Below are 56,219 nucleotides of genomic sequence, written 5' to 3'. Positions count from 1 at the left end.
CCAATGGCCGCATGAGCCGCCTGATGCCCGTGGATGCGTTGCGCATCCGTGGCATCCATAACGCCCTGAACGCCTTGGCCGCCCTGCAGTTGGCGCGTTGCCTGGATCTGGGTTGGGGTGCCATGTTGCGCACGCTGCGCGAATACGCCGGCGAGCCACACCGCGCGGCGTTTGTGCGCCAGATTGGCGGTGTCGACTACATCAATGACAGCAAGGGCACCAATGTGGGCGCCACGGTGGCCGCGCTGGAAGGTCTGGGCCAGCCCGTGGTGCTGATCGCCGGTGGACAGGGCAAGGGCCAGGATTTCTCGCCGCTGATTCCCGTGGTGTCGCGCCATGCGCGCGCCGTCATGCTGATCGGCGTGGACGCGCCCGAGATTGCGCGTGTGCTGGCGCCCACTGGCGTCAACTGCATCACCGTTGAATCGCTGCATGCCGCCGTGCGTGGTGCGGCCGATCTGGCGCAACCCGGTGACGCCGTGCTGCTGTCGCCGGCCTGCGCCAGCCTGGACATGTTCCGCAACTATCCGCATCGTGGCCAAGTGTTCGTGGAAGAGGTCGAAGACCTGGCCCGCGACCGGGGAGAGGTGGCATGAGCCTGATCGCCGATCTCACCGCCAGCGTCAATGCCGTACGGCCAGGCCGTACCAAGATGCGCAACTTCGATCTGCCGCTGGTCATCGCGGCATCGACGCTGTTGCTGCTGGGCTTGCTGATGGTGTATTCGGCGTCGATCGCGCTGGCCGATGGCCCGCGCTACGCCTCTTACGGGCGCTATTACTTCGTAATCCGCCATGGCCTGTTCGTCAGCGCCGGCCTGCTGGCGGGCGCGGTGGTGCTGGCCATTCCGATCCGCGTCTGGCAGCGCATGGCGGTGCCGCTGTTCATGGTGGCGATAGTCTTGTTGGTGGCAGTCTTGATTCCCGGCATCGGCCGCGAAGTCAACGGCGCCCATCGCTGGATTCCGCTGGGCCCGCTGAACTTCCAGCCTTCCGAATTGATGAAGCTGGCGGCCTTGCTGTACGCCGCCGATTACACCGTGCGCAAGCAGGAACACATGCAGGCGTTTGCCCGAGGCTTTCTGCCCATGGCATTCGCGCTGGCCGGTGTGGGCATGCTGCTGCTGTTGGAGCCTGACCTGGGCGCCTTCATGGTGATTGTCGCCATCGCCATCGGCATCCTGTTCCTGGGCGGCATCAACGGCAAGTACTTCAGCAGCCTGCTGGGTGTGCTGGTCGGCACCTTCCTCACGCTGATCTGGCTGTCGCCCTGGCGCCGTGCGCGCTTGTTCGCGTACCTGGACCCCTGGAACGAAGACAACGCCTACGGCAGCGCCTATCAGTTGTCGCATTCACTGATTGCGCTGGGTCGTGGCGAATGGCTGGGCGTGGGCTTGGGCGCCAGCGTCGAGAAACTGCATTACCTGCCCGAAGCACACACCGACTTCCTGATGGCGGTGGTAGGTGAGGAACTGGGTTTTGCCGGCGTCATGCTGGTGATCACGCTGTTTGCCATCATCATCTATCGCGGCTTTGATATCGGCCGCCAGGCCATCGCCATGGAACGCACGTTTGCGGGCCTGGTGGCGCATGGCGTGGCCATGTGGTTTGGCGTGCAGTCGTTCATCAACATGGGCGTGTGCCTGGGCCTGTTGCCAACGAAGGGGCTGACCCTGCCGCTGATGAGCTATGGCGGATCGGGCGTGGTGATGAACCTGTGCGCGCTGGCCATGCTGATCCGGGTAGATGTGGAAAACCGCGTGATGATGCGTGGGGGGCGAGTATGACCGCGGCCCGCACCATCCTCATCATGGCCGGCGGCACCGGCGGGCACATCATGCCGGGCCTGGCCGTGGCTGACGTGCTGCGCGAGCGCGGCTGGCGCGTGCTGTGGCTGGGCAATCCGGACAAGATGGAAGGCAAGCTTGTGCCGCCGCGCGGTATCGAACTGGTGCCGCTGCGCTTCCAAGGCGTGCGCGGCAAGGGAATGTCCGCGCTGTTGAAGCTGCCGTTCCTGCTGCTGCGCGCGTTCGCACAAGCGTGGTCGCGTCTGGCGGATGTGCGTCCGGACGTGGTGCTGGGCATGGGCGGCTACGTGGCCTTCCCGGGGGGCGTGATCGCGGCCCTGCGTGGCACGCCGCTGGTGGTGCACGAACAGAATGCCGTGGCCGGCACCGCGAACAAGTGCCTGGCCAAGATGTCGCGCCGCGTGCTCAGCGGCTTTCCGGGCGTGCTGCCCAAGGGCGAAGCGCTGGGCAATCCCGTGCGTGCCGACCTGTGCGCGCTGCCCGATCCGGCCGTTCGCTACGCCAGCCGTTCCGGTCCGTTGCGCCTGCTTGTCGTGGGTGGCAGCCTGGGCGCGCAGGCACTGAACACGGTGGTTCCGCAGGCGCTGGCCCGCCTGCCGCAAGATCGTCGCCCGATGGTTGTTCATCAGGCCGGCGAACAACACCTGCCCGCGTTGCAGCAGGCCTACGCCCAAGCGGGCGTACAGGCCGATTGCCGCGCGTTTATCGATGACATGGCGGGCGCCCTGGGCGATGCCGACCTGCTGATCTGCCGTGCGGGCGCCATGACGGTGTCTGAAGTGGCGGCAGCGGGTGTCGCCGCGCTGTTCGTGCCGTTGCCGCATGCCATCGATGATCACCAGACCGCCAACGCGCGCTTTTTGAGCGACGCACAGGCCGCTTGGTTGCAGCCGCAGGCCGCCATGACGCCCGAGTGGCTGGCGGACTGGCTGGCCCAGCGTACCCGACAAGAACTCGAGGCCGTCGCCGTCCGGGCCCGCGCACATGCGCAGCCGGAAGCCGCGGTCCATATCGCCGATGTCTGCGAACAAGCAGCGGGGCGTTCATCATGAAACACAGAATTCAACATATCCATTTCGTAGGCATCGGCGGCTCTGGCATGAGCGGCATTGCCGAAGTGCTGCTCAACCTGGGCTATACGATCAGCGGTTCCGACCTGAACGAGTCGGCGGTTACGCGCCGTCTGGCTGGCTTGGGCGTGAAGATCGCCATTGGCCACGTGGCCAGCAACGTCACCGGCGCGGCGGCCATCGTTACGTCCACCGCGGTGGCGGGCGATAACCCCGAAGTGATCGCCGCGCGTGCCGCGCGTATCCCCGTGGTGCCGCGCGCCATCATGCTGGCGGAACTGATGCGCCTGAAGCGTGGCATCGCGGTAGCCGGCACGCATGGCAAGACCACCACCACCAGCCTGGTGGCCAGCGTGCTTGCCGCCGGCGACCTGGACCCTACCTTCGTGATCGGTGGCCGCTTGAACTCGGCCGGCGCCAATGCGCGCCTGGGGCAGGGCGACTACATCGTGGTCGAGGCCGACGAGTCGGATGCGTCGTTCCTGAACCTGTTGCCGGTGATGGCCATCGTGACCAACATCGATGCCGACCACATGGATACCTACGGGCACGATGTGGCGCGCCTGAAAAGCGCCTTCATCGAATTCACGCAGCGCCTGCCGTTCTACGGCAGCGCGGTGCTGTGCTCGGATGACGCCAACGTGCGCGAGATCATGCCCTTCGTGTCGCGGCCGATCACCACCTATGGCCTGAACGAAGAGGCGCAGGTGCGAGCCTACGAAGTGCAGCCGTCTGGCACGCGCATGCGCTTCAACGTGCAGCGCACACACCTCGACACGTTGCTGCCGCCCTTGCAGGTGGAACTGAATTTGCCTGGCCTGCACAACGTGCGCAACGCGCTGGCCGCGATTGCCGTTGCCACCGAGCTGGGTGTATCCGATGACGCCATCCGTGATTCGCTGGCCGCCTTCAAGGGCGTGGGCCGCCGTTTCACGCAGACGGGCGAATTCCCGGTGCCGGCCAGCCATGGCGGCGGCACCTTCACGGTGATCGACGACTACGGGCATCACCCCGTGGAGATGGCCGCCACGCTGGCCGCCGCGCGCGGCGCCTGGCCCGATCGCCGCATCGTGCTGGCCTTCCAGCCGCACCGCTACACGCGCACCCGTGATTGCTTCGAAGATTTTGTGCGGGTGCTGGGCACCGCCGACGCCGTGTTGCTGACCGAGGTCTACGCCGCGGGCGAGCCGCCGCTGGTGGCCGCCGACGGCCGTGCGCTGTCGCGCGCACTGCGCGTGGCCGGCAAGGTTGAGCCGGTGTTCGTCGAGGACGTGACGGAGGTGCCGCAGGCCGTGGTCGACTTCGTGCGCAACGGCGACGTCGTCATCGTGATGGGAGCGGGTTCGATCAGCAAGGTCCCCGCCCAAGTAGGAGAGCTGGCATGAGCACGCAATTCGGCAAAGTGGGTGTGTTGTACGGCGGACGCTCCGCTGAACGGGAAGTGTCTCTGATGTCCGGCAAGGGCGTGCAGCAGGCGCTGGCCAGCGCAGGCGTGGACGCGCACCTGTTCGACACGGGCGAACGCAGCCTGGCCGAATTGGCCGCTGAAGGCTACGACCGCGTCTTCATCGCGCTGCATGGCCGCTACGGCGAAGACGGCACGATTCAGGGCGCGTTGGAATTGCTGGGCATTCCGTACACCGGCAGCGGCCCGATGGCCTCCGCGCTGGCCATGGACAAGACCATGACCAAGCGCGTGTGGCTGCAAAACGGCCTGCCCACGCCCGAATTCGAAGTGTTGGATGCCGACACGGAACTGCGCCTGGTGCCTGACCGCCTGAGCCTGCCGCTGATCATCAAGCCGCCGCATGAAGGTTCCACCGTCGGGATCACCAAGGTTGTGGGCTATTCCGACATGAAGGAAGCCTATGCCGCGGCCGCGCGCTTTGACAGCGAAGTGCTGGCCGAACAGTTCATCACCGGCCGCGAGTTGACCGTGGCGGTGCTGGGCTCGGGCAAGGGCGCGCGCGCGCTGCCCGTGATCGAGATCGCCGCGCCTGGCGGCAACTACGACTACGAACACAAGTATTTCTCGGACGACACCCAGTATTTCTGCCCCGCGACGCTGCCGGACGGCGTGGCTGAAGAAGTGGCCGAGATCGCCGTCAAGGCCTATGTGGCGCTGGGCTGCGAAGGCTGGGGCCGCGCCGACTTCATCCTCGACCGCGACAACCGGCCGTGGCTGCTTGAAATGAATACCTCGCCTGGCATGACCAGCCATTCGTTGGTGCCGATGGCCGCGAAGGCCGTGGGGATCAGCTATGCCGATCTGTGCGTGGCGATTTTGTCCGAGGCCTCGTGCAAAGTGCACAGCGCCTCGCGTAACGCTTGACCTGGATAATCCGTGTGGAACGACGCTCGCACTACCAACCTGATCGCCAACACGCTAGCCGTGCTGGCGGTTTGCGCCATGCTCATCGCGGGCGTGGTCTGGGTAGCGCAACGCCCGTTCTTCACGTTGACGGCCATCGAGCTGGAATCGATGCCGGACACCGAATTGCACTATGTGTCGCCGCAAGCGGTGCGCTCGGCTATCGCGGGCCGCTTCAAGGGCAACTTCTTCACGGTGGACCTGGACGACGCGCGCGAGATCTTCGAATCGGTGCCGTGGGTACGCCATGCCACGGTGCGCCGCATCTGGCCCAATGTGCTGCGCGTGCGGATCGAGGAACAGCAGCCCCTGGCGCTGTGGAACGAAAACCAGATGATCAACACCTGGGGCGAAGCGTTCACGGCGAACACGGGCGAGGTGGACGACGAAACCGTGCTGCCGCAGTTCTCCGGGCCCGAGGGCACGGAGCCGCTGGTGGTGCAGCGCTATGCCGAGCTGGCGCGCTGGTTCGCGCCGCTGGACATGCATGTCAAACAGTTGGAACTGAGCCCGCGCTATGCCTGGCGGGTGGTGCTGTCCAACGGCATGCTGCTGGACTTGGGCCGCGATCCGGGCGCCGATGCGCCCGACCCGCACGGCCTGCCCGGCGCCTTGCCGTTCGCGGCACGTATTCAACGCTTTGTGCAGGCGTGGCCCACCGTGTCGGGGCGCCTGGAAGGGCGCACCATCACGCAGGCCGACCTGCGCTATCCGAATGGTTTCGCCCTGGCGCTGGCTCCGTTGCCCGCGTCGGAAACCAAATCCAAATCCACACCGAAACCTCCCAAGAAACGCTAACGCCATGACCCGTGACATCAAGGACCTTATCGTCGCCCTCGATATCGGCACCAGCAAGGTGGTGGCTGTGGTGGCTGAAATTTTGCCCGAAGGGCGATTCGAAGTGCTCGGCCTGGGCCAGCACGAATCGCGCGGCATGCGCAAGGGCGTGGTCGTCAATATCGAGACCACTGTGAATTCCATTCAGCGCGCGCTTGAAGAAGCCGAACTGATGGCAGATTGCAAGATTCGCGACGTCTACACCGGCATTGCCGGCAGCCATATCCGCAGCTTCAATTCCAGCGGCATGGTCGCTGTGAAAGACAAAGAAGTCACCGCCACCGACGTTGCCCGCGTCATCGAGACCGCCAAGGCGGTGAACATCCCGACCGACCAGCAAGTGCTGCATGTGCTGACGCAGGAGTTCATCGTCGACGGCCAGGAAGACATCCGCGAGCCGATCGGCATGAGCGGCCTGCGCCTGGAAGTGCGCGTGCACATCGTGACGGGCGCGGTCAGCGCCGCGCAGAACATCGTCAAGTGCGTGCGCCGCTGCGGCCTGGAAGTGCAGGACCTGATCCTGCAACCGCTGGCCTCCAGCCTGGCCGTGCTGACGGCCGATGAAAAAGAACTGGGCGTGGTGCTGGTGGATATCGGCGGTGGCACCACCGACGTCGCCATCTTCACGGGCGGCGCGATCCGCCACACGGCGGTGCTGCCGATTGCCGGCGACCAGATCACCAACGACATCGCGGCCATGCTGCGCACGCCGACGCCGGACGCCGAAGAAATCAAGCTGCGCTACGGCGTGGCCAAGCAGGTGCTGGCCAGCCCGGACGAATCCGTGGAAGTGCCGGGCCTGGGTGATCGCGGTCCGCGCCAGGTCAAGCGCCAGGCGTTGGGCGCCGTGATCGAGCCGCGTGTCGAAGAACTGTTCACGCTGGTGCAGCAGGTGGTGCGCGATTCCGGCTACGAAGATCTGCTGGCGTCAGGCGTAGTGCTGACCGGCGGTTCCGCGCAGTTGCCCGGCATGATCGAGCTGGCCGAGGACGTGTTCCTGAAGCCGGTCCGCGTGGCGGTACCTGAATACGAAGGAAGCTTGGCCGACGTGATGCGCAACCCGCGCTTCTCGACGGTGATGGGTTTGTTGCAGGAAGCTCGGATGCAGCGGGTGCGCGGTCGCAAGGTCGCCGCTCAGACAGGCAATTTCAAGAGCCTGCTTGCGCGCATGAAGGAATGGTTCATGAATTAAAGAGGAAGGGGCAGGTTGGGGCCTGCTCCTTGGCACGCATCGCGGCGGTATTGCGGAGCGGGCCAGAACGGGGAGGCGTCTCAAACCCGTGGCGGGCCATAGCAGTCGGCATCGGCTTTGAGGCGATTCACAAAATATAGGTTGTTGGGGAATTTTTGTGATTTGCAAAATCGGACTTGTGAGGGAGTCATCATGATGAACTTTGAGATGCTTGAGAACAACACCAAAGGGACCGTAATCAAGGTCGTTGGTGTGGGCGGTGCGGGCGGCAATGCCGTCGCGCACATGATTCGCAGCGGCGTGCACGGCGTGGATTTCATCTGCGCCAACACCGATGCGCAAGCACTGGCGGCAACCAATGCCCCGGTGCAAATTCGTCTGGGCCGTACCGGCCTGGGTGCGGGCGCCAAGCCCGAGCAAGGACGTGCGTCGGCTGAAACCGCGCGCGAGGAGATCCGTGCTGCGCTGAACGGCGCTCACATGGTCTTCATCACCGCCGGTATGGGCGGTGGCACCGGCACCGGCGCAGGTCCGGTCGTGGCCGAAGTGGCAAAGGAACTTGGCATCCTGACCGTTGGCGTGGTCACCAAGCCTTTCACGTTTGAAGGCAACAAGCGCCTGAAGATGGCCGAGGACGGCATTGCCGAACTGGCCAAGCACGTGCATTCGCTCATCGTGGTGCTCAACGAGAACCTCTATGAATTGATGGACGAGGACGCGACGCAGGAAGACTGCTTCCGTTCGGCCGACGATATCCTGCACAACGCTTGCGCCGGTATCGCCGAAATCATCAACGTCGAAGGTAACGTCAACGTCGACTTCGAAGACGTCAAGACGATCATGGGCGAGCAGGGCCAGGCCATGATGGGCACGGCATCGGCATCGGGCGCAGACCGCGCGCGTGTCGCCGCCGAGCACGCCATTGCTTGCCCGCTGCTGGAAGGCGTGGACTTGAACGGCGCGCGTGGCGTGCTGGTCAACATCACCGCAAGCCGCACGCTGAAGATGCGCGAAACGCGCGAAATCATGGAAACGATCCGCAGCTACGCTTCGGACGACGCGACCGTGATCTTCGGTACCGCCTACGACGAGTCCATGGGTGAAAACCTGCGCGTGACCGTGGTTGCAACCGGCCTGGGCCGTGCGCAGTCGCGTCCGCAATTGGTGCAAAACACCGCTGAGGTGCTGCGCACCGGTACCGACAACATGCCCATGGGCACGATGCCGGCCGGTCAAGGCGGCGATTACCGCAATCTGGACATGCCGTCTGTCATGCGCAATCCGCGCAGCCAGGCGTCGGCTCAAGTGCGTGCTCTGGAAAGCTCGGGAATGGATCATTTCGACATCCCGGCGTTCTTGCGCAAGCAGGCAGATTGAACGAAAGAGCCGATCACAGGCTCTAATCGCACTCCCTCATCTCCGGCTCGCTTGTCCCCGCGGGCGAGCCGGAGGCGGAGCGGTCCGTGTTTCCCTTGCACGGTTCTTTTAAGGGACGGAAGTATCGGTCGATCCGGGTTGCTTGATGGCGCCAAGGATCGGACAGCGTTACAATACGTCAGTTACGCCGGCAATCTGTACTCTACGTGCCGGCTTCCTGGCTCTAATACCCAAGCACCATGTTCCGACAGCGCAGCATTCAGAATCTAGTCCGCACGACAGGCGTCGGCGTCCACTCCGGACGGCGGGTAGAACTCACTCTGCGTCCGGCACAGCCCAATACGGGCATTGTTTTCCACCGCGTGGACCTGCCTGAAGTCGTGGACCTGCCTGCTCAGGCCACTGGCGTGGGCGATACGCGCATGGCGTCGGTCCTGCAACAGGGCAACGTCCGCGTTTCCACGGTAGAGCACCTGATGTCGGCATTGGCCGGCCTGGGTATCGACAACCTGCATATCGACCTCACTGCCGAAGAAGTCCCCATCATGGACGGCAGTGCGGCAACCTTTGTTTATCTGTTGCGCTCGGCGGGCATCGTCGAGCAGAACGCGCCCAAGCAGTTCATCCGCGTGAAGAAAACCGTGGAAGTGCGCGAGGGCGAGGGCCGCAACGAGAAATGGGCCCGGCTGGAACCCCACGAGGGCTACGCGCTGGCCTTCTCGATTGACTTCCGCCACCCCGCCATTGATTCCACCGCCAATTTCGCCGAGATTGATTTCGCGACGCACTCGTATGTGCGCGAAATTGCCCGCGCGCGCACCTTCGGGTTCGTGAATGAAGTGGAAGCGCTGCGCTCGATGGGCCTGGCCCGTGGCGGCAGCCTGGACAACGCCATCGTCATGGACGAATACCGGGTGCTGAACAGTGACGGGCTGCGCTACGACGACGAATTCGTGAAGCACAAGATCCTGGACGCCATCGGCGACCTGTATCTACTGGGCAAACCGCTGGTGGCGCGCTATGTGGCGTGCAAGTCGGGTCACAGCCTGAACAACCAATTGGCCCGTGCGCTGCTTGCTCAGCAAGACGCCTGGGAAATGGTCACCTACGAATCGCAGGCAGAAGCGCCGCAGGCCTTCCGCCACGAGTGGAAGCTGGCATAACGCCAGGTTCCTGATCGGGCCTGAACCTGGGGGAGTGTCCCCGGTATTCACATCAGGTCCCTGCTTAAGGATGGCGCTGGCTCCATCCGTTAGCGAAAAAATCCCCATCCGGTTGCAAACCATCGGATCTAAACCTCCGAGAACTTGGTTTCGCTTCGTTTCCAGGCGCCCGTGGCGCCGGACAGGGCCGGATGGCTTCAGCTACTCTTGTGATGCCTCAAGAGCTTGGCGACCGCGTCGGCCAATGGGCCTGGACGTAGTTTTTCGTGCAGCGTCTCGAACGCGCCCAGGGCCTTGTCGCCCAGGGGTTGCGCCTCTTTGGGAGGGCGCGCCTGACGGGCGCCGGGCTTCGGTAACCCCGCTTGTACCTTGACGGCAATTTCGTTAAGGTTCCAGCCTTGATCGGCCAGGGCGCGCGCCACGCGCGGCGCCAATTGACGCATCTTGGCTGCATGCGCGGCGCTGGGCACCACCAGATGCAGGCACTGGTTTTCCAGCTTGCCGACCTGGCAGACAGCACCTAGCGGGGCGGGCAGAACCGCCGCCACCGCATACTGAATTTGCAAGTGCTTGCGGGCAGTCGCCAACACACCGGCGCCCCGCATGTCATGACCCAGCCATCCCAGGGCGGTATTTTCTTTCCGCCGGCTGGAACCGGAACGTTGACGGTATGAAGAGGGTCTATTCATCCCGGCTCTATAGAATTAGGAAGCAATCTTGAAAATCGTGATTATGCACGCCCGTGACGGGCGGGACGGGCATTTCACCCTGGGCGGTGCGCGGCTGGCGTTGTTGCTTGGGGCGGCGCTGATGACGGCGGCCATCTTTGGCGCCGCCATTCAGCGATACCTTACTCCGATCCTGCCCGCCGTACACGCCGTGGGTTGGCCGTTGGCGCAGCAGCCCGGCCGTGACACCGATTTCCTGCGGGGAAACATGAACCTGCTGGCCGCCAAGGTGGGGGCACTGCAGGCCAAGCTGGTCAGCATCGACGGCCTGGGCCAGCGCGTGGCCAAGGTGGCGGGTGTGGCGTATACCGACCCCGAATTGGCCAAGCAATTGGCCGTGGCGCAGCCCGAGGCGCTGACGCAGCCTGAAGCCACCCACGTCATGGACGACCTGTTTACCGACCACCCGCCACCCAGCGCGGCATCGGCCGAGGCGCTGGGGCGCCAACTGGACGAAATCCAGGCGCGCCTGGCGCAGCAGTCCGACAATCTGAAGCTGCTTGATGCTGCCCTGACCAAGCGGTCCGCGGATCAGGCGCGCATGCCGACCGCCATGCCGATCACGGATTACCCGTATCTGAGTTCGTCCTACGGCTGGCGCCGCAACCCGGTCACGGGGCGCACCGCCATGCATGAAGGGCTGGATTTCGCGGCCCCGTCCGGCACGCCGATCCTTGCCGCCTCCGGCGGCGTCGTGCTCGAAGCCAAGTATTTGCCTGGCTTTGGCAACATGGTCGAGATCGACCACGGCGATGGCCTGATCACCCGCTACGCCCACGCTTCGTCCTTGATGGTGAAGCAGGGCGAGCTTGTAGAGCGCGGCCAGCAAGTGGCCCGCGTAGGCAGTTCGGGCCGTTCGACCGGACCCCATCTGCACTTTGAAGTGCGCCTTGCCGGGCAACCGCTCGACCCTCGATTGTTCCTGGGAACGCCACAGAATGCGCCGCCAGCCGTGGCGCAAGCCGCAGGGACTGAACCTGTGGTGCGCTGACCGGTCAAACCGCACAACATAAGTACTCTGGCAATAGGTCCAGGCTATTACGCGCCAGGTGCGTTAAACTGGTTCGTTTCCCAGCGGACCCCCGCTCAACCAATAACATCAAAGTCACGGGAAGCGCTGCCCTTGCCTTTTGCAGGCGCGGCGTGGCTCGTGCGGCCGACATACGCATGGTTTCTCTGCTCAAAAAACTCATAGGTAGCCGCAACGACCGGCTGCTTAAGCAGTATCGCAAGCTGGTAACCCAGATCAATGGGCTGGAGCCCAAGATTTCCGCGCTTTCCGATGCGGAGCTGGCGGCCAAGACTGACGAATTTCGATCTCGATACGCGCAGGGCACGTCGCTGGACGACCTGCTGCCGGAAGCCTTCGCCGTTGTGCGCGAAGCGGGCAAGCGCGTGTTCGGGATGCGGCACTTCGACTCTCAGTTGTTGGGCGGCATCGCGCTGCACAACGGCAAGATTGCCGAAATGCGCACGGGGGAAGGCAAGACGCTGATGGCGACCTTGCCCGTTTACCTGAACGCTTGCGCCGGCAAGGGCGTGCACGTTGTTACGGTGAACGACTATCTGGCCCGCCGCGACGCGGAATGGATGGGGCGCCTGTACCACTTCCTGGGCATGACCACGGGCGTGGTGGTGCCGCAGCAGCCTAACGAAGAGAAGAAGGCCGCCTACGCCGCCGACATCACTTACGGCACCAATAACGAATTCGGTTTCGACTACCTGCGCGACAACATGGAATTCCGTGTTGAGGACCGCCGCCAGCGCGTGCTGTTCTACGCCATCGTCGACGAAGTGGACTCGATCCTGATCGACGAAGCCCGCACGCCGCTGATCATTTCCGGCCAGGCCGAAGATCACACCGAGCTCTACATCCGCATGAACGCGGTGCCGCCGCTGCTCAAGCGCATGGCCAGCGAACCCAAGCCGCAGGAGCCGGAACCCGAAGGCGACTACTGGGTCGACGAAAAGAGCCAGCAGGTTTACCTGTCGGAAGCCGGGCACGAAAATGCCGAGGCCATTTTGGCCCGCCTGGGCATCCTGCCGGAAGGCGAATCGCTGTACGACCCCCGCCACATTGCGCTGATGCACCACCTGATGGTGGCCTTGCGCGCCAACAACCTGTTCTTCCGCGACCAGCAATACGTGGTCCAGGATGGCGAGGTGGTGATCGTCGACGAATTCACGGGCCGCCTGATGGTGGGCCGCCGTTGGTCCGATGGCTTGCACCAAGCCGTCGAAGCCAAGGAAGGCGTGAAGATCCAGCACGAAAACCAGACGCTGGCATCCATCACGTTCCAGAACTACTTCCGCATGTATGAAAAGCTGTCCGGCATGACCGGCACGGCCGATACGGAAGCGTACGAGTTCCAGGAAATCTACGGGCTTGAAACGGTCATCATCCCGACCAACAAGCCGATGATCCGCAAGGACCAGAACGATCAGGTCTTCAAGACCGATCCGGAAAAGTACAACGCGATCCTCGAAGACATCCGCGACTGCCACGAGCGTGGCCAGCCGGTGTTGGTGGGTACGACCAGCATTGAAAACTCCGAGCTGCTGTCGGGCCTCCTGAAAAAGGCCAAGCTGCCGCACGAAGTGCTGAACGCCAAGCAGCACGCCCGCGAAGCCGAGATCGTGGCCGAAGCCGGCAAGCCGGGTCACATCACGATCGCCACCAACATGGCCGGTCGTGGTACCGACATCGTGCTGGGTGGCAGCGTCGACAAGCAGGTTGATCTGATCCGCGCCGACGAATCGCTGTCGGAAGCTGAAAAGACCGCGCGCATCGAGAAGATCCGCGCCGAATGGAAGCCGCTGAACGAGCAGGTCAAGGCCGCGGGCGGCCTGCGCATCATCGGTACCGAGCGCCACGAATCGCGCCGTATCGACAACCAGTTGCGCGGCCGCGCCGGCCGTCAGGGTGACCCGGGTTCGTCCCGTTTCTACCTGTCGCTGGAAGATTCGCTGATGCGCATCTTCGCGGGCGACCGCGTGCGCGCCATCATGGAACGCCTGAAGCTGCCCGAGGGCGAGCCGATCGAGGCGGGCATGGTCACGCGCTCGATCGAAACCGCGCAACGCAAGGTGGAAGGCCGCAACTTCGACATCCGCAAGCAATTGCTGGAATACGACGACGTGGCCAACGACCAGCGCAAGGTGCTGTATTCGCAGCGCAACGACGTGCTGGAAGCCGCAAGCGTGGGCGACACGGTGAATAGCCTGCGCGACGCTGCCGTGGTGGAAATGTTCAACACCTATGTGCCGCCGGAATCGGTGGAAGAGCAATGGGACGTGCCGGGCCTGCAAAGGGCTCTGGAATCGGACTGGAACCTGCACCTTCCGCTGACCGAAATGTTGGACAAGGAAACCAGCCTGACCGACGAAGACCTGCGTGAGCGCGTGGTGAAGGCGGCTCGCGATGCCTACCAGGCCAAGGTTGACCAGGTTGGGGCCGAATCTTGGTCGCAGTTTGAACGTTCGATCATGTTGCAGTCGATCGACACGCATTGGCGCGAACACCTGTCGTCGCTGGATTACCTGCGCCAGGGCATCCATTTGCGCGGTTATGCGCAGAAGAATCCCAAGCAGGAATACAAGCGCGAAGCCTTCGAACTGTTCTCGGGCATGCTGGACCGCATTCGCGACGACGTGGTGCGCGTGTTGATGACGGTGCGTGTGCAGTCGTCGGAGCAAGTCGAACAGGCCGAAGCCGAAGCCGCGCAACCGCATGTGCAAAACGTGCAGTACCACCACTCCGATTACGACGAAGCGCTGGCCAAGACGGAATCGGAAGAGGGCGAGCAACCCGTGCGCAATGCCTTGCCCAAGGTCGGACGCAACGATCCGTGCCCGTGCGGCAGTGGCAAGAAGTACAAGCAGTGCCACGGCAAACTGGTCTGATCAGGGGATAACGCCATGCTGCATTCTGTCGGCCGCACCGAATTCGACCACGCCGTCGTGATGGTGCGCGACCGGCTGGATGCGTTGGCGCCGCATTTCGAGCGCCAGGGGTTTCACCTGAGCGACAAGGCGGTGCATAACCTTGGGTCGTGCAATCGCCTGATCGTGCTGGAAGGCACGTATGTCGAGCTGCTGGGATGGCCCACGGGCGCCCCGCCGGCCCGCAAGGAAATCGCTGATTCGCCGTTTGGGTTGGAAGCGCTGGTGTTCCGTACGTATGACGCCGACGCTACCTACGAACGCCTGAAGGCGGCCGGGTTTGCGGTGAATCCGGTACAGGAACTGACGCGCCCGGCGATGCTGGACGGTCAGGAAGTGCAGGCCCGATTCCACACCGTGCGCTTTGCCGAGCAGCCTTTGCCCGGCATCCGCATGTATTTCTGCCGTCATCTGACACCCGAGTGTGTCTGGTCGCCGGACCTGATGGCGCATCCCAATGGCGCACGCAGCCTGATGCGCATTGATGCACGCGCGGCCGATGCCCGAGCCGTGGCCGAGCGCCTGGCGTTGGTGGCGGACGTCACGGCTGAAGCTGTCGATGGCGGTTGGGACGTGCCCTTGGCCAACCTGCGCATCCACGTGCACACTGACCCGACAGCGTCAGCTCCCACGCTGTCCACGCTGACCCTGGAAAACCGCGACGGCGCCCACTACACCTTGGACACCGGGACACCGACGCCCTAGACCCAGGACGTAGGATGGGTGTAGCGCGCGAATCTCGCCGCTAGAACCCCGACATAACAACGCGCGAAACCCATCAAGCAACGATTGAATTCTTGGCCGGATCAGCCATGACGCAATCGCTACTTGATGGGTTTCGCGCGTTCAATACTGGTTTCCTGTTTAGAAATCCTTCGCGCTGCACCCATCCTACGATGGCAACGGCCCGTGGCCGTGGTATCGGCATGGCGATGTTGGTCATCATCGGCCACGGCCATTCGTGATCGGGGCAAACCCTGCTTGCGTCGCAAAGTGTATGCACTTTAGTATGCACTTCATACCCGCTGATCATCCCCACTCAAATCGACCAGCCATGACGCAGCCCCCCTCAGCGATTCGCCCCGCCGCCCGCACGTCTGCCGGGCAGGCGGAGCTGTATGGCGCCGTCAAGGCGATGGCGGTGCGGTTTGATTTCAAGCCGGGCGAGCGCATCAACGAAGTGGATCTGGCGCGGCGCTTGAATGTCAGCCGGACGCCGCTGCGCGAAGTGCTGAACCAATTGATGGTCGAGGGCTTCCTGACTCGTTCCGTGAACCGCGGCTTCATCGCCCGGTTGTTGGACGCCAAGCAGATCCACAGTTTGTACGAGTACCGGGCGGTGCTTGAGGCCGGCATCGTGCGTGCCGCCTGCGAGCGCGCCAGCGACGAGGAATTGGCCGAACTGCGCCAGTTCGTGGAGCGGTCTCGCGATGTGCCGGAAGACAGCGACGCCACACGGCTGTTGGAACTGGACGAAGCCTTTCACCTGCATCTGGCGCGCCTGTCTCGCAACGAAGAATTTGTGCGTGCGCTGGAAAGCGTGAATGCCCGCATTCATTTCGTGCGCTGGATCGACATGCAGCAGGGCCGACGCAGCCATACGCAGGGCGAGCATCTGCGTATCGTCCAGGCTTTGGAACAGCGCGATCTGGACGCCTTGTCCGCGCTGATCAGCGCACACATCGGACGCCGTCTGGACCAGATCACCGACGTGATCCGCACGGGGTTCTCAACGATTTACATGCGGGACCAGGCCGAACCCGCCACGGTAGCGCCGGCCAACACCACAACAGCAGGGGAAAAACAATGACTCACACGATGAAGCGGATTTTGGCGGGCCTATGCACGCTGGCAGCCGCGGGGGGCGCCTTTGTCGCCGCGCCCGCCGCTGCCGAAGAACGGCCGTTGGTGCTGGTAGTGCCCTACCCGCCGGGCGGCAGCACCGACATCCTGGCGCGCATTCTGCAACCGCGTCTGTCGCAGCAACTGGGCGGACGCACGGTGATCGTGGAAAACCGCCCCGGTGCGGCCAGCCAGATCGCCACCGCGCACGTGGCGCGCGCCGAGCCCGATGGCAGCACGCTCTTGGTCAGCTTTGACAACCACGGCATCAACCCCGCCGTGAAGCCCAAGCTGCCTTACGACACCTTCAAGGACTTTGTCGCCATTTCGCAGACCGTGCGCTTTCCGCTGGTCATTGGCGCCAACCCCAGCGTGCCTGGGGATAACCTGAAAGCGTTCCTGGCGGCCGCCGCGAAAGAATCGCCCAACAAATTCAACTACGCCTCGACCGGGGTCGGTTCGCTGAATCACCTGGCGCCCGAAGAGCTCAAGCGCTTGTCGAAAGTCGAGCTGCTGCACGTGCCGTATGGCGGCGGCGGGCCGGCCATCCAGGCGGTGGTGGGCGGGCAGGCCAATATGACGTGGCTGAGTTTCGCGGCGCTGCGCGGCCAGATCCAGGCCGGCAAGATCAAGCCGCTGGCGGTGGCGGGTGAAAAGCGCTTGCCCGAACTGCCCAACGTGCCGACGGTGGAAGAATCGGGCTTCCCTGGCTTTGTTGCCTATTCGTGGAGCGGCATGTTCGCACCGAAAGGCACGCCCGAGGCCACGGTGAAAAAGCTGACGGCCGATTTCAAGGCCGTGCTGGCGGACCCGGAAATCAAGAAGAAGATCACTGAAGCGGGCTTCGAGATCGTGGCCTCGGACGGCCCCGCGCTGGATGCCTACGTGAAATCGGAATACGACCGGTGGAGCGCCTTCATCAAGAAGAACAACATCAATCTGGATAACTGAGCGACGGTTGGCCGGGTGGCGCGCCGCCCGGTCCTGTCGGCTAACTACGTGGAGATGATATGGAAAACCTGAACGGCGCCGAAGCCATGGTGCGGATGCTGCAGCACAACGGCGTCAAACATATTTTTGGCCTGTGCGGCGACACCAGCCTGCCGTTTTACGATGCGCTGTACCGCCTGGATCACGGCATGCAGCACATCCTGACGCGCGACGAGCGCAGCGCCGGGTACATGGCGGACGCCTACGCCCGCGTCACCGGCAAGGTCGGCGTGTGCGAAGGCCCCAGCGGTGGCGGCGCCACCTATCTGCTGCCTGGCCTGGTTGAAGCCAATGAATCCTCGATTCCCGTGCTGGGCATCACCTCGGACGTGGCGGTGGGGTCGCGCGGGAAATACCCGCTGACCGAGCTGGACCAGGAAGCGCTGTACCGTCCGCTGACCAAGTGGAACCGCACCATTGACCGTGCCGACCAGATTCCCGGCATGGTGCGCGCGGCATTCCGCGCCATGACCACCGGCAAGCCGGGCGCGGCGCACCTGTGCTTTCCATATGACGTGATGAAGCAGCAGGTGGATGCGTCCGATATCTGGGCGCAGCCCGAGCACGGCCGCTTCCCGGCCATGCGCTTCGCACCGGATCCCGCCGATGTGGCGCGTGCCGCGCAGCGTTTGATCGGTGCGCGTGCGCCCGTGATCATCTGCGGTGGCGGCGTGGTCATCGCGGGCGCCAGCGGCGCCTTGCAGGAACTGGCGGAAAGCTTGAAGGCGGCGGTGTGCGTGACGGTCAGCGGGCAAGGCAGCCTGGCCGACACGCATCCGCTGAATGCAGGCGTGGTGGGCTCCAACGGCGGCGTGATGGCCACCCGCGACGTGGTGGCCGCAGCCGACGTGGTGCTGTTCGTGGGTTGCCGCGCCGGCTCGACGTCCACGGAACATTGGCGCTTCCCGAACCGCGACGTGCCCATCCTGCACATCGACATCGATCCCATGGTGATCGGCGCCAACTACCTGACCGAAGTCGGCCTGGTGGGCGACGCGAAGCTGGCGCTGGAAGCCTTGGGCGCCGAAGTGCAGGCGCGCCTGGCACACCGTAATTCAGACGCGGTGGACGGCGCGGTGCTAGCCGGCCGCGCCAAGGCCGCGCGCCTGGCGCAACTGGAGCCGCTGGCCAACAGCCTTGAAACGCCGATCCGCCCCGAGCGCGTAGTGCAATCGCTGAACCGCTTGCTGCCCGACGATGCGGTGGTGTGCGCGGACCCGGGCACGCCTTGCCCGTACTTCTCGGCCTACTACGATGTGTCGCGCCCCGGCCGCCACTTCATCACCAACCGCGCGCACGGCGCGCTGGGCTTTTCCATGTCGGCCGCGTTGGGCGCCTGGGTTGGCCGGCCGCAGTCCAAGTGCGTGTCGGTGATGGGCGACGGCAGCTTCGGCTTCACCGTGGGCGAATTGGAAACCATCGTGCGCCACAAGGCGCCGCTGCTGATGATCGTGTTCTCGAATTCGGTCTACGGCTGGATCAAGGCCAGCCAGAAGGCGGGCTACGACCAGCGCTACTACAGCGTGGACTTCAACCGCACCGACCATGCCCGCATCGCCGAAGCGTACGGCGTGAAGGCCTGGCGCGTGGAAGACCCGGCCAAGCTGGACGACGCCATCAAGGCCGCCATGGAACACGACGGCCCGGCGCTGATCGACGTGGTGGCGCAGCCGCTGCAAGATACGGCGGCGCCGGTCAGCCAGTGGATGGGTTGATAAGCGCCTGACGGCGCAGTCAACACAAGAGGCCCTTTGGGGCCTCTTTTTTTTGGTCCAAGGCGCCTGCGGCTGGTCCTATACTGATTCGCTTTGGCGCGGCGTCGCCGCGTGGCTTGCAACACGTCAAAGGGGAATTGGGCATGGATCTGGGGATCAGTGGCAAGACGGCTTTGGTGTTCGGCGGCAGCCGTGGCATGGGCCGCGCCTGTGCGCTGCAGTTGGCGCGCGAGGGTGTGGCGGTGACCATTGCCGCGCGCAATCCCGAGACGCTTGCGCAGGCCGCGGCCGAGATTTCCAAGGAAGCCGGCATCGGCGTGGGCTGGGTGTCGGCCGACCTGACCCAGGAGCACGGTCGCGATGCGGCTATGGCCGCGTGCCCGCAACCCGACATCCTGATCAACAACGCCGATGGCCCGCTGCCCGGCGATTTCCGGGATTGGACGCGCGACGACTGGATTGCGTCGTTGGACGCCATGATGCTGGGGCCCATCGACATGATCCGGCGCGTGGTCGACGGCATGATCGAGCGGCGCTTTGGCCGCATCGTGAATATCGTGTCGCGCAGCGTGAAGGCGCCGCATGCCGAGCTGGGCCTGTCCAATGGTGCGCGTTCGGGGCTGATCGGCTTCGTGGGCGGCCTGGCGCGGCAGACGGTGCGGCACAACGTCACCATCAACAACCTGTTGCCGGGGGCCTTTGCCACCGACGCGCAGGTCAGGCACGTCCGGGGCATGTTGGAGCAGTCGTCGGACAAGACCTTCGACCAACTGTGGGAAGAGCGCGGGCGCGCCAACCCGGCCGGGCGCTTTGGCCAGCCGGAAGAAGTGGGCGCGTTGTGCGCCTATCTGTGTTCGGCGCAAGCCGGCTACATGACGGCGCAAAGCCTGTTGATCGACGGGGGCGGCTACCCCGGTACGTACTGAATCCCGCCGCGCGCGGCGGCGGCTTCCGGCTGGACGCGCGCCGGACTAACGGGCAAGATTGGCTCCCATCGCGTTCGAGAAAACTCATGGACCAGACCGACATCAAGATCCTGGCGTTGCTGCAGAAAGACGCTACCTGTTCGGTTGCTGAAATCGCCGAACAGGTGAATCTGTCGGTGACGCCATGCTGGCGCCGCATCCAGAAGCTGAAGGATGACGGCGTTATCGCGCGCAACGCCATCTTGCTTGACCCGCGTGCGCTGGGCTTGAACCTGACGGTGTTCGTGTCCATCAAGACCAGCCAGCACAACGAGAAATGGACGCAAAGCCTGATCAACGCCGTCATGGCCTTGCCGAACGTGGTGGAGTTTCACCGCATGGCGGGCGATATCGATTACCTGCTCAAGGTGGTGGTCGAGGACATGGCGGCGTATGACCGCTTCTACCGTCGGCTGATCGGCGCCGTGGACCTGCTGGATGTCAGCGCCAGCTTCTCGATGGAAATCATCAAGAGCACGACGGAACTGCCGCTGGACGCGGTGTAGCGGCGTTGTTGCGGCAGCGTTGTGGCTATTGAGCAAAAATTTTTCGTGGCCGGCCACTGCGGCGGATGCAAATTTCTTTCGGCGTGTTGCGCAAGGCCTATCTCGCAATGCTTTTGCGCAGTGTGCGGCGTAGGATATCTCTCGTTCCCATCAGGGAATGAATCGGGATATCAGAGGACCCTATGTCGTTCGCAGTACCCGCCGGCTGTGCCGGTATGGCAAAAGCGCGGCAAGCGCGATCGGTGGACGACCTTTTGGCCGACTGGAATGGCGTCGACGACTTATGGGTGTTCGCCTACGGGTCCCTGATCTGGCATCCCGGCTTTGCGTGGCGCGAGCGCCGTCTGGCGACCGTGCGTGGCTATCACCGCTCGTTGTGCCTGTGGTCGCACGATCATCGCGGCTCGCCAGACAACCCTGGCTTGGTCTTCGGCTTGAACCGGGGCGGTTGCTGCCGGGGCGTGGCCTACCAGATCGCGGCGGCCGATGTGCCCGATGTGTTCCAGGCGCTGTGGCGTCGCGAGATGGTGACCGGCGCCTACACCCCCCGCTGGATTACTTGCCATACCGAAGCCGCGCCGGTGCGCGGACTGGTCTTCCTGCTGAATCGCGCCTGCGATGAGTACGCGGCCGACCTCAGCGACGACCGCCTGATCGCGTCCGTGCGCAATGCCGTCGGCCAATCTGGGCCTTGTCTGGACTACGTGGTGGAGACCGAGCGCGCCTTGCGTGCGCACGGCATCGACGACGGGCGCCTGGGTGATCTGGTGCGCAGGCTGGGCCAGGCTTTCTGAGCGTTGGCCCCGCGCCTTGGCTTAGAAGTGCCAGCGGCCGAACATATACAGCACGTTGCCCGCGCCGCTTGAGCCGGGAATATAGGTCGCGTAGAACATGGCGTCTTTGTAGCCGGCGCCCACCAGCGGAAGGATGCCGGGGAACGGCACGTAGCTCATGATGTCGTGCCGCGCGGTCAGGAACACCGTGTAGCCCGCGCCCAGGCGGAAGTTTTCGCTGACTTGCCCGATTTTCAAGAATCCGTAGCCGGCGATGGGTTCGACCTTGCTGTGCGAATCCAGGAACGCCATGGCGTACAGGCCCTGCCAGTCGCCGTCTTCGTCGTAGATGCTGCGGCCATAGCCGGCGCCCCACGCCAGCTCGTTGAAGCTGTCGACTTTTTCTTTGCTATACATGGCGCGGTTGTGCCAGGCATAGCCGGAAACGTAGAGGTCGTTGCCCCCTTCGGTCCAGATCTGGTCAAGGCGATTGCAAGCGGACTGTGCCCACGAGGGCATGCTTTCACAGGCTTGCGCGGCGGCGGTGAAAGTCGAGAGCAGCAGGCAAAGAAGGGCTGCTCGAAATGCGGTGATCATTACGGGTACAGAAGGATGAAGATGACAATTTCATGACTGTACTTGTTGTCATCGCTCGATCCCTGTCAGTACGCTTTCATCAAACGGCGTTCGTGGCCTCGGCCCCAGGAAAGGGGCGGTCAGGCAAACGCAAAATCAAGAATTTTCTGTGGTGGCCGTGCTACAGCAGGAAGATGGTGGCCAAGCCCAGGAAGATGAAGAACCCCAATGAGTCGGTGGCGAAAGTCAGCAGCACTGACGACCCCATGGCGGGATCCTTGCCGAAGCGCGCACGCACCATCGGCACCAGCACGCCCACCGAGGCGCCGACCAGCATGTTGCAGATCATCGCCGCCATCATCACCAGCGCAATCGAGAGCGAGCGCGAGATCACCCAGGCGAACAAGGCGGCCACCAGGCTGCCGCACAGGCCCACCAGCAAGGTCACGAACAATTCGCGCTTGACCAATTGCCACAGGTTGCGGCCCGTGATCCGGCCCATGGCAAGCGCCCGGATGATCAGCGTCATGGTCTGGTTGCCGGAGTTGCCGCCGATGCCGGCCACGATCGACATCAGGAAAGCCAGGATCACGATGTGGCTGACGGTGCCTTCAAACCGCGACGCCACGAAGGACGCCGTGGCGGCGGTACAGAGGTTGAGCAGCAGCCACGGCGCGCGGTTGCGCAGCGCCGTGGTGACAGGCGCGAAGATGTCTTCTTCTTGCAGACCCGCGCGCGACAGCGCTTGTTCCTGGGAGTCTTCGCGCATCACGTCCACCACATCGGCGATGGTGACGCGCCCGATCAGGCGCCCCTGGTCGTCCATCACGGGGGCGGAGACCAGGTCGTAACGTTCAAAGGCCCCGGCCGCGTCGGCGTCGGAATCCAGGGGGTTCAGCGTCAGGAAGTCGGCGTTCATGACGGCGCGCACTTCGGTTTCCGGTTCGCTGACCAGAAGGCGCGACAGCGGCAGGATGCCTTGCAGCTTGTCTTGGCGGTCCACCACGAAAATCTGGTCGGTGTGGTCGGGCAGTTCGTGCAGGCGGCGCAGATAGCGCAGCACCACTTCAAGCGTGACGTCCTCGCGCACCCGGACCATTTCGAAGTCCATGATTGCGCCCACGCTGTCTTCCGGATAGCCCATGGCTTCCAGCAACTGCGCGCGTTCTTCTTCGGTCAGGCCTTTTTGGACTTCGGCCACCACGTCGGGCGGCAGGTCGGGCGCCAGGTCGGCGAGTTCGTCCGCGTCCATGTTGCCGGTGGCGGCAACCAGGTCCTGACGATCCATCGCTTCAATCAGCGATTCCCGAACCCAGTCTTCCACTTCCAGCAGTACGTCGGCATCGTGCTCGGGGCTGACCAGTTTCCAGATGGCCTGGCGTTCATCCTTGGGCAGAGATTCCAGGATGAAGGCGATGTCGGCCGGATGCAGGCCGTCCAGCAACGTTTTGAGTTCGGCCTCGTGCTGGCGGTGAACCAGGTCTTCGACCAGCGTGGCCTTGGCATCGCCTTCTTCCTGGCGATGCACCAGGTCGGCCACCAGTTGTTGGCGGCGCAGGCGTTCCTGCACTTCGGCCAGGGCGGTCTGTGCGTCTTCCGGGTCGAGGCGGCGGGGCGTCGCGGGCGGTTTCTGCGCGGCGGCGGACTGCGTCATGCGTTACGGCTCAAAGAGAAGGAAGGGGGCGGCTGCGCCGTGCTTCATCGGTGGCGACATACGTCAGGGTGGCCTCGGTGACCTTGACGACTTCGGCGTCCAGGCGCTGGCGTTCCGCGTAGACCTCAACCGACACCGTGATGGACGTGTTGCCGGTCTTGACGATGGATGCGTAGAAGCTGAGCAGGTCGCCCACGAAGACGGGCTCTTTGAACTGGAAGGCGTTGACCGCCACCGTGGCGACCCGGCCGGCGGCGCGGCGCGCGGCGGGAATGGATCCGGCGATATCGACCTGGGCCATGATCCAGCCGCCAAAAACGTCCCCGTGGATATTCGCATCGGCCGGCATCGGCATGACGCGCAATACCGCGTCGCGATTGGCGGGCAAAGTCGTAAACGGGGATTTGGGGCTGGAGGTCATGCGGCCGACTCCAATGCATGGGAATCAGCCGATTATGCAGGAAAAACGAGACAGCGGCGTGCGTGGCGCAAGCCGTCGCGGCGCTTTGCCGCGACGGCTTGGAAATCAGGTGGCCAACTTCACGATCCCGTAGCCGCCAACCAACAGCCACGCGTACAGAATCAGGCCCAGGGCCATTACGCGGGGGCCCGCTTTCTTGATCTGGGCAAAGCGCGTTTCGATGCCCAGCGCGGTCATGGCCATGGTCAACGCAAAGATGTCCAGGCGGCGGATGGCGGCAATGGCGTCGGCGGGGATGATATTCAGCGAGTTGATAATGGCCAGCACCAGGAAGCCGACGGCAAACCAGGGAATGGGAAGCTTGCCGCCCTTGGCCTGGCCACCCGCCTGGCTGGCGGCGCTGCGCAGGTACATGCCCAGCACCAGCAGCACCGGCACCAGCAGCGCCACGCGGGTCATCTTGACGATGGTGGCGACTTCGGTGGTGGCGGGGTCGATATTGCTGGCGGCGCCCACGACCTGCGCCACTTCATGGATGGTGCCGCCGATATAGATGCCCAAGGCCTGGGTGTCCAGGCCAAGCCAGCCCGCGTGATACAGGATGGGATACAGGAACATGGACAGCGTGCCGAACAGCACCACGGTGGCGACGGCGACCGCGCTCTTGTGGGGGGCGGCCCGCAGCGTCGGTTCGAACGCCAGCACGGCGGCCGCGCCGCAAATGGCGCTGCCCGCGGCGGTCAGCATGGCGGTATCGCGATCCAGGCCCAGAATGCGTTGCCCGACGACGGTACCGATCAGCAAGGTGCCCAACACCACCGCCACCGACACGGCCAGGCCCGGCAAGCCCACGGCCGCGATCTGCTGGATGCTGATGTTCAGGCCGTAGAAGGCCACGGCAATGCGCAACAGGCGCCGCGCCGTGAAGTTGACGCCCACACCCCAGTCAGCCGGCATCGTGCCGCGCAGGAAGTTGCCGTACAGCATGCCGCACACAATGCCCACCACCAGAGGCGAAAAGCCCAGTTGGCGAATGGCGGGCAGGTCGGCCAACTGCATCACGGCGGCGGCCATCAGCCCGACGAAGAGCACGCCGTTGAGCTTGTCGCGCCAGGGGGTGGCGGTGACGGCGGCCGAGGTGTTGGCGCTGCTGGCCGACGGGGCCGGGGCAGCGGGGGTAAGGGGAACGGTGGTGCTGGTCGAAGTGCTCATGACGGCCCTTTGGGCATATCTAAATAACTTCCCGAAATATTAGAGGCCGCATCGTTATTTGAAAAATCTTTATTTTGAATATTTAATATCAGAAATTCTGATATTAAAGGGGGCGCTATGACGCCAGATCAGTTGCTGTCGTTTGCATGCGTGGCCGACACGGGCAACATCAGCCGCGCCGCTCAGCTGCTGAATTTGTCGCAGCCGGCCGTATCGGGCCAATTGCGCGCGCTGCAGGACTGGTTTGGCGAACCCCTGTACCGCCGCAGTGGTCACGGCATCGCCCTGACCGAGGCGGGCGAGCGCCTGGCGGAGCAGGCCCGGCAATTGCGGCAGGTCTACCGGCAGGCCCAGGCGGTGCGGGAATCCTGGCGGGGATTGGAAACGGGCGCCTTGCGCCTGGGTGCCAGCACTACGCCCGCCAGCTACCTGTTGCCGCGGCTGGTGGCGGATTTCCGCTCGGCGTTTCCGGCGGTCAGCCTGCACCTGTCGGACGGCAACACCCGGGAAATCGTCGAGCGCCTGCCCGCGCTGGATCTGGCGTTTATTGAAGGCGATGTGCCGTCAGGCTTGCCGTCGGACACGGCGGTCCATGCCTGGCGTCAGGATGAAGTGGTGGCGATTGTGCGGGCCGACCATGCGCTGGCGGCCAAGGGGGCGGTGACACTGCGGGATCTGGCGGCTTCGCCGCTGGTGATGCGCGAGCCGGGCTCCGGGGTGCGTCGGCTGGTTGAGCGCGCGTTCGCCGATGCCGGGCTGACCCCGTCTGTGGGCCTGGAACTGGCGGGTGTGGAAGGCGTGAAGCAGGCCGTGCGCGCGGGGCTGGGGGTGGGGTTCGTGTCGGTGATGTCGATGCGGCACGAAGACGGCGCCTTGGCGGCGTTGCGCCTGTTGCCCAGGCCGCTGACACGCACGCTGAGCATTCTGGTGCCGCACGCCGATGCCGCCGCCCGCGCCGCCGAACGCTTTTTGGCGATGTGCCTGGCGGTCGGGGCGGCAGACGGCGGTTAGGGCTCAGGCCTTGGCCAGGCGCTTCAAGGCAAGTTGGACCCAGTACGTGCCGCCCAGGGGCAGCAGCTCGTCGTTGAAGTCGTAGCTGCCGTTGTGCAGCATGCAGGGGCCCAGGCCGTGGCCGCTGTCGCGGTGTTCGCCGGTGCCGTTGCCGATCCAGACATAGCAGCCCGGCAGCTCCTGCAGCATGAACGCAAAGTCTTCCGCGCCCATGGTCGGTTGCACGTGGTCGTTGACGTTGGCATCACCCACGATGTCGCGCAGCACATCGGCGCAGAACGCAGCTTCTTCGGCATGGTTGATGGTGGGCGGATAGTTGCGCTGGAATGTGAACTCCACTTCGCAGTCCATGGCCGCGCAGGTGTGCCGCGTGATCTCTTCCATACGGCGTTCGATCAGGTCCAGCACATCCAGCGTGAAGGTACGCACGGTGCCGCGCAGTTCCGCGTGGTTGGGCACCACGTTGTCGGCGCTGCCCGCGTGGATCTGGGTAATGCTGAGCACCGCGGCATCCAGCGGATTGCGGTTGCGCGTGATGATGGTCTGCAGCGATTGCGCCAACTGCACCGCCGCCATGACGGGGTCGATGCCCAGGTTGGGCATGCCCGCATGCGTACCCTTGCCTTTGACGACGATCGAAAATTCGTTGCTGGACGCCATGATGGGGCCGGGGGTCAGGCCGAACTGGCCGGGCTTCATGCCGGGCCAGTTGTGCATGCCGAACACGGCTTCCATCGGAAAGCGCTTGAACAAGCCGTCGTCGATCATGCGCTTGGCGCCGCCGCCGCCTTCTTCGGCCGGCTGGAAAATCACATACACCGTGCCCGCGAAATCGCGATGCTGGGACAGGTATTGCGCCGCGGCCAGCAGCATGGCGGTGTGGCCGTCGTGGCCGCAGGCGTGCATCTTGCCTTCGTTCTTGCTGGCGTGCGCGAAGCTGTTGACCTCTTGCATGGGCAGCGCGTCCATGTCGGCGCGCAGGCCCACCGCGCGGTCACCGGGCAGCTTGCCGCGAATGATGCCGACCACGCCCGTGCCACCCAGGCCGCGATCAATCTCGATGCCCCATTCTTCAAGCTTGGCCGCCACGACGTCGGCGGTGCGAAATTCTTCGAAGGCCAATTCAGGATGCGCGTGAATGTCGCGGCGGATCTTCGAAATATCCTGGTGCCAGGCGACGATAGGTTCGAGCAGTTTCATGGGAGAAGGGGGGCGGAAAAAGGGAACGCAACAAGGTTATCATCATTCAAAAATCTGTTTAATGGAGACAAACACCATGACGCGACCGTGGCTTGCTCACTATCCGCAGGGGGTGCCGGCAGAGATCTCCACCGAGGGCTATTCCTCGCTGGCCGACCTGTTGGACCGGGCCTGCAAGCAGTACGCCACCCGCATCGCCTGCACGGCGATGGGCAGCGATATCACCTATGCGCAACTGGATCGGCATGCGCGCGCGTTTTCCGGATGGCTGCAAAGCCTGGGCCTGGAGAAGGGCGCCCGGGTGGCGTTGATGATGCCCAACGTGCCGGCCTATCTGGTGGGCATGCTGGGCACGCTGCGCGCCGGGCTGGTCGTCGTGAACGTGAATCCGCTGTACACAGCCGACGAACTTGAACGCCAATTGCAGGACAGCGGCGCGTCCGTCATTCTGATCCTGGAAAATTTTGCGCACACCTTGCAGGCCGTGAAGAACCGCGGCCAGCTCAAGCATGTGGTCGTGACGGCGCCGGGCGACCTGCTGGGCGGCCTGAAGGCGCCGCTGGTCAACTTCGTGGCTCGCCGCATCAAGAAGATTGTGCCGGCCTGGAGCATCGACGGCGCGCACACGTTGCCGAAGATCTTGGGGGCGGGCGCGAACCTGCCGTTCACGCCACCCACGCTGACGATGGACGATATTGCGGTGCTGCAGTACACGGGCGGCACCACCGGCGTGCCCAAGGGCGCGATGCTGTCGCATCGGAACCTGACCGCCAACGTGCTGCAGACCGAAGCCGTGGCGCAGCCCGTTGTGCATGACTTGTCGAATACCCAACTTACGATCATCAGCGCGCTGCCGCTGTACCACGTGTTTGCAATGACCGTCTGCGGCTTGTATGGCATGCATGCGGGCATGCGCAACGTGCTGATCATCAACCCGCGCGACCAGCCTTCGCTGATCAGCGCGTGGCGCAAGGTGCCCATCAATCTGTTTCCCGGCGTGAACACCTTGTTCAATGCGCTGGCGCATAACGCGGATTTCGCCAAGCTGGATTTTTCGGCGCTGCGCCTGACTTTGGGCGGTGGCATGGCCGTGCAGCAGTCCGTGGCCGAACGCTGGTTGAAGATCACCGGCAGGCCGCTGATCGAAGGCTACGGCTTGTCGGAAACCTCGCCCGTGGCCACGGTGAACCCCACCAACGCCACGGCCTATTCCGGCTCTATCGGCCTGCCGCTGCCGTCCACCGACGTGGCCATTCTTGATGATTCTGGCCACGAAGTGCCGTTGGGCGAACGCGGCGAAGTGGGCATACGCGGGCCGCAGGTCATGCTGGGCTATTGGCAGAAGCCCGACGAAACCCGGCAGTCCATGACGGCGGACGGGTTCTTTCGCACGGGCGACATCGGCATCATGGATGACAAGGGCTATACGCGCATCGTGGACCGCAAGAAAGACATGATCGCGGTGTCCGGATTCAAGGTCTTTCCGAACGAGGTCGAGGCCGTGGTGGCGCAGATGCCGGGTGTGCTGGAGTGCGCGGCCATCGGCGTGCCGGACGAGCACTCGGGCGAAGCCGTCAAGGTGTTCGTGGTGAAAAGCGACGCGTCATTGACCGAGGCGCAGGTGCAGGACTGGTGTCGCGAAAAGCTCACGGGCTACAAGCGCCCGCGCTTTGTGGAATTCCGCGATGAACTGCCCAAGAGCAACGTGGGCAAGATTCTGCGTCGGGAATTGCGTCCCGACGCGCCGGCCAAAGCGTCTTAGCCTTCAGCGGGAGGCTCGCCGCCAAGGTGCGGCGCAATCATCTCGTGCAGGGCGCGTTCGATGGCGGGGTTGCCCGCCACAACGCGCCCGCCGATAGGCCAGGGATCCAGCTTGTGCATGTCTGAACACGTGCCGCCCGCTTCGCGCAGGATCAGGGTGCCGGCGGCCACGTCCCACGGCGCCAGCCCCATTTCCCAATAACCGTCGTAGCGGCCGCAAGCCGTCCAGGCCAGGTCCAGCGCGGCTGCGCCCATGCGACGCACGCCGCGCGCGCGCTTGATGGCGTCGTTCAGCATGGGCATGTACTGCCCGGCGAAGGAAAAGTCGCGGAACGGAAAGCCGGTGGCAAGCACGGAATCTTCAATGGTCTGCGTGCGCGAACATTTGATGCGGCGGCCGTTCAGCCAGGCGCCGATGCCATACACCGCGGTGAACAGTTCTTCGCGGTTGGGGTCGTAAACCACGCCGGCCACGGGCGTGTCTTCAGTGAGGGTTTCCGTGGCTGACACCGCGGTGCCCGCATGCGCGATCAGCGCGATCGACACGGCATAGTGAGGGATGTCGTGCAGGAAATTGGTGGTGCCATCCAGCGGGTCGATGTACCAGGTGGCGCGGCCTTGGGGCTTGCCGCCCGTCTCTTCAGCCACGATGCCGAATTTGGGCGTGCGCGTTTGCAGTTCCTGGATGATCACGGCCTCGGCTTCGCGGTCTGCTTGCGATACGAGATCGTTGCGCGCCTTGCGGTCGATCACGAGGTCGGCCCGATGATGCGCGTAGGATTGCAGGATGGCTGCACCCGCATGCGCCGCAGTGACTGCCGCGTCGATCGCGGCGCACAGGTCGATGGGTTGGGCCAGTGAGCGGGGCTGATCATAGGTGTCCATGTAAACCAGTGTAAGCCCAGGTATGCGTCAAATCCGCGGCAGCCACGGGAATCCGCGCCGCCGCGTGGCGTCTATCCAACGCCCGGGCCGTGGCCAGTCGATAATTCGCGTTTGTCACAACCTTGATCCTTTCTTCGAAGAGCCCATGTCCGCGCCTTACGTTCCCCTGACCCCCGCAGTGGTCGACTTTGATGCCGACGGCAAGCTTCATGACGCCGAGTCCGGCGATGTCTACCCCCTGTATGCCGGGTCATTCAGCGACCGGGAGCAGGTATTCCTGCGCGGCAACGGGCTACCCGAGCGCTGGCGCGGATGCGACGTATTCACTGTCTGCGAGACCGCTTTCGGCCTGGGCCTGAACTTTCTGGCGCTGTGGCATGCGTGGCGGCAAGACCCGCAGCGGCCCTCGGCCTTGCATGTCGTGTCGATGGAAGCGCATCCGTTCTCTCGGGATGACTTGTCGGCATTGCTGGTGCGTTATGCGCCGTCGCCCATGGCCGAGTTGGCGCGGCGTCTGGCCGAGCAGTGGCCCCCGCTGTTGCCGGGACTGCATCGGCTGGAATTCGAGAACGGCGCGGTGGCGCTGACGCTGGGTTTTGGCAATGCGCAGGTGCTTGCGCCACGCCTGGACGCGCGTGTGGATGCGTTCTTTCTGGATGGCTACACGCCAGAACGCGATTCCGACCCGAAGTCAGCGCCGTTGCTACGCGCGCTGGCGCAATTGGCGGCGTCCGGGGCCACCTTGACGGCTGCGGTCGGCACGGAAGCATTACGGCGTGCGTTGCAGGATGCGGGATTCGACGCGCGCTGCGTGCCGATCGACGGCGGCAAGCCGCAAATGATCCAAGCCACCGCCCGCGTGCAGGGCCGAGCGGCCGGGGCTGCCGCGACGGCTGCGGCCGTCAAGCATGCGGTGGTGGTGGGCGCCGGGCTGGCGGGCGCCGGCATTGCGCAAGCGCTGGCCGGGCGGGGTTGGCGAGTCACCGTGTTGGACGCGGGTCGGGCGCTGGGGGCGCCGGCGCATGCCGGTCATGTGGCCGCGGCGCTGACGCCCGTGGTGGCGCGTGATGACAATGCGCGGGCACGCCTGTCGCGCGCCGGGAGCCAGCGCGCGCTTGCGCGATGGCAAGGGCTGGCTGGCGACGCCGCGCCGCGCGTGTGCGGCACGCTTCAGATCGAGCGCGACGCGGGCAAATCCGCTGCATTGGCGAGCACATTGGAAACGCTGGCTTTTCCGCGCGACTGGGTACGGCAGGTGGATCGCGACGAAGCCGGCGCCTTGGCCGGCTTGCCGGTGGCGCGCGGCGGCGTGTACTTCGCGCAAGGCATGCTGGTTCAACCGAACCGACTCATCGACGCCTTGCTGGAAACCTCCGGCGTGAGCGTGTTGCCGGGCAAGGCGGCCCGGGTCGAACGCCAGGGGCAGGGATGGCGCGTGCGCGATGCGCAAGGCGAGGAATTGGCGCACGCCGACACCGTCATCCTGGCCAATGCCTTTGGCGCGCGCGCGGTGCTGGCCGAAAGCGGGCTGCTGGACCCCTTCTTGCCGCGTGTGGAGCAGATGCACGCGCTGGCTGGCGAGGTCACGCTGGTGCCCGGCGAGGCGCTTGCGGGCGGGCCGCGCTGCATCGTCGGTGGCGAGGGCTATCTGCTGCCGGACGTGGGCGTCGGCTGTGTGGTCGGCAGCACCTACGTGCATGGCGCCACGCAAGCGGTGGTCAGCCCGGAAGGGCAGCACACCACGCTTGCCAAGGCAGCCGGGCTACTGAGCGGTCACTTCCCGGCGTTCGATGCGTTGGTGCCCGGCACCTTGCCCGGTTGGGCGGGATGGCGGGCCGTGTTGCCCGGGCGCCTGCCCGCAGTCGGGGAGCTACCGCACGCGCCCGGCCTGTGGTTGGCCGTGGGCTATGCGTCGCGCGGCTTGTCGTGGTCGGCTTTGATGGGCGATTTGATCGGCGCCCGACTGGCGGGCGAACCCGCGTTGCTGGAAACCGATCTGTCCAAACTTATTTCACCACGGTGAAAAAAAGTTTAGCCGCGAATGGGGGCTCGACCCAGGTGGCGTAGAATTGCGGGAATTGCCAGGATTTGGCGCCAAATAGGCCGTAATGGCCTCGTTGTTGGCGTTTCGGCGGCGCGCGGCACTAGGCCGACAGGCGCTGATCGAGGGCTTTATGACCCCTTTTTATGGATGAGAAACCCATCCAGAAGAGGGACCGAGTTTATTTCAAAGCTCAAATCCGTCAAAATAGCGTCTTTTGATGGTTTTTGGCTTAAGCCGGGGGATGCTCTGTGCCGCCCAAGTTCGACTTTGCCCATACTACCCAGCTCGACACCATCGAGCTGCTGACGTCCCGCCCCAGTCGCTTCGATTTCGACGCGGGCGATGGGTTGCACCTGGTAGTCGAGGCGCATGCGCCTGGTGTTTTTCGCCTGCGCTGCGGCGAGGCGAACCACCTGAATGATGACAAGCCCGGCGCGCGTGCGCGCGCCGTGGCCGAGATGCTGCTCGCGCGCCAAGAGGCCGTGGGCGAAGCCTCTATTGCCCCTCGCGAAGGCGGGGACGGCTGGCGGATCACACAGGGCGACGTTGCCCTGGAGATCCAGTCCAACCCGGTGCGCGTTGCGATCTATCGCAACGAGGAACGGGTGTTCGAGTCCGAGGTTTCCGCGCATACGCCCGCATTCGGGCACAACGCGCTGGACCAGGAAGACGATGCGGTGTGGACGGCGGGCTTTACCCTGCTGGCCGACGAACGCATCTTCGGCCTGGGGGAAACACCGGGCGACCTGAACCGCCGCGAAGAATCGGTGGTGTCCGATGACCCCGAGCACCGCGCCTTGCCGCTGGCATGGAGCCCGCGTGGCTGGGGTGTCTACGTCAATACGATGCGCCGCGTTGAACATTCCGTGGGCGTCGCCCCGGCGGATTCGGCCTACGTGCTGACCGTTGACGACGCCGTGCTGGACGTGTTCCTGTTTGCCGGCGAGCCCGCCGAAATCCTGAACCAGTACACCGCGTTGACCGGCCGCGCCGGCCAGCCCGTGCTGTGGGCGATGGGCGCGTGGCTGCAACAGGCCACGGGCGAAATGCCCACGCAGACCGTCGCCTTGCTGGCTCGCATGCGCGAAAACCAGATTCCCGTGGATGCCGTGACGCTGGCCCAGCCGGCGGCGTGGGGCTTCCAGTCGGATAAGGCGGTGTTCGAATGGGACGCTCAGCGCTTCCCCGACGCCAAGCAGATGCTGGCCCTGTTCCACAAGCACAACGTGCATGTCGCGGCATCCGGTTTCCCCGGCGTGCTCAAGACCAGCCCCTTGTTCGAAGAACTGGAAGACCGCGGCTGGTTGTTGGCCAAGGAAGACGGCGCCGCCCAGGTGTTTGACGGCATCGCCGCCACCTCGGGCCAGCCCTTCGGCCTGCTGGACCTGACTTACCGCGACATCTACAACATGTGGGTCGAGCGTCACCGCCAACTGATCGAAGATGGCCTGGACGCGCCTGCGTGCGATGCCCAGCTTGCCATTCCTGATGGCGTGACGGCCCGCAACGGTGAAACCGGCCCGGCGCTGCGCAGCATGTATCCGCTGCTGGTGCGCCGCGCGCTCTTCGATGCCGTGGCCGGCCTCAAAGTGCCGCCCGAAGGTGTCGTGCCCAGTTCCGACCTGTTCCCCGCCGCGCAACGCCTGCCGTGGCAGGTGGGGCCGCAAGCCGAGAACTCCTGGGACGGCTTGCGCCATACGCTGCGCACCGCCTTGTCGATCGGCGCCAGCGGGGTGCCCGTGCAGGTGCACGGCATCGGTTCGGCATCGCGTGACCGCGCGGGCATGACGTCTGAACTGTATTTGCGCTGGCTGACCGTGGGCGTGTTCTCGGCGAACTTCTCGTTCCAGGGCGTGGAAGGGCTGATGCCTTGGGACTTCGGCGACGAAACCCTGGCGCAGGCCAAGACCTGGATGCAGTGGCGCTATCGCCTGGTGCCTTATGTACTGGGCGCCATCGAGGACTCCGCCCGTACCGGCCTGCCGGTGCAGCGTTCCATGGCCCTGTCTTTCCCGAACGATCCGCATGCCCACGAGTGGGACCTGCAATACCTGCTTGGCCCCGCCTTGCTGGTAGCGCCGGTCACCGAACCCGGCAAGCAGGTGCGCGTGTATCTGCCCAAGGGCGAGGCCTGGTGGGATTTGAACACCGGGCATCGCTACGAAGGCGGCACCACCTGGACGATCGACTGCGAACTGGGCCAGTTCCCGGTTTTTGGCCGCGAAGGGCACATGCTCTGTCTGGGACCCGCCGCGCAGCATACGGGCGAGTTCAACTCGGCCCGCATCCTGGACGAGGTCTGGATGTTCGGCATGCCGGTGCATAACCCGGTTGTCATGCGCAACAAGATCCGCGTGATGCAGATGCAGGGCTCCAGCTACATTAAGGGGCTGGAAGGGCTGCGCATCTCGCCGTCCGAAGGTCTTGAGGTCAAGCGCCGGGGGGCGGAAGTCCGCATCTCTCGCGCTCGCTGATATCGACGCGGCCGGCTTGCCGGCTACCGTCATCAAAAGGGGCAGTCAGGAAGGCTTTCCTTCCGACTGCCCTTTGCGCGTTTTGCCGACGCCCGATTGCAGTGTGTAGCCACCCCTTGGTGACGAGCGGGCGGTGCCCTGAAGGCGCATCATATTACTTGTAGTTATTAAAAATGAAAAAAACGGTCGTTCTCTTTAGAAGAGAAAAGATACAAAATCGCTTGCCATGATTCACATCGAGAACCTATCCAAGACCTATGCCACGCCGCATGGACAATTCCAGGCGCTGCGAGGCATCAACCTGCATATTGAGCAGGGCGAGGTCTTCGGCATCATCGGCCCCAGCGGGGCCGGCAAAAGCACGCTGGTCCAATGCATCAACCTGCTTGAACGCCCCAACGAAGGCACGATTGCCATCGGTGGACAGCAACTTACCGGCCTGAACGAGGCGCAGCTTCGTGGCCAGCGCCGCCGCATCGGCATGGTGTTTCAGGGCTTCAACCTGCTGTCGCGCCGTACTGTCTATGGCAACGTGGCGCTGCCGCTGGAAATTGCCGGCGTCGCCAAGGCCGAGATCCCGGCCCGCGTGGAACGCCTGCTGGCCCTGGTGGGCCTGGAGCATCTGCGTGATCGCTATCCCAGCCAGATCAGCGGCGGCCAGAAGCAGCGGGTGGGCATCGCCCGCGCGCTGGCCAACAACCCCGACGTGCTGCTCAGCGACGAAGCCACGTCCGCGCTCGACCCCGAAACCACGCACAACATCCTGGCCCTGCTGCGCGACATCAATCGCAAGACGGGCGTGACGGTCGTCATGATCACGCACCAGATGGAAGTGGTGCGCGAAGTGTGCGACCGGGTGGCCGTGCTGTCGCAAGGCGAAGTGGTTGAAATCGGCAGCACGCGCGAAGTGTTCGCGCAGCCGCGCCACGAGGTCACGCGCGGCATGGTGTCGGCCGCCACCGCATCCGACCTGACCGACGCCACCTTGGCGGCCGTGAAGGAACGCATCGCCACGCTGGTTGCCGCCGCGCCTACCCAGGCCGTGCGCCTCTTGCGCCTGTCCTTGACCGGCACGGATTCGTCGGGCTCGTTCCTGACCGATCTGTCCAAGCAGTTCTCGCTGGACGTGGGCCTGGTGCAGGCCCGCGTTGAAGATATCCAGGGCGTGGCCGTGGGCACGATGTTCGTGCTGGTTCAAGGCGCGCCCGAAGCGGTCAAGGACGCGATTGCCGCGTTGGCCGCCCGTGACATTACCGTTAAAGAAATAGCTCATGAGTCCGCAACTGATCGATCTGCTTATTACGTCGCTGCTTGACACCCTGCTGATGGTGGGCGTGGCCAGCGCCATCGCGGTGGTGATCGGCATCCCCCTGGGCGTGACGCTGACCGTGACCGCACGCGGCAACATGCTGGAAAACCAGCCCGTGAACCACGTGCTGGGCGCCATCATCAACGCCACGCGCTCGGTGCCCTTCGTCATCTTGATGGTTGCCATCATTCCGTTCACGCGCCTGATCGCGCAAACCTCCATCGGCACCACGGCTGCCATCGTGCCGCTGTCGGTGGCCGCGATTCCGTTCATGGCCCGCATCGCGGAAAACGCCATGCGAGAAGTGGATCCTGGCCTGATCACCGCAGCGCGCGCCATGGGCGCATCGCCGATGCAGATCATCCTGAAGGTGCTGTTGCCGGAAGCCTTGCCGGGTCTTATCGCCGCCACCATCGTTACCGTGGTCAGCCTGATCGGCTATTCCGCGATGGCCGGCGCCATCGGCGGCGGCGGCCTGGGCGACCTGGCCATCCGCTACGGGTATCAACGTTTTCAATCGGACGTCATGGCCGCGGTCGTGATTGTGCTGATCGTTTTGGTCCAGGCAATCCAAAGCCTTGGCGATCGCTTCGTGCGCCGCATGTCGCATCGCTGAGCGCCCCGGCGCCGCTTCGTTTTCGCTGCAATCTTCTTTCTACTTCCGTTACTCGGGATATCGCAACATGAGCATCAAGGTTTTGAAGTCGCTGGCTGCATTCGCCCTCGGCGCCGCCGTAATCGCCCAGCCCGCGCTGGCTCAGGACAAGCCGCTGAAGGTTGGCGTTACCGCCGGCCCGCACGCGCAGATCTTTGATGTGGTCAAGGCCGAAGCGGCCAAGCAGGGCTTGAACATCCAGGTCATCGAGTTCACCGACTACGTGCAGCCCAACGTGGCGCTGGCCGCCGGCGACCTGGACATGAACAGCTACCAGCACCAGCCCTACCTGGACAACGCCAACGCCGACCGTGGCTACAAGCTGGTCAGCATCGCCAAGACCGTGATCTTCCCCATCGGCATCTACAGCAAGAAGATCAAGTCGCTGTCGGAACTGAAGGACGGCGCCCGCATCGCCTTGCCGAACGACCCCACCAACGGCGGTCGCGCCCTGTTGCTGCTGCAAGCCAACGGCCTGATCAAGCTGCGTCCGGAAGCGGGCCTGAAGGCGACGCCGATCGACGTCATCGAGAACAAGAAGAAGCTGCGCTTCATTGAATTGGACGCCGCCCAACTGCCGCGTTCGCTGGATGACACCGACGCCTCGGCTGTCAACACCAACTTCGCGCTGGAAGCCGGCCTGGATCCGGCCAAGGACGCCATCGCTCAGGAGTCGCCGGACTCGCCGTACGCCAACGTGTTGGTCGTGCGCGAAAAGGACAAGGACCGCGCTGAATTCGCCAAGCTGGTCAGCATCTATCACAGCCCGGCCGTGAAGCAATTCATCCAGACCAAGTACAAGGGCGCCGTAGTGGCTGCCTGGTAATCCAGGTCCATCGCAAGCCCCGGAACGGCCGCCGCAAGCGGCCGTTTTTTCTGGGCGGCTACAGGGCTTCACCGGCACGCGACGCTAAACGTTTTGACAAGCCCGGAGAAATCCGCCATAATTTCTGGCTTCGGTCGGGCTGATAGCTCAGTCGGTAGAGCAGCGGACTTTTAATCCGTTGGTCGCGAGTTCGAGTCTCGCTCAGCCCACCACCAAACACCCGCAGTATCAAGAACTTACGCCGCTATCACTAGCGGCGTTTTTTCTTTCTGTTCCGACTTTGACCAAAATTCGACCGTGTTCGAATGGTGGGCCAAGTGCGACGGGGCCAAATGGGCATAGCGTTGAACCATGTCCAGCGTCTCCCAACCCCCCAGATCCTTTAGAACCATGAGTGGTGTTCCGGCTTGTACATGCCAGCTGGCCCAGGTATGGCGAAGGTCGTGGAAATGGAAGTCGTCAATCCCGACCTCGGCGCACGCACGACGCAAGCAGCGAGCATCGACCTGGCTGATCTTCCGCACCACGCCATCTCTTGATGGTCGTTCGAAGACAAATCTCTTGGCTTTGGGAATCCGGCGCTGCAGCACTGCCATCGCGTCCGCGTTGAGGGGCACCGACCTGGCATAGCCCGATTTCGCCTCTTCCGCAATGACCCATGCGTTTCGCTGGGGCATATCCACGTTGCTCGGCCTGAGCGAAAGCAATTCGTCTTCCCGCATGCCAGTCGCCACGGCAACGAGGCTGACATCGCGCATCCACTCAAGCGTCATCGCGCTTATCAGCCGACCGATGACGGATGGGGGTTCCCATCGCACACGATTATCGGGTTCAACGAACTCCGAAAATTTCGGGCACTTGTCGATCCAGTCCCAGTCTTCACATAGCTTGAGCATCCTGCGAAGCGTGGCTAGGTAGCGGTTTTTGGTCGCAGCACTTACCGGCGTGGGTTTGCGATGCTTATGGGTAGTATGCGTCGGCAGTTTGTCCGCGATCTCGTCGAATTTTAAAGAGCGAATGGCACGTCCGGAGAACTGACTACGCCAGTACGCGACGTGCCGGACCTTGCTGTCATAGTCGCGTAGCCCGTCCCAGAGTCGAAGACAACGCACTGCGGCCTCTTCAAAAAAGCGGTCGGGTTGTTCGCCAAGCTTGGCTTGACGCCAGAGGTCGGCTTTCAGCTTGTCGTGGTATTCCTGCGCGGCTTGCCTGTCCGTCGTTCCAGAAGAACATCTAACTCGCGGGACGCCTGGGACGCGGATATCAACTTGCCAAATACCTGAGGTTTCATCTTTGCGGATGGGCATTGTGCATCTCCCACAACCCGCAGCGATAGCTGGGTGACATTGTTGTTCTTTTCCGAAAATGCAGCAAGACGCGAAGGCCAGATGCGCCATGCGCCCCTTGCTCTAAGCTGAAAACCGAGCTCTTTGCGATAGCTGAAGATGGTGCTGTAAGAGATGTTGAGGCGCATTGCAGCTTCTTGCAGCGTGAGCGCCGTTTCATCCATGTTCTCTGCCGGAGGCATGGAAGACATACGAACTCCTTTATCGGGCCGTGAATGTATCGGGGTGTGCCAGGAAAGGTAGGATGCTATTGGCGCCGCTGGCGGATCGCATCCTTGAACTCCGGGAGTTCGGCTTCCAGTTTGAACAGCAACGCGAGAATAGCCATGGCGACTGCGCCCAGACCCTCCTCGCCTTTGAGAATTGCGGTCGCTGCGAAAATCGACCCCAAGATGGTTAAGACGCTGGACGCAAGCAGCGAAATGAACTTCGTCATAATGGAAAGAGGTCCTTCATAGTTTGGGCAGAAGAACGGAGTAGGCGGAATAGCCGAACCCGATAATGGCTTCGCTGAGCACCAGGAGCCAGGCTGCTCGCGTCTTCGTCACTAGTGCGTATCCCACTGTGCCGACGAACACCAGGGTGAAAATTCCAAAAATACCGGTCATTCCGTTGACCTCATTTGGATAGCCCAAGCATGCGAGAGAAGACAGGACTGCATTCAGGTTGTCCAGAGGCGCACGAGTAATAAATCACCCCCACTGCTGCGAGGCCAATCCCGATACCAAGTGCAGCGCATATCAGCATTTCCCGCTTGGTCTGCGCGCGCATGACGCGATTCTGTAAGGCCATGGCCGATAACAAAAGCGGAAACAAGATAGTAAAAGTGAGCACGCTCATCGGCTCCAAGAGAAGTTCAGTAGGGAGCGGTCGGGGTCATTGCTTAGTCGTGCGATCTCAGGGGTGCCGGGAAGTCCGGTACCGGATCACCGATGGACGCGTTCCAAGACCACCAGCCTTCTTTGCCGTACGTCTCGTCGTAGTGCGCGCCCTTTTCTGCCTTGCGCGCCAGGTATTCCGGCGTGCTCATGCCCCACACCTCCAGCGGCGCTGGCGTGTGCCTGTCGCGCAACCAAAAATCCGGGAAGGCTACGTCCTCGCCAGCGTCAAACCGGAGCGGCTTTTCGAACCGGCGCTTTTCCGCCACGAGCTTGTCAGCGACCAGAGCCTCATAGCCTGAATCGACTGGGATCCAGTCGCGCGTTGTCTGCATCAGGGCGATATCGACAACTTGCGCTCGCATGCTGCCACCAGAGGACTTGGGTGGATCAGTCTGTACGACAGCGATGACGGCATTCCCAGCCCGCCAAGAGTCGATTTCTCGCGCAAAGCGGCGCTCCAAAGGTTCCCAGACGTTTTCATCGAGGTTCAGGTACGGGATTCCATGAAACCCCGCGATAGGCAGCGTGGCGCTGCCGCCCATTCCCTCTTGGTGCTGTGCGAGGGGGGCAACTACAACCAAACGCCGTCGTTGAGTAACCGCCTCCAGGGCCTTGGCCTTGTTGTGTCCCGCTTGCTGCCCGCTTGCGGTCGGCGTGGAGATCAGGAGGTTTTGAGCCAGTCGCACACGCCCCGCATAGGTAGACATGGCCGAGCGCATCAAGTGGTAATGCACCACACCGAGATTGCGCTTTCCTTCCATGCCTGGCGACCATGCGTGGAGGCCTGCTTGTGTCCAAAGAAAATGCAGGAGGCCGAGCAATGTCATGCTGGCTTGTCCAGTTCGCGGGCGTGTAGCAGCAGGCATCGACGGCGCGGCGGCGGACGAGGCGTCCCCTTCTTCTGGGGCGGCCGTCGCACGCTGTTGAAGTCCGACCTTCAGCTTAATCTTCACTGCGCCATCGTCGAGCTCTTGGACCACGCCACGTCGATATGATCCGAGCCCGGACATGCTTGGATCCACACCGTAGTAGACGCAGTCTTCGCTGTGCTCTGATCCCGTCTCGGGAAAGCGGGCAAGGTGGAACCGATCAGAGTTGGAACGGCTGTGGATCGACAAGCGTCGTTCGCCCGATCCAGGGCAAGTACACCTGACGTCTGCCTTGCCATGCGCCATCAGCAGCACGCGCTTCCAGCCTGCCTTGAACTGATCGGCCATTTGAAACTCGGGCGAGTACGGCCGCGTCGTGGACCCAAGCGTTATTTCAACCGGGTAGACCTTGCGATCCATGGCCTACTTCCGCACGATCGAACAAAGCGTGGTGGCTACGTATGCCTGCTTGTAGCAGTCTTCTTTGGCGGAGGAGTAAAACTCGTATGACGCATAGCCGGCAGCGAGGATCACGGATACGACCCCCCAGATAATCATGTGTTTTTTCATTGAATTACCGTGTGAAGGAGGCCCCGCTTGACTGACTCATGTCGAGCGCGAGCGGCACCATTGGCACCAGAACAGGATGCCTCTCGTTAGGATGGAGATGCAGACCGATATCGAGATTGCGGTCGAAGAGAGCGCCAACATCCCGAGGATGCCGTTGCTGTGGAAGTCGCGCTTTCTTTGAAGAGCGTTTATTTGTGTGTAGACCTGCATGAGATGGAGCCATGTGCCATCCGAATCGGAGCGCTCGATTTCCGTAGCGTTTAGCAGCTAAACATCCGGGAAATCCTGGTGAACGCCGATTCGGATGCCGCCGCCGAGATACCACGACGTTGGCGGCTTCCTGCCGACTTGCACGGCGCGGGCAAGTTGAGACCCTGCCCGGTGTTCGCCCAACACGTTATTCGCCACGTGGGGCATGTCCTACTTAGGCGCTCGTTTGAATGCCCGACCCCGCAATAGCGCTCGGTCGGTCAATCAGCAGGGATGGGCAATCCAACCGTTGCACGAGATCAATGCGCCCGCCAGGCTCTGCACCTGGCCAGATTTGTACGTCAGCGCTTGTTGCGAAACGGGCTTCACGGGCCTCGTCTGGCGCATTGATTCTTGCCGCTTCTTTAATGCCCGGGGCCAAGCTTTCGCTCGCGGCTATCTCCCCTACTGCGTCCACAAGGGCCACAGGGCAAATTCATGTTTCGTAGTGTTAAAGAGCTAGACCGAACATTTCTGCACCGGCAGAAGAAATATAACTCAAGTCATAAACATGAGCAACACCTTAGTTATATTTCCGCATCTTTATGTTGCGTTAGTCTCTCTTGGTTACTTCAGCAGGAAAAAAAGACAACGGCGGTACTACGGACAGGGTAGTCCGCCGGCTTGACAGTTGAGGACTGGGGTTAGGCGGCAGACCAATGGGGAATTTGGGACGCACCTGTGGCAAGCACCTAAGCGACTCTTTTGCTATCGCTTTGCTCGCTCGCCCCGGCGATGAAGTCTGCGAGACGGATGTCCAATTCGTTCTGCTTGGCTGGCGACAATTTCTCGAACTCACTCAAGCGAGCCACTTTGAACGGCCAATAGCCTTGTTCTGACTGCGCCAGGTCGTCGTTGCCATACACGAGCCAGTTAGTGCTGGCACCGAGCGCACGGGCGATCTCGGCGGTGTGCCGCGTGGCTCCGCCGCGCTCGATTTTCGCGATCGCTGCTTGGGAGATGCCGGCGTGGGCCGCGAGCTGCTCCTGAGTCAGGTCTAGCTCTTTCCGACGCTGCCTGACGCGTAATCCGATCGCCTTGAGGTCCATGCGCCGAAGCGTATTCGTGTAGTTGTATGCCGTCAAAAACCCAAAGAATAAAAGTTATTGACCCAAAAATAACTCGAGTTATAAAATTACCGGATGATGATCTATGAAGCTTCCGACCAATATGGGCCCTCGTATGAGGCCCTCAAAAAAGCCATCGCACTGGCGGGCACGCAAGAAGCATTGGCGCAAATGCTGGGTGTTACGCAGCCGGCCGTCAACAAGATGCTTAAGAGTAAGGCGCCCCTTGGCGCGCATCACTGCGTTCGCATCATGACCCATCTCGGTATTTCGCGACAGGAGCTACGACCGACCGACTATTGGGAGGTTTGGCCTGATCTCCCTGAGCCCTCGGACCAAGACCCTACGTGCGAAGCCGCGTCGAAGCGGCTTCCCTAATTTCAAGGTTTAGCGGCTAAACGCAAACCGCTTAGGCCGCTAGACGCTCGCACCTCAATGCAAAAGAGGAATGCATATGGAAATGAAAACTCTCGCAGTCGCACAACAGAAGGGCGGCGTTGGCAAGACCACGACCGCCGTCAATACCGCATTTGAAGCTGCGGAAGCAGGGGCCAGGGTCTTAGTCATCGACCTGGATACCGGTGACCTTTCGAAGACCCTGGCTCGATTCAGGTTGGCAATACCTGCAAGCGCACTATTTCTCGACACCGTGCCGGCAGTGTCCACACCCGAATCGAGCATCTCCTTGATCGCCGCAGATCAGCTGCTGGCAAATTTGATCTACATGCCGCTTGAAACCGCGCTGAGAAATTTTCGGGTAAATCTGTCGGCGTTCGCCGAAAAGGGTTATGACCTCTGCGTGATTGATACAGCGCCGGGCGTAAGTATCGCCTTGGCAGCAGCGCTTCACGCTGCCGATGCGGTCATATCCCCTGTGGAGATGGAGGAGTACAGCATCGAAGGGATCAAGAAGATGATGCGCGTGATACTCAATGCTCGGCAGCGCAATCCTAAGCTGCAATTTCTTGGGCTACTTCCTAGCATGGTGGATCGGCGGAATCCGCGCCAGGTCCGACATTTGGCAGAAGTCCGTGCCGCCCACGAGAAGCTGCTTGCGCCCGTCACCATCGGTCTACGCACAAGCGTCGCTGAAGCACAGTCTATTGGCGAACCCGTCTGGAAATCCAAGAAGACCACCGCGCGTGCGGCGGGCGCCGAAATGCGCGCCCTGGGCCAGTACATCCGCATCAAGATGGGAGTAAAGGCATGATGGATCTGAAAGGACTGGGAGACCTCGCCTCGATGCTGGACGGCCCGCAGCGACAGGTCGGCGAACCCGACCTGTTCGACGTGGATACCATCGACGAGGACCGGAACGTCCGGCTGGATTACAACCCGGGGTTGAGCAAAGAGAGCATCGATGAACTGCGCGAATCGCTGCGCCGCGATGGAATGTTGAGCCCGATATCGCTCCGGCCGAACCCGGCTCGTCCTGGTCGGTATCTGATCAACTTCGGCCACCGACGCTTTCGTGCGGCCAAGGCTGAAGGTTGGTGCCAGGTGCCTGGGGTTATCCGCGAAAAGTTCGACCGCTTCGCACAAATGGCCGAGAACATGAAACGCGAAGGCATCACCGCTCTTGAGATTGCCGAGTTCATCCGCGACGAGTTGGGGGAGGGCAGAACGCAGAGCGAGATCGCTGTCGGGCTTGGAAAGTCGAAGGCTTGGGTTACCCAACACGCAAAGATGCTCGATCTGCCGCCTGCGGTGGCCGAAGCCGTCGCCTCGGGAAAAGTCACGGACGTGACGCTGGCCAGCGAGCTGGCCGTTGCTCATCGAGAAGATCCGCAGGCTGTCGCAGATCTGCTAAACGCCACCGAGACGAAGCCGACGCGGTCAGCAGTGAAGGCGATTCGCAAAGCCGCAGGGACCAAGGAAGAGTCGCCAGAAGCACCGTCGGACGAGACGTCACCGTCATCACATAATGAGGCGACAGCCCGCGCGGTGGCCGCGCAATGCTCGACCTACGTATTCCTGGCAAACGAGCCGAGCTCCCCGCCCGCAGACGGCGCACTCCCGCCTCGCTCAACCTTCGTGTCGACCGCCGGCGAGATCCCTGCAGAAGTGAAGGCGGAGTTCCAACGCCGTCGGAACGTGCTCGAGCAAGAGCAGCGTGACGCTGCCAATCCCGCGCTGCGACAAGCCGGCATGGACTCCTTGAATCGGCTCATCGAAATCGCTCGACGAGACACCAACCAGAGCAAGCGCGTGGCGGACTTCCTGCTTGCCTGGTGGAACGCAACAAGCTGCGGTGGTTTTGATCTGTCGGATCTGTGGAGCGTGGACAAGGAGATTTACGACGACATGTCTTCAGTCATTGCCCTGGTCCGGCGCTGCCGATCCTATCCAGACACGCTCAGCACCACCGTACACGAGGCGTTCAAGGAGCTAGTAGAGATATGGAGGCCCCAGCTCGTTAATGAATGACAAAGCGTGCCGATGTTTAGCGGCTAAACCGCAAGGATCGGCACTACGCAACCCACTTGCACATAACGCGTAAAAGGAAAAAGGACATGCCGAACTTAATCCCCACTTTGAACGATGTGAAGTGCCTGGATGGCCGCATCTACGCATTGCTTTCGACTGACGAAGTCCGCGTGTTGGACTTCTATCGGACGCAGGGTCGGAAGTTTGACGTTCTCGTATCGATCGTCAACGAGGCCGATCCGGTGGAGCTCGCTGCGGCACGTTCGCAAAACGAAGCCGTGGATATAAAAATGCGTGCCAACAGCCGAGTCTCCGTCACGATAGGCCCGGCCGCAGAGTTGGAATGGGCTGCGCGGGCATGACCGCCGTGGCAACGACGCCTTCACGCTTAAGCGCCCCATCCCGATCAGCCCCAAAATAGAACAGCAGAAGGATTTCGCAATGCACTCGAACAAATCGCTCGCCAAGCTCAACGCTCAAATTCAAGCCCTGCAACGACGCGCCGAAGCGCTTCGCATCAATGGCCGGGCGTCAGCCCTACAAAAGATCGTCGCGCAGATGCATGAGTTTCAGATTGCTCCCGCAGATATCCAGGCCGCATACGGTGCAATGAAGTCGACCCGCGCCAAGCGAAAGAAGGTCGTGGATCGAAAAGAACCTCTTCGCCCCGTGGCGCCAAAGTACCGCCATCCCGAATCGGGCGAGACTTGGACTGGTCGTGGACGCGCTCCCCGCTGGCTTACGGCAGCAGAAAAGGGCGGAGCACTGCGCGAACAGTTCCGCATTTAACACCTGCCGGCCGGTTACCTTCGTCGTTGAGGTGACGCACCCTATAACTACCGTCCGATTTCTTCCCAACAGCCTAAGGAGCCAACGATGTTCTTGATCTTGTACACAGCGTTCGGAATCGTTACCTACGTCCTATCCTGGATACTGGCGACGGCAGGAATGCTGAGGTTGCTGGAGGTTCATTCTGTTTTTGATCGACTACTGCCCGATACGAATTGGTGGTTCCTCCTACTACTGGCCGGCAGTCTCTATGTTTTCTGGGATGCTGCGCAGAATTTTGTGACAGTCGTTCTGAAGCGGATATGGTTTCTTGATGACGGTAAATTCTGATTCAGAACAGCTGTGAAGCGCGGATTTTCGGTAAAATGAAGCCTTACCCGGAGGCCTCCAAATGCTTACTGCTCACGACCTGAAGGACCGCCATCGCGCAGTCGTCAATGCGGTAGCCAGCCAGCGTCTCGAGGGGCTGGAGCCAGATGCGCGGACTATCGCAGATCTTAAGCGTGCCGCGGACGGAACCTTGAGCGTTCTGAACGTGATCAATACGCTGCGCGCCCGCGTAGCGTCTGGGGAGTTTCGCTCCCCCACCGCCATCGAATAGCAATGGCCGCCTCCTTGGCGGCCATTTCGCTACGGCCATGGCAAAGTATCCAATTGACGCAAAAGACCCCTACGTAGATCCTGATACAGGCGTTCTACGCAACAGATTTGGCATCAGCGACCAATCCGAACTGGATAGGGTTGAAGCGACCTTTGCTGCCGTGCGGTCTTATGAGCTTGCGGTATCGCCCGTTCGAGGCGAGTTTGACCTGGCGCACCTTCAACAGATTCATCAACGGCTGTTCGGCGACGTCTATGACTGGGCGGGCAAGATTCGCACGGTGGACATTTCGAAGGGCACAACACGCTTCGCCAGCCACGAGCAGATCACGAGCTATGCGCTCAGATCACGCGGCCACTTGCTCGAGAAGGGCTGCTGAAAGGCCTCGGGCCCGATTCGTTCAGTGAGCGTGCTAGCCATTACTTGGGCGAGATGAATGTGCTGCATCCCTTCCGCGAGGGCAATGGCAGAAGTATTCGGGAGTTCATCGGTCAGCTTGCAAGGGATGCCGGCTACGGCATTGACTGGCAGGGCGTTGATCGAGGCGAGATGACGAAGGCATCGATCGAAGCCTATCAAGGAGACTCGCAGCGCATGGCGCACTTGATCCGCGCCAGTCTCCGAGAAATTGACCGGGAATACGCTCTGGATCTGGCGAGGGCCGTGGCGGGCGATCGCGCACACGTCGTTCAGGCTATTCCTGGCAGAGTTATGAAGGCGTGGTTATCGGATTGACCGATCGGTACTTGGTTCAAGAGCAAAAGGGCCAGGCTGGAGAGATGGTCCTGCACAGCCGTCGCGCGCTGCTCAACGTGGATCTCGCCGTCCCGGGGCAGATGGTCGGGATACGCTATCCGCATGGTGGCGTTGGCCTGGTCGAGCGCAAGGATCTACAGGCCGAGCAGGCCTACTCGATTCAACATCAGCGTGATCGCGACCTGGGGCGCTGAGGCACCTGTTTAGCCGCTAAATTTCTACGGTCTATTTCAGCGTATCCAGCCACCCGTGCCTTGATAGGTGAACATTCGTGCTGACCAACAAGGTGGCCCTGACCGCAAGGTCAGGGCCGTTCAGCGCAAAAAAGACGCACGCTGTCTGGGGCATGCGTCTTCGTAGAAATGCTAGCACGGGGACGTGAGGGGCCGGGTGCCCTCCACGTCAAAGGGGCAGCGCCAACTGGGTCGGTTTAGCCGCTAAACACTCAATTCAAAACACGTTTATCTGAACCCGTGGATATGTGGATGATCGCTTCGCGACCGCCCGGCTCGCTGTGCTCGGCCCGTGGACAACCGCTGATGGACAAACGGTGGACAGGCTCCGCCTGACCACGCGCTTGACCACAGGGTATGCCCACCGGCTACCCGCGCTTCTCCCACATACCCACCGGCCCCCATCAAGCAGCCATAAGATACATAATTTCTAAACAGGCCCCCGTAGGTACTAATGCCTGTCGTTGCGCGGAAGCCAAGACAAGCGGCCAAGCCGCTAAAGCAGCCACTACCGTCCTTCATAACGGCCCGATTTCTACTTGCTCAGATGCGTACGCACGGCGCTCACCGACACTCCAACGGCTTTAACCGCTGCGCGCAGCTGCGATTCAGTCACGCCCAGCTCTTTGGTCCAGTAACGAATCTCGTGAGGCTCGTTGACATTGATGCGAGACCGGTCCTGCGGCCCACGGTTGTTGAGATCATCGGACATGTTGGCTCCTTTGGAACAAGAAACCCCGTGCAGCAACTCTCGTTCCCAATCTGGCCTCGCGCTGTTTAGCCGCTAAACACAAAGGACGCTTTTCCTGGCCAGGATCAACGTGCAGACCCAGAGGACGCTGCGACCGCCGCCCTGCCATCCTGCGTTGAGCCGTGTTGAAAAACGCCGGCACCACCGAAACAGGGCTGAGGCTCGGCTGGAGGAAAAGGGTGCGGCGCCGGCACAATCTGGAAAGTGATCGCTCTTGTTTTGATGTTCCACGGCGCGTCTTCATAGACTTGTCGCGTGGCTTTGAGTCCGCGCTGGCGTGCCAGGTAAACATGAATAAGGCCGGTGCCGCCCACGCCCATTGGCTTGGGATCTGCCAATGTCACTTGGGCAGTGAGGTCACACTTAGACAGCGCCTTCCTCAACTTTCGGTCCAGCCGCCCTGCTGTTGTGTCGTTCACCAGCAGTGGAGACGTAAACCTCAGTTCGACTGCCCCGGCTGCCTTCGCCATACGAACAACATTCTCTAATTCCCGGAACACCCCCCTCCACAGTGCGTTGGGATGCTTCGCCTTGAGGAGGTTCAGATGCACAGACCAAATTCCACGTCCCTGGTTGCTCACCATGAGGATCCGGCCGTGATGGTTGTGCAACAGTCGACCGAGGGTGACGGCACTTATAGGTACCGCCACCGCCACCCACGCGTTCAAACCTTGGTCGAGTATGACTGTGAAGGCCAGCGAAGCGGAAATGACCCCGACCGCCACCAGCATCCCCAGCCACGGTCGGACCCTCGACCTGGCAACCATCACAAAGGCGCAAAGGACAAAGGGAGTTCCCGACAACGGACGCAAGATCCATTGCCACGGGACCACTATTCCGTAGTGAACCATCGCGCCCAGGGTCGCTGTGATCCAGTAACCCGCGCAGCGGAGCAAAGTCAGGAGAGGTGTAGGCATGTGATAGCGACGAAATTGAATATCACATGATATGTCCAAGCGAAACTCCGGTCGTGCAGAGGCGGCTTACCTGTTTAGCGGCTAAACGGAGATGGAGACAGCAGAAGCGCCCCATTTGGGGCGCTTTTTGCGGCCGGTTATTTGGCCAGAAAGCAGCTGTCCGGTCGCCTCCTGGCGACGGGGACTGCAAACGGATTGGCGCATCGATTGGCCCCGCGTTGCGCCGACTCTCTCTTCCAGCCTTCTTCCCAGGCATTCACTCGCTTGAGCCATTCGCCGGGAGATTCCCCTGTGTGACCTGGCATGGCGTCAGCCTTCAGATACGGGCAGTTTAAGAGGCACAAACCCCTGCGGGCTGCCTCCGCGCCCTGCTTCTGGATGTCGTCGAGCATGGCTTCGCCCTCCAAAAGATGCGGGAGACCAGTATGCCGATGAAACGACGTTTGAATCAATGGTGCCCCTGTACTGGGCGGGGGTCTTATCGCGGCGCCATTCCCTTGCGAGGCTTAAAAGGACCTTCGAGCAGTTCCCGAATCATCTGCTCCTGCTCGGCCACGCATGGTTCCGCCACCAACGTTTCCCACCACTCGTCAAAGACGGGTGCCAGCACGCCGGAAGGACGCTGGAATTCGCCGGACAGCTGCTTCGTGCGCAGGACGAAGGACCGGTAGCGCTTGACCCCTAACAGTAGGGCTAGGACGTCCGCATCATTTATCTTGCCATCCGGGCCGCGATGGCGGTTCTGAATGGCGCGCAGCTGTGCGAGCGGAAGGGGCGGGTTGAACGTGACCCTAACCCAGTTTTTAGTACCGATCTAAATTAGAGAAATCCGGCATGATTTCACCATATGGAATAGGAGCCATGCCGTGAAGAGATCGAAATACACCGAAGAGCAAATCGCCTTTGCGCTGAAGCAGGCCGAACTGGGAACGGCCGTACCCGAGGTCTGCCGCAAGATGGGCGTGAGCGAAGCGACCTTCTACAACTGGAAGAAGAAATTCGGCGGGCTTGGCCCCTCGGAGTTGCGACGGCTGCGCCAGCTTGAAGAGGAGTGCAATCGCCTTAAGCGCCTGGTCGCGGACCTGTGGCTGGACAAGGCAATGTTGCAGGACGTTCTGGCAAAAAAGCTCTGAAGCCTTCGCTGCGCCGCGTACTCGTGGATGATCTGATGGAGCGCTACGGCGTCGGCGTGACCAAGGCATGCGCCGCAGTCATGATTTCCCGGTCGTTGTATCGCTACGAATCGTGCCGACGCGACAGTGGCGCGCTGGTCATGCGAATCCACGAGATAGCGCATACGCGCGTTCACTACGGATACCGGCGTGTACACGTGATGCTGCGCCGCGAAGGCTATCGAGACAACCACAAACGGGTCTACCGTTTGTATCGAGAACAAGGCTTGTCGTTGCGGCACAAGCGCCCCAAGCGCAATAAGTCGGCGCAACGTCGCCAACCCAAAGCGGTCGCGCAAGCCATCAATGACATCTGGAGCATGGACTTCGTCATGGACCAATTGTTCGATGGTCGCCGCCTGCGTGCGTTGACTCTGGTCGACAATTACACCAGAGAGTGTCTGGCCATCGACATTGGGCAAAACCTGCGGGGTGACGATGTGGTGGCAACGCTCGGTCGCGTATGCGCACTGCGCGGCTTGCCGCGCGTCATCAAAACCGATAACGGCAGCGAGTTCATCTCCAAAGCCATGGACAAATGGGCATACGAAAATGGGGTGGAAATCGACTTCAGCCGGCCCGGCAAGCCGACGGACAATGCGCAGTGCGAATCCTTCAATGGGCGGTTCCGCCAGGAGTGCCTGAACAGCCACTGGTTCTTGTCATTTGCCGACGCCAAGGAGAAAATCGACGCCTGGCGGACGTACTATAACGAGGTTCGTCCCCACTCCGCGCTGAAGTGGCAGGCACCTGCTGAATACGCGCGCCAGCACTTGGCCAGCGGCCAAAGTACTAACCTCAATGAGCCGGAAATCTCTACTTCTGATCCGGACTAATTCGGGGTTAGGGTCAATCGACCTATATTAATGGGCAGCTGCCGTAAGCGGATGGCAGTTCTCGACTGTCATGCTCAATCCACCGCTTCACCAGTCTGCGTCTTGAAGATCGCGATTTCCTCCATCAGCCATTGTCGAAACGCCTGCACCTGGGGTTTGTGCAGTGCTTCCGGCGGACAAGCAAGATAGTAGTGCCCGGGGCTTTTGACCGCCACGTCAAACAGCCGCACCAACTCACCCGAGGCAATCTCCTGCATCGCCACCACATGTCGCACCAGTGCGATGCCGTTCCCTGACACGGCCGAGCGGATCAGCATCGACAAATCTTGATATCGAACGCCTCCGGTGGGCTCGGCAAGCGTCAGATTCGCTGCCTGAAACCATGGCAGCCAGGGTTCTTCCGAGCGCAACAGTTGCGCCGGTGTGAGCTGTCGTGGCGCGGCCGGCAGACGTCCCCGGTTGTAGCCAGGGCTTGCAACCGGGTAATACGAGTCGCCCATTAGCCGCTCCACCGTCAAGCCGGGGTATTGGCCCTGGCCAAAACGTATGCCCACGTCAATGCCGTCACGCACCAGGTCGTGCAGCCGTCCGCTGGTCTGCAAAACAAGCTCTATGCCCGGGTTCTGTTCAATGAATTTGCCAAGGCGCGGGGCCAGCCAGCGCGCGGCAAATGAAGGGATGGACGACACCGTGATTCGCTTTTGCCGCGTTTCTTCGCGTATCGCCTGGGTAGCCTCCGCGATGTCCTGCAATGCGCGGCGCACCGTTTGCGCGAACTGCGCACCTTGCAGGGTGATCGTCAAACGCTTGCCATGGCGGGTAAACAGCGCGACACCCAGGTCTTGCTCCAACGCCCTGACCTGGTGGCTGACCGCACCGTGGGTTATGTGCATCTCATCGGCGGCGCGGGAAAAGTTCTGATGCCGGGCGGCGGCCTCAAAGGCGCGCAAAGCCAGTAGATTGGGCAACCGGTGTAGCTCTGACATGAGTCTATGTGAATTTATTTGGCAAGGATGTCAAAGATAAATCGTTTTGCGAGCGGCAGCCGCACCCATAGACTTTACCTACGTTCTATTTTTGGAATTCACCCATGCCGCAGAACATGCCGACCCTTTTTGTTGACCACCAGTTCACCAGCCCCTACGCGCTGTCCGTGTATGTCACCTTGCTTGAGAAAGGCATTGCGTTCTCCACTGAATGTCTTGACCTGGCTGCACGGCAACACCAGCAAGCCGCGTATCGTCAGCATTCTCTGACGGCCCGGGTCCCCATGTTGGTGCACGAGGGTTTCACCTTGTCGGAGTCCAGCGCCATTAGCGAGTATCTGGAAGACGTCTTTGCACCGCCCGCGTATGCAGCAGTCTATCCACAAGACGCACACCTTCGCGCCCGTGCCCGACAGGTCCAGGCCTGGCTGCGCAGCGATCTCATGCCTATTCGCAACGAGCGCGGGATGGACACGGTGTTCATCCAACCTACGGCGACACCCTTGAGCGCCGCCGCGCAGGAAGCTGCTGACAAACTGTTCCAGGTGGCCGAGCAACTGCTGCCCGCGCAGGCCGCGAACCTATTTGGCAACTGGTGCATTGCCGATACCGATCTGACGCTGATGCTCCACCGCTTGATCATGAACGGTGATGCCGTCCCTGAACGCCTCAAAGCCTACGCCGCCCAGCAGTGGCAGCGTCCAAGCGTGCAGCAGTGGGTGCAACAGCAGCGCGCTTGATTGCCGTTCAGTCATGATCGCCTTTTGCAGGCGCCCTGTGGCGCGGGCAGCGCGAGCGGCGCAACGGTCAGCCGGAGATGAACCGGCTGGGGCAAGAGACCTCTGACCCAGCCGCTGATACGGGCGCGCCATCTCATGCGCAAGCCACCCGTGGCCAAGGACAGATATCAGGACGCGATGCACGCCAGTCATAGTGCGCTGCGCACCGTGGCCACGATCCAATTATCTTGCTCCAGCGACGGACACGGGCGTCGTTTGGGAGCCCCACAGCTCTCGAACCGTTGGCCGTGGCCAAATGCGCGTGTCGGCATATCTGTACAAGGCGGCCTACGATCCGGCCGCCCGCGCCGGTGCTGCATACCTGGTGGCAAACGCCCCTCACCAGAGTCATCGAGGGCTTACCCTCGCCCAGCTGCGGGCGGTCGCCGGGGTGGATCCGTTTCCCGACGGTGGCGACTTGGCCAAATTGCGGCTCCCACGGCCCCGTTACTGACGATCGCGCGAGTCAAATTTAACTTCGGGCTTCCGCTCGGGTCCCGTCAAGCCTCCACCGATAATCATCGCCCCAGCATGTGCTCCGGTCGGCGAGAGTGCGTAAACCCTTCTCGTCTACGTGCGCCAATGGGTTCTAAGTTTGAAAGCGGATGGAACTTGGGCGCTAAAAGTTAGTTCCCGATTGGTTAGGTCGCGGGGAGAAAACGTTTTTTGTCACACGCGTATTTTGACCGCAGGTTTAGCACGCAAGTCAAACGGTCGGCGAGCTCGCGCGTATACAAAATGATGTGCAACCGTTGCCACGGCCTTTAAGTCCTTGGGTCGCGCTTGTTTAGCCGTTTGTCATCGTCGGTCAGCCAGTTCGGCGTTCCCAAGTTTTGTGGTCGCCCTCGTTTGCTGGCAATGAGTCGCGCCCGCAATACCGCACAGCCAATATGGAACTCAAAGTGGAAGCGATTGCCGTTTTCCGGCCGCCTGGTGTTTGTTAGTCTTCGATCATCACGAAACGATAAATAATGCGCAGAAAAGTCTCCGTATGCTTTCAGCGCGCCAGTTAATCCGAGCAAGTGCCCCGGACAGTCAAACGATGACTTATCGCCACTGAGAGGACCTATGAACATCTACAGCACTTCCGACTATGCTGACGTCCCGGCCGTGGATGCCAACTTTCCGACAAACTTGCTGATTCCGGCAGGTGGCCCAATTGAAGTGCGCTCCGGTGATACGGCATATGTGGTGGTATCCGACAAAGCTGCAGAAGTAAAAACGGGTCGCCATGCATACAGCCTACTGCAAGGAATGTATGCATCGGTGACGGGTCCGGCCTTTATTGAAGGACTCGTGGGATTTGTAGCAATCCGGAAAAACTATGACGGCCTGAATCAATTCGGAGGGCCGGCCGAAAAATTGGGGAAGCTGCGCTATATCGATGGCTGCTCCGATACTTTGCTGCTCTCCCCACCCGTTAAAGGGGACCCATGCCTCAATTATCTCCATGTGCCGCCTTTTGTGAGCCAGACCGCGCACACGCATCCGTCGGTACGTATCGGCTGCGTCGTCGGGGGCGAGGGGGTGTGTCGTGTACAAGGCAAGGAAATTCCATTGCTGCCAAATCAGATTTTCCTTCTTCCGCCAGAGGAACTGCATAGCTTCCATACCACTCAAAGCTATCTGTCTATCGTCGTCTATCACCCCGATTCGGATTTTGGACCTACCCACGAAGACCATCCAATGATTAACAAGACTGAGATAGATGGGAAAAAAATTCTGTCGGTAATTGGTTAAGTTAGGGCCCCTCCTTTCAAACCTTCCATGTACTCGTGAGCCCGACATGAATGAACCCTCAACGTCCAATATCGTTGGTCCTATCAGGCTGCCGCTCGAAGCGCGTGGTGGCGCAGTTAACTATTTTCAGCTTTGGTATTTCGTCTCACCTGACGGCGGCAGGTGGGCAGCGGCGGTGCTGGGCGACGTGAGTGATGGACACGCTGTGCCTCTGCGCATCGAATCGGCGTGCCTGTTCGGTCACGTGTTTGGTTCACGGCAGTGCGACTGCGGATTTCAGTTGAAGGAGGCGTTCGTACGCGTTGCCGAGCAGGGCCGGGGCATTGTGATTTACGGCATCGACCAGGACGCGCGCGGAAACGGCATCGAAGCCCACTTTCGAATTTATGACTACCGTCAGAACTACGATCTCGACACGGAAGAGGTGTTCAAACGCCTACACGCGAGTCTGGACGCCAGAACCTACGAAATGGTTCCCGAAATTTTGAGGCACCTGGGCGCGCAGAACATCGATCTCATGTCGAATAACCCAGCGCGTATGGAGTTGCTAAAAAATGATGGGTTCCATGTGCGACACGTTCCGCTGGAGGCCGCTATCGACAGATACAACATGGCCACAATGATGCTGGAGAAGGAAGACTTACCTTATTCCTTCAGCTTTGCCACTCATGGCGATTGGTTGCGAGGCATTCAAAGCAAGGTCGATGGCATGCCAGAACGACGAGCAGGATGCATCGTACGGGACAATGCTGAAATCGTGGCGGACTGGGAGGGCGATGGAACGGCCGTCGCCGAACATCTGACCGCCTCCTTACCCCGTACCAGCCCGCCTTCCGAAAGGCTGGTCGCCTACCTGAGCGATCTTCCTCGAAAGGCAGAAATCAAGTTGTACGCGGAGGTGGGGGCCGCATTTGTGGTAGTGCCGTTCGCGACGCTACCGCAGGTATTGGTTGAAGAAGCTCGAGCACACGGCGTGAAACTGCAAGATTGGGGGCGATCCAATGCATATGCGCAGCCACGACCTCAGTTGATCCTTGAATAGGGATGAGGGCAAGGAACCCGTGATGTCTAGCAATCCGTGTCTCTTCCTGCCGCGTCCCCAAGCACTTGAGCTCCAAATGGAGGGTTTCAAACCTGGGGTTTTGTTCGTCGATACGTACGACCAGGCGCCGGCGGAGATGTCGAGATTTCGCGAGCTGAACCCCTTTCATGTCTGGCCGCATGCATCGCTGCCGGTGCCGGGAAGACCCGGGCAGTGGTCACGGTCGATAGAGGGAATCTGGCAGGGGTTAAAGGTCATTTCCGGCGAAATGGACATGCGGCAGTTCGACGAAGTACCCAAAAAGCGCCCAAGCGATGCGGAACGGCGCCGGGATCCGGCTTATGACTATGCCGCATCCAAGTTCAGGTACGGAGACCAGACGCTTGCGCTCGTCAAAGCGCGATTCCTGATCTATGCAGTGGCATATCTGCACCTGCTGGAACATGTCGTCAGCGATGGTCTCATTAGCGAGGTTGCGCGTGCGAGGCGCAGTGGCCGTCGCGTCATCTTCTTCGACTGGGATTCCAACGGGGACATTCTCGATCCTCGCTTTTCGTACTCACACTCATCGTTACTTGCGAACTGGTTCAACGGTAGGCTTGAGGACGCGCTTGTGACTCCAGCTGAATCGGTGCTGAGTCAGAACGAACTCAGACATTTTTTGACGAGCGTTGACCGGTACACCGTTCGATACCGCCGCGTCCTTGGAGAAGCGTCTCATGCCTGATTTGGCCGGAAAACTGTATTGGTTGGGAGAGCGTCTGCGCGGACGCTCTTCGATACGCGAACGGCTCGAGTGGCTCGATCAGGTGCAGTGCCTCGGCGCGGGCGAAATCGCCCAACTGCAGCAACAAAAGCTGTCGGCAATCATTTCGCATGTCTACAAGAACGTGCCCTATTAC

The 56,219-nt window shown here is 62.0% G+C and carries 57 protein-coding genes, 1 tRNA gene and 1 pseudogene (2 of these 59 cut by a window edge); 43 read left to right on the top strand and 16 right to left on the bottom strand.

Translation table 11 applies throughout. The annotated features are described in order from the left end of the window. The 9 genes from murD to lpxC all read left to right on the top strand — a co-directional run. A protein-coding gene (gene murD / locus M2361_RS25885) for a UDP-N-acetylmuramoyl-L-alanine--D-glutamate ligase (protein WP_259252621.1) crosses the window boundary here: on the top strand, positions 1-596 show its 3' portion. It extends 937 nt beyond the left edge of the window; 596 of the gene's 1,533 nt are visible here — the last part of the coding sequence; its start codon lies beyond the left edge, outside the window; its stop codon occupies positions 594-596. After that, positions 593-1,786, top strand: coding sequence for a putative lipid II flippase FtsW (gene ftsW / locus M2361_RS25880; RefSeq protein ID WP_100853113.1), 1,194 nt, complete (start codon positions 593-595; stop codon positions 1,784-1,786). Before murD ends, ftsW begins: the two co-directional genes overlap by 4 nt. Continuing rightward, positions 1,783-2,859 (top strand): undecaprenyldiphospho-muramoylpentapeptide beta-N-acetylglucosaminyltransferase, encoded by a 1,077-nt coding sequence (gene murG / locus M2361_RS25875; protein WP_259252620.1) that lies wholly within the window; start codon positions 1,783-1,785, stop codon positions 2,857-2,859. Before ftsW ends, murG begins: the two co-directional genes overlap by 4 nt. Then, a complete protein-coding gene (gene murC, locus M2361_RS25870) occupies positions 2,856-4,262 on the top strand; it encodes a UDP-N-acetylmuramate--L-alanine ligase (RefSeq protein WP_259252619.1) in 1,407 nt (468 codons plus the stop codon). The genes murG and murC overlap by 4 nt, the downstream gene beginning before the upstream one ends. Beyond that, positions 4,259-5,209 (top strand): D-alanine--D-alanine ligase, encoded by a 951-nt coding sequence (locus M2361_RS25865; RefSeq protein WP_259252618.1) that lies wholly within the window; start codon positions 4,259-4,261, stop codon positions 5,207-5,209. Before murC ends, M2361_RS25865 begins: the two co-directional genes overlap by 4 nt. 12 nt (positions 5,210-5,221) lie before the next feature. Then, positions 5,222-6,046, top strand: a complete 825-nt coding sequence (locus tag M2361_RS25860; RefSeq protein WP_259252617.1) for a cell division protein FtsQ/DivIB — start codon at positions 5,222-5,224, stop codon at positions 6,044-6,046. 4 nt (positions 6,047-6,050) lie between these two features. Then, the gene (ftsA, locus tag M2361_RS25855; protein ID WP_006217473.1) at positions 6,051-7,277 is read left to right on the top strand and encodes a cell division protein FtsA; all 1,227 of its coding nucleotides are present in this window, start codon (positions 6,051-6,053) and stop codon (positions 7,275-7,277) included. Between the two features lie 192 nt (positions 7,278-7,469). Continuing rightward, a complete protein-coding gene (gene ftsZ, locus M2361_RS25850) occupies positions 7,470-8,654 on the top strand; it encodes a cell division protein FtsZ (RefSeq protein WP_050449963.1) in 1,185 nt (394 codons plus the stop codon). A gap of 239 nt (positions 8,655-8,893) precedes the next feature. Further along, positions 8,894-9,817: a UDP-3-O-acyl-N-acetylglucosamine deacetylase gene (gene lpxC / locus M2361_RS25845; protein WP_259252616.1), complete on the top strand. Its 924-nt coding sequence runs from the start codon at positions 8,894-8,896 to the stop codon at positions 9,815-9,817. A 197-nt stretch (positions 9,818-10,014) separates the two neighbouring features. Here lpxC and M2361_RS25840 read toward each other — a convergent pair whose 3' ends face one another. Continuing rightward, positions 10,015-10,422, bottom strand: coding sequence for a flagellar hook-length control protein FliK (locus M2361_RS25840; protein WP_259252615.1), 408 nt, complete (start codon positions 10,420-10,422; stop codon positions 10,015-10,017). 127 nt (positions 10,423-10,549) lie between these two features. Here M2361_RS25840 and M2361_RS25835 point away from each other — a divergent pair, with 127 nt between their 5' ends. From M2361_RS25835 to M2361_RS25790, 10 genes are all read left to right on the top strand, one after another. Further along, a complete protein-coding gene (locus M2361_RS25835) occupies positions 10,550-11,536 on the top strand; it encodes a M23 family metallopeptidase (RefSeq protein ID WP_259252677.1) in 987 nt (328 codons plus the stop codon). Positions 11,537-11,712: 176 nt separating this feature from the next. Next, the gene (secA, locus tag M2361_RS25830; RefSeq protein ID WP_259252614.1) at positions 11,713-14,448 is read left to right on the top strand and encodes a preprotein translocase subunit SecA; all 2,736 of its coding nucleotides are present in this window, start codon (positions 11,713-11,715) and stop codon (positions 14,446-14,448) included. A 15-nt stretch (positions 14,449-14,463) separates the two neighbouring features. Continuing rightward, positions 14,464-15,192, top strand: coding sequence for a VOC family protein (locus tag M2361_RS25825; RefSeq protein ID WP_259252613.1), 729 nt, complete (start codon positions 14,464-14,466; stop codon positions 15,190-15,192). Positions 15,193-15,299: 107 nt separating this feature from the next. Further along, positions 15,300-15,452, top strand: a complete 153-nt coding sequence (locus M2361_RS25820; RefSeq protein WP_259252612.1) for a hypothetical protein — start codon at positions 15,300-15,302, stop codon at positions 15,450-15,452. An 89-nt stretch (positions 15,453-15,541) separates the two neighbouring features. Next, the gene (locus M2361_RS25815; protein WP_259252611.1) at positions 15,542-16,297 is read left to right on the top strand and encodes a GntR family transcriptional regulator; all 756 of its coding nucleotides are present in this window, start codon (positions 15,542-15,544) and stop codon (positions 16,295-16,297) included. Further along, positions 16,294-17,280 carry a tripartite tricarboxylate transporter substrate binding protein gene (locus M2361_RS25810; RefSeq protein ID WP_391441945.1) on the top strand — a complete coding sequence of 329 codons (987 nt, stop codon included), beginning with the start codon at positions 16,294-16,296 and terminating at the stop codon, positions 17,278-17,280. Before M2361_RS25815 ends, M2361_RS25810 begins: the two co-directional genes overlap by 4 nt. A gap of 59 nt (positions 17,281-17,339) precedes the next feature. After that, entirely contained in the window at positions 17,340-19,034 is a 1,695-nt protein-coding gene (locus tag M2361_RS25805; RefSeq protein WP_100853102.1) for a thiamine pyrophosphate-binding protein, read from the top strand. Between the two features lie 143 nt (positions 19,035-19,177). After that, positions 19,178-19,960, top strand: a complete 783-nt coding sequence (locus tag M2361_RS25800) for an SDR family oxidoreductase (RefSeq protein ID WP_259252610.1) — start codon at positions 19,178-19,180, stop codon at positions 19,958-19,960. Positions 19,961-20,046: 86 nt separating this feature from the next. After that, complete coding sequence (locus M2361_RS25795) at positions 20,047-20,505, top strand: Lrp/AsnC family transcriptional regulator (RefSeq protein ID WP_006226278.1); 459 nt, start codon at positions 20,047-20,049, stop codon at positions 20,503-20,505. A 182-nt stretch (positions 20,506-20,687) separates the two neighbouring features. Further along, positions 20,688-21,299, top strand: a complete 612-nt coding sequence (locus M2361_RS25790; RefSeq protein WP_404976446.1) for a gamma-glutamylcyclotransferase — start codon at positions 20,688-20,690, stop codon at positions 21,297-21,299. Between the two features lie 21 nt (positions 21,300-21,320). Here the strand turns inward: M2361_RS25790 and pagP are convergent, their stop codons facing one another. From pagP to M2361_RS25770, 4 genes are all read right to left on the bottom strand, one after another. Then, positions 21,321-21,875 carry a lipid IV(A) palmitoyltransferase PagP gene (gene pagP, locus M2361_RS25785; protein WP_259252609.1) on the bottom strand — a complete coding sequence of 185 codons (555 nt, stop codon included), beginning with the start codon at positions 21,873-21,875 and terminating at the stop codon, positions 21,321-21,323. A 160-nt stretch (positions 21,876-22,035) separates the two neighbouring features. Beyond that, complete coding sequence (mgtE, locus tag M2361_RS25780; protein WP_259252608.1) at positions 22,036-23,508, bottom strand: magnesium transporter; 1,473 nt, start codon at positions 23,506-23,508, stop codon at positions 22,036-22,038. Positions 23,509-23,518: 10 nt separating this feature from the next. After that, complete coding sequence (locus M2361_RS25775; protein ID WP_100853097.1) at positions 23,519-23,929, bottom strand: acyl-CoA thioesterase; 411 nt, start codon at positions 23,927-23,929, stop codon at positions 23,519-23,521. A gap of 105 nt (positions 23,930-24,034) precedes the next feature. Beyond that, positions 24,035-25,141 carry a YeiH family protein gene (locus tag M2361_RS25770; RefSeq protein ID WP_259252607.1) on the bottom strand — a complete coding sequence of 369 codons (1,107 nt, stop codon included), beginning with the start codon at positions 25,139-25,141 and terminating at the stop codon, positions 24,035-24,037. Positions 25,142-25,258: 117 nt separating this feature from the next. Between M2361_RS25770 and M2361_RS25765 the strand changes: the two genes are divergently transcribed. Beyond that, positions 25,259-26,152: a LysR family transcriptional regulator gene (locus tag M2361_RS25765; RefSeq protein ID WP_259252606.1), complete on the top strand. Its 894-nt coding sequence runs from the start codon at positions 25,259-25,261 to the stop codon at positions 26,150-26,152. A 3-nt stretch (positions 26,153-26,155) separates the two neighbouring features. On the opposite strand, the gene M2361_RS25760 is transcribed toward M2361_RS25765, so the two are convergent. Continuing rightward, positions 26,156-27,352 carry a M20 aminoacylase family protein gene (locus M2361_RS25760; protein WP_259252605.1) on the bottom strand — a complete coding sequence of 399 codons (1,197 nt, stop codon included), beginning with the start codon at positions 27,350-27,352 and terminating at the stop codon, positions 26,156-26,158. Between the two features lie 76 nt (positions 27,353-27,428). Here M2361_RS25760 and M2361_RS25755 point away from each other — a divergent pair, with 76 nt between their 5' ends. Continuing rightward, entirely contained in the window at positions 27,429-29,114 is a 1,686-nt protein-coding gene (locus M2361_RS25755) for an AMP-binding protein (RefSeq protein WP_259252604.1), read from the top strand. Here M2361_RS25755 and M2361_RS25750 read toward each other — a convergent pair. Further along, positions 29,111-29,998 (bottom strand): inositol monophosphatase family protein, encoded by an 888-nt coding sequence (locus tag M2361_RS25750; protein ID WP_259252603.1) that lies wholly within the window; start codon positions 29,996-29,998, stop codon positions 29,111-29,113. The genes M2361_RS25755 and M2361_RS25750 overlap by 4 nt on opposite strands. 145 nt (positions 29,999-30,143) lie before the next feature. Here M2361_RS25750 and mnmC point away from each other — a divergent pair, with 145 nt between their 5' ends. The 6 genes from mnmC (at position 30,144) to M2361_RS25720 (ending at position 37,518) form a co-directional block, all read left to right on the top strand. Beyond that, positions 30,144-32,021 (top strand): FAD-dependent 5-carboxymethylaminomethyl-2-thiouridine(34) oxidoreductase MnmC, encoded by a 1,878-nt coding sequence (mnmC, locus tag M2361_RS25745; RefSeq protein WP_259252602.1) that lies wholly within the window; start codon positions 30,144-30,146, stop codon positions 32,019-32,021. 269 nt (positions 32,022-32,290) lie between these two features. Then, the gene (locus M2361_RS25740; RefSeq protein ID WP_100853091.1) at positions 32,291-34,516 is read left to right on the top strand and encodes a TIM-barrel domain-containing protein; all 2,226 of its coding nucleotides are present in this window, start codon (positions 32,291-32,293) and stop codon (positions 34,514-34,516) included. A 226-nt stretch (positions 34,517-34,742) separates the two neighbouring features. After that, positions 34,743-35,831 (top strand): methionine ABC transporter ATP-binding protein, encoded by a 1,089-nt coding sequence (locus tag M2361_RS25735; RefSeq protein ID WP_100853090.1) that lies wholly within the window; start codon positions 34,743-34,745, stop codon positions 35,829-35,831. Next, on the top strand, positions 35,788-36,441 hold the full coding sequence (locus tag M2361_RS25730; protein ID WP_100853089.1) for a methionine ABC transporter permease: 654 nt from the start codon (positions 35,788-35,790) through the stop codon (positions 36,439-36,441). Before M2361_RS25735 ends, M2361_RS25730 begins: the two co-directional genes overlap by 44 nt. 67 nt (positions 36,442-36,508) lie before the next feature. Then, positions 36,509-37,306 carry a MetQ/NlpA family ABC transporter substrate-binding protein gene (locus M2361_RS25725; RefSeq protein ID WP_259252601.1) on the top strand — a complete coding sequence of 266 codons (798 nt, stop codon included), beginning with the start codon at positions 36,509-36,511 and terminating at the stop codon, positions 37,304-37,306. A 136-nt stretch (positions 37,307-37,442) separates the two neighbouring features. Then, positions 37,443-37,518: transfer RNA gene (locus M2361_RS25720), tRNA-Lys, on the top strand. Positions 37,519-37,542: 24 nt separating this feature from the next. Here M2361_RS25720 and M2361_RS25715 read toward each other — a convergent pair. The 5 genes from M2361_RS25715 to M2361_RS25695 all read right to left on the bottom strand — a co-directional run bounded on the left by M2361_RS25715 (position 37,543) and on the right by M2361_RS25695 (position 42,270). Continuing rightward, the gene (locus tag M2361_RS25715) at positions 37,543-38,568 is read right to left on the bottom strand and encodes a site-specific integrase (RefSeq protein WP_259252674.1); all 1,026 of its coding nucleotides are present in this window, start codon (positions 38,566-38,568) and stop codon (positions 37,543-37,545) included. Beyond that, positions 38,484-38,843, bottom strand: coding sequence for a hypothetical protein (locus tag M2361_RS25710; RefSeq protein ID WP_259252600.1), 360 nt, complete (start codon positions 38,841-38,843; stop codon positions 38,484-38,486). The genes M2361_RS25715 and M2361_RS25710 overlap by 85 nt, the downstream gene beginning before the upstream one ends. 56 nt (positions 38,844-38,899) lie before the next feature. After that, positions 38,900-39,088: a hypothetical protein gene (locus M2361_RS25705; RefSeq protein ID WP_050448755.1), complete on the bottom strand. Its 189-nt coding sequence runs from the start codon at positions 39,086-39,088 to the stop codon at positions 38,900-38,902. Positions 39,089-39,535: 447 nt separating this feature from the next. After that, on the bottom strand, positions 39,536-40,822 hold the full coding sequence (locus M2361_RS25700; protein ID WP_259252599.1) for a DUF1173 domain-containing protein: 1,287 nt from the start codon (positions 40,820-40,822) through the stop codon (positions 39,536-39,538). Positions 40,823-41,913: 1,091 nt separating this feature from the next. Further along, positions 41,914-42,270, bottom strand: coding sequence for a helix-turn-helix domain-containing protein (locus tag M2361_RS25695; protein ID WP_259252598.1), 357 nt, complete (start codon positions 42,268-42,270; stop codon positions 41,914-41,916). A 93-nt stretch (positions 42,271-42,363) separates the two neighbouring features. Between M2361_RS25695 and M2361_RS29105 the strand changes: the two genes are divergently transcribed. The 10 genes and pseudogenes from M2361_RS29105 to M2361_RS25655 all read left to right on the top strand — a co-directional run bounded on the left by M2361_RS29105 (position 42,364) and on the right by M2361_RS25655 (position 47,055). Then, a complete protein-coding gene (locus M2361_RS29105; RefSeq protein ID WP_083036514.1) occupies positions 42,364-42,666 on the top strand; it encodes a YdaS family helix-turn-helix protein in 303 nt (100 codons plus the stop codon). Positions 42,667-42,742: 76 nt separating this feature from the next. After that, positions 42,743-43,498, top strand: a complete 756-nt coding sequence (locus tag M2361_RS25690) for a ParA family protein (protein WP_259252597.1) — start codon at positions 42,743-42,745, stop codon at positions 43,496-43,498. Next, positions 43,495-44,715 (top strand): ParB/RepB/Spo0J family partition protein, encoded by a 1,221-nt coding sequence (locus M2361_RS25685; RefSeq protein ID WP_259252596.1) that lies wholly within the window; start codon positions 43,495-43,497, stop codon positions 44,713-44,715. Before M2361_RS25690 ends, M2361_RS25685 begins: the two co-directional genes overlap by 4 nt. A gap of 86 nt (positions 44,716-44,801) precedes the next feature. Next, complete coding sequence (locus tag M2361_RS25680) at positions 44,802-45,077, top strand: hypothetical protein (protein ID WP_259252595.1); 276 nt, start codon at positions 44,802-44,804, stop codon at positions 45,075-45,077. A gap of 79 nt (positions 45,078-45,156) precedes the next feature. Continuing rightward, positions 45,157-45,504: an H-NS histone family protein gene (locus tag M2361_RS25675; protein WP_259252594.1), complete on the top strand. Its 348-nt coding sequence runs from the start codon at positions 45,157-45,159 to the stop codon at positions 45,502-45,504. Between the two features lie 87 nt (positions 45,505-45,591). Further along, a complete protein-coding gene (locus M2361_RS25670; RefSeq protein WP_259252593.1) occupies positions 45,592-45,834 on the top strand; it encodes a hypothetical protein in 243 nt (80 codons plus the stop codon). Positions 45,835-45,895: 61 nt separating this feature from the next. Further along, complete coding sequence (locus tag M2361_RS29100; protein ID WP_404976445.1) at positions 45,896-46,105, top strand: hypothetical protein; 210 nt, start codon at positions 45,896-45,898, stop codon at positions 46,103-46,105. Positions 46,106-46,142: 37 nt separating this feature from the next. After that, positions 46,143-46,501: pseudogene (locus tag M2361_RS25665) on the top strand (Fic/DOC family protein); the annotation flags it as partial. Between the two features lie 36 nt (positions 46,502-46,537). Further along, positions 46,538-46,840 carry a hypothetical protein gene (locus M2361_RS25660; protein WP_259252591.1) on the top strand — a complete coding sequence of 101 codons (303 nt, stop codon included), beginning with the start codon at positions 46,538-46,540 and terminating at the stop codon, positions 46,838-46,840. Beyond that, positions 46,837-47,055, top strand: coding sequence for a hypothetical protein (locus M2361_RS25655; RefSeq protein WP_259252590.1), 219 nt, complete (start codon positions 46,837-46,839; stop codon positions 47,053-47,055). The genes M2361_RS25660 and M2361_RS25655 overlap by 4 nt, the downstream gene beginning before the upstream one ends. Before the next feature lie 574 nt (positions 47,056-47,629). Here the strand turns inward: M2361_RS25655 and M2361_RS25650 are convergent. The 3 genes from M2361_RS25650 to M2361_RS29025 form a co-directional block, all read right to left on the bottom strand. Further along, a complete protein-coding gene (locus M2361_RS25650; protein ID WP_259252589.1) occupies positions 47,630-47,806 on the bottom strand; it encodes a DUF3606 domain-containing protein in 177 nt (58 codons plus the stop codon). Positions 47,807-47,910: 104 nt separating this feature from the next. Beyond that, positions 47,911-48,576 (bottom strand): hypothetical protein, encoded by a 666-nt coding sequence (locus M2361_RS25645; protein WP_259252588.1) that lies wholly within the window; start codon positions 48,574-48,576, stop codon positions 47,911-47,913. A gap of 323 nt (positions 48,577-48,899) precedes the next feature. Next, positions 48,900-49,154, bottom strand: a complete 255-nt coding sequence (locus tag M2361_RS29025) for a CrpP-related protein (protein WP_310508931.1) — start codon at positions 49,152-49,154, stop codon at positions 48,900-48,902. Between the two features lie 474 nt (positions 49,155-49,628). Between M2361_RS29025 and M2361_RS25640 the strand changes: the two genes are divergently transcribed. Next, a protein-coding gene (locus tag M2361_RS25640) for an IS3 family transposase (protein ID WP_259252587.1) occupies positions 49,629-50,770 on the top strand; the annotation gives its coding sequence in 2 pieces (ribosomal slippage) (positions 49,629-49,881 and positions 49,881-50,770; 1,143 coding nt in all). Between the two features lie 74 nt (positions 50,771-50,844). Here the strand turns inward: M2361_RS25640 and gcvA are convergent. Further along, positions 50,845-51,738, bottom strand: a complete 894-nt coding sequence (gene gcvA / locus M2361_RS25635) for a transcriptional regulator GcvA (RefSeq protein ID WP_310508930.1) — start codon at positions 51,736-51,738, stop codon at positions 50,845-50,847. A 122-nt stretch (positions 51,739-51,860) separates the two neighbouring features. On the opposite strand from gcvA, the gene yfcF reads away from it, so the two are divergent. The 5 genes from yfcF to M2361_RS25610 form a co-directional block, all read left to right on the top strand. After that, a complete protein-coding gene (gene yfcF / locus M2361_RS25630; RefSeq protein WP_259252585.1) occupies positions 51,861-52,496 on the top strand; it encodes a glutathione transferase in 636 nt (211 codons plus the stop codon). Positions 52,497-53,603: 1,107 nt separating this feature from the next. After that, complete coding sequence (locus tag M2361_RS25625; protein WP_259252584.1) at positions 53,604-54,275, top strand: AraC family ligand binding domain-containing protein; 672 nt, start codon at positions 53,604-53,606, stop codon at positions 54,273-54,275. A 46-nt stretch (positions 54,276-54,321) separates the two neighbouring features. After that, positions 54,322-55,317 (top strand): hypothetical protein, encoded by a 996-nt coding sequence (locus M2361_RS25620; protein ID WP_259252583.1) that lies wholly within the window; start codon positions 54,322-54,324, stop codon positions 55,315-55,317. Between the two features lie 22 nt (positions 55,318-55,339). Further along, positions 55,340-56,044: a DUF6939 family protein gene (locus tag M2361_RS25615; RefSeq protein ID WP_259252582.1), complete on the top strand. Its 705-nt coding sequence runs from the start codon at positions 55,340-55,342 to the stop codon at positions 56,042-56,044. Beyond that, positions 56,037-56,219, top strand: the 5' portion of a protein-coding gene (locus tag M2361_RS25610) for a phenylacetate--CoA ligase family protein (RefSeq protein ID WP_259252581.1). The gene runs 1,197 nt beyond the window's last position; 183 of the gene's 1,380 nt are visible here — the first part of the coding sequence; it begins with the start codon at positions 56,037-56,039; its stop codon lies beyond the right edge, outside the window. Before M2361_RS25615 ends, M2361_RS25610 begins: the two co-directional genes overlap by 8 nt.

It is taken from the genome of Achromobacter sp. JUb104 (assembly GCF_024806975.1).
In the GTDB taxonomy this organism is placed as follows: domain Bacteria; phylum Pseudomonadota; class Gammaproteobacteria; order Burkholderiales; family Burkholderiaceae_B; genus Achromobacter; species Achromobacter spanius.
The sequence above is the reverse complement of the archived record's forward strand: the minus strand, read 5'-3'. Positions and strand labels throughout refer to the sequence as shown.

Excerpts from the sequence above, each read along its gene's own strand:
- ftsW (WP_100853113.1), top strand. The coding sequence starts at position 593 with ATGAGCCTGATCGCCGATCTCACCGCCAGCGTCAATGCCGTACGGCCA.
- murG (WP_259252620.1), top strand. The coding sequence starts at position 1,783 with ATGACCGCGGCCCGCACCATCCTCATCATGGCCGGCGGCACCGGCGGG.
- murC (WP_259252619.1), top strand. The coding sequence starts at position 2,856 with ATGAAACACAGAATTCAACATATCCATTTCGTAGGCATCGGCGGCTCT.
- M2361_RS25865 (WP_259252618.1), top strand. The coding sequence starts at position 4,259 with ATGAGCACGCAATTCGGCAAAGTGGGTGTGTTGTACGGCGGACGCTCC.
- ftsA (WP_006217473.1), top strand. The coding sequence starts at position 6,051 with ATGACCCGTGACATCAAGGACCTTATCGTCGCCCTCGATATCGGCACC.
- ftsZ (WP_050449963.1), top strand. The coding sequence starts at position 7,470 with ATGATGAACTTTGAGATGCTTGAGAACAACACCAAAGGGACCGTAATC.
- lpxC (WP_259252616.1), top strand. The coding sequence starts at position 8,894 with ATGTTCCGACAGCGCAGCATTCAGAATCTAGTCCGCACGACAGGCGTC.
- M2361_RS25840 (WP_259252615.1), bottom strand. The coding sequence starts at position 10,422 with ATGCGGGGCGCCGGTGTGTTGGCGACTGCCCGCAAGCACTTGCAAATT.
- M2361_RS25835 (WP_259252677.1), top strand. The coding sequence starts at position 10,550 with ATGCACGCCCGTGACGGGCGGGACGGGCATTTCACCCTGGGCGGTGCG.
- secA (WP_259252614.1), top strand. The coding sequence starts at position 11,713 with ATGGTTTCTCTGCTCAAAAAACTCATAGGTAGCCGCAACGACCGGCTG.
- M2361_RS25825 (WP_259252613.1), top strand. The coding sequence starts at position 14,464 with ATGCTGCATTCTGTCGGCCGCACCGAATTCGACCACGCCGTCGTGATG.
- M2361_RS25820 (WP_259252612.1), top strand. The coding sequence starts at position 15,300 with ATGACGCAATCGCTACTTGATGGGTTTCGCGCGTTCAATACTGGTTTC.
- M2361_RS25815 (WP_259252611.1), top strand. The coding sequence starts at position 15,542 with ATGACGCAGCCCCCCTCAGCGATTCGCCCCGCCGCCCGCACGTCTGCC.
- M2361_RS25810 (WP_391441945.1), top strand. The coding sequence starts at position 16,294 with ATGACTCACACGATGAAGCGGATTTTGGCGGGCCTATGCACGCTGGCA.
- M2361_RS25805 (WP_100853102.1), top strand. The coding sequence starts at position 17,340 with ATGGAAAACCTGAACGGCGCCGAAGCCATGGTGCGGATGCTGCAGCAC.
- M2361_RS25800 (WP_259252610.1), top strand. The coding sequence starts at position 19,178 with ATGGATCTGGGGATCAGTGGCAAGACGGCTTTGGTGTTCGGCGGCAGC.
- M2361_RS25795 (WP_006226278.1), top strand. The coding sequence starts at position 20,047 with ATGGACCAGACCGACATCAAGATCCTGGCGTTGCTGCAGAAAGACGCT.
- M2361_RS25790 (WP_404976446.1), top strand. The coding sequence starts at position 20,688 with ATGTCGTTCGCAGTACCCGCCGGCTGTGCCGGTATGGCAAAAGCGCGG.
- pagP (WP_259252609.1), bottom strand. The coding sequence starts at position 21,875 with ATGATCACCGCATTTCGAGCAGCCCTTCTTTGCCTGCTGCTCTCGACT.
- mgtE (WP_259252608.1), bottom strand. The coding sequence starts at position 23,508 with ATGACGCAGTCCGCCGCCGCGCAGAAACCGCCCGCGACGCCCCGCCGC.
- M2361_RS25775 (WP_100853097.1), bottom strand. The coding sequence starts at position 23,929 with ATGACCTCCAGCCCCAAATCCCCGTTTACGACTTTGCCCGCCAATCGC.
- M2361_RS25770 (WP_259252607.1), bottom strand. The coding sequence starts at position 25,141 with ATGAGCACTTCGACCAGCACCACCGTTCCCCTTACCCCCGCTGCCCCG.
- M2361_RS25765 (WP_259252606.1), top strand. The coding sequence starts at position 25,259 with ATGACGCCAGATCAGTTGCTGTCGTTTGCATGCGTGGCCGACACGGGC.
- M2361_RS25760 (WP_259252605.1), bottom strand. The coding sequence starts at position 27,352 with ATGAAACTGCTCGAACCTATCGTCGCCTGGCACCAGGATATTTCGAAG.
- M2361_RS25755 (WP_259252604.1), top strand. The coding sequence starts at position 27,429 with ATGACGCGACCGTGGCTTGCTCACTATCCGCAGGGGGTGCCGGCAGAG.
- M2361_RS25750 (WP_259252603.1), bottom strand. The coding sequence starts at position 29,998 with ATGGACACCTATGATCAGCCCCGCTCACTGGCCCAACCCATCGACCTG.
- mnmC (WP_259252602.1), top strand. The coding sequence starts at position 30,144 with ATGTCCGCGCCTTACGTTCCCCTGACCCCCGCAGTGGTCGACTTTGAT.
- M2361_RS25735 (WP_100853090.1), top strand. The coding sequence starts at position 34,743 with ATGATTCACATCGAGAACCTATCCAAGACCTATGCCACGCCGCATGGA.
- M2361_RS25730 (WP_100853089.1), top strand. The coding sequence starts at position 35,788 with ATGAGTCCGCAACTGATCGATCTGCTTATTACGTCGCTGCTTGACACC.
- M2361_RS25725 (WP_259252601.1), top strand. The coding sequence starts at position 36,509 with ATGAGCATCAAGGTTTTGAAGTCGCTGGCTGCATTCGCCCTCGGCGCC.
- M2361_RS25710 (WP_259252600.1), bottom strand. The coding sequence starts at position 38,843 with ATGTCTTCCATGCCTCCGGCAGAGAACATGGATGAAACGGCGCTCACG.
- M2361_RS25705 (WP_050448755.1), bottom strand. The coding sequence starts at position 39,088 with ATGACGAAGTTCATTTCGCTGCTTGCGTCCAGCGTCTTAACCATCTTG.
- M2361_RS25700 (WP_259252599.1), bottom strand. The coding sequence starts at position 40,822 with ATGGATCGCAAGGTCTACCCGGTTGAAATAACGCTTGGGTCCACGACG.
- M2361_RS25695 (WP_259252598.1), bottom strand. The coding sequence starts at position 42,270 with ATGGACCTCAAGGCGATCGGATTACGCGTCAGGCAGCGTCGGAAAGAG.
- M2361_RS29105 (WP_083036514.1), top strand. The coding sequence starts at position 42,364 with ATGATGATCTATGAAGCTTCCGACCAATATGGGCCCTCGTATGAGGCC.
- M2361_RS25690 (WP_259252597.1), top strand. The coding sequence starts at position 42,743 with ATGGAAATGAAAACTCTCGCAGTCGCACAACAGAAGGGCGGCGTTGGC.
- M2361_RS25685 (WP_259252596.1), top strand. The coding sequence starts at position 43,495 with ATGATGGATCTGAAAGGACTGGGAGACCTCGCCTCGATGCTGGACGGC.
- M2361_RS25680 (WP_259252595.1), top strand. The coding sequence starts at position 44,802 with ATGCCGAACTTAATCCCCACTTTGAACGATGTGAAGTGCCTGGATGGC.
- M2361_RS25675 (WP_259252594.1), top strand. The coding sequence starts at position 45,157 with ATGCACTCGAACAAATCGCTCGCCAAGCTCAACGCTCAAATTCAAGCC.
- M2361_RS25670 (WP_259252593.1), top strand. The coding sequence starts at position 45,592 with ATGTTCTTGATCTTGTACACAGCGTTCGGAATCGTTACCTACGTCCTA.
- M2361_RS29100 (WP_404976445.1), top strand. The coding sequence starts at position 45,896 with ATGCTTACTGCTCACGACCTGAAGGACCGCCATCGCGCAGTCGTCAAT.
- M2361_RS25660 (WP_259252591.1), top strand. The coding sequence starts at position 46,538 with ATGAATGTGCTGCATCCCTTCCGCGAGGGCAATGGCAGAAGTATTCGG.
- M2361_RS25650 (WP_259252589.1), bottom strand. The coding sequence starts at position 47,806 with ATGTCCGATGATCTCAACAACCGTGGGCCGCAGGACCGGTCTCGCATC.
- M2361_RS25645 (WP_259252588.1), bottom strand. The coding sequence starts at position 48,576 with ATGCTGGTGGCGGTCGGGGTCATTTCCGCTTCGCTGGCCTTCACAGTC.
- M2361_RS29025 (WP_310508931.1), bottom strand. The coding sequence starts at position 49,154 with ATGCTCGACGACATCCAGAAGCAGGGCGCGGAGGCAGCCCGCAGGGGT.
- yfcF (WP_259252585.1), top strand. The coding sequence starts at position 51,861 with ATGCCGCAGAACATGCCGACCCTTTTTGTTGACCACCAGTTCACCAGC.
- M2361_RS25625 (WP_259252584.1), top strand. The coding sequence starts at position 53,604 with ATGAACATCTACAGCACTTCCGACTATGCTGACGTCCCGGCCGTGGAT.
- M2361_RS25620 (WP_259252583.1), top strand. The coding sequence starts at position 54,322 with ATGAATGAACCCTCAACGTCCAATATCGTTGGTCCTATCAGGCTGCCG.
- M2361_RS25615 (WP_259252582.1), top strand. The coding sequence starts at position 55,340 with ATGTCTAGCAATCCGTGTCTCTTCCTGCCGCGTCCCCAAGCACTTGAG.